The organism is Paraburkholderia fungorum (genome assembly GCF_046027605.1).
GTDB lineage: Bacteria > Pseudomonadota > Gammaproteobacteria > Burkholderiales > Burkholderiaceae > Paraburkholderia > Paraburkholderia fungorum_F.
Genome location: NZ_JAQQEF010000028.1, coordinates 56,818 through 105,802 on the forward strand (window position 1 = coordinate 56,818; position 48,985 = coordinate 105,802).

Annotated in this window: 46 protein-coding genes and 1 tRNA gene (1 of these 47 cut by a window edge); 22 read left to right on the plus strand and 25 right to left on the minus strand. The window is 62.0% G+C overall.

Annotated elements, in window-relative coordinates; genetic code table 11:
- Positions 1 to 428, minus strand: partial view of a DNA-binding protein YbiB gene (gene ybiB, locus PQR53_RS32040; RefSeq protein ID WP_408463281.1) — the start only. 544 nt of this gene lie to the left of the window's left edge; 428 of the gene's 972 nt are visible here — the first part of the coding sequence; its start codon is at positions 426 to 428; its stop codon lies beyond the left edge, outside the window.
- Positions 429 to 836: 408 nt separating this feature from the next.
- On the opposite strand from ybiB, the gene PQR53_RS32045 reads away from it, so the two are divergent.
- Both PQR53_RS32045 and maiA read left to right on the plus strand, forming a co-directional pair.
- Positions 837 to 1,535, plus strand: coding sequence for a fumarylacetoacetate hydrolase family protein (locus PQR53_RS32045; protein WP_408463284.1), 699 nt, complete (start codon positions 837 to 839; stop codon positions 1,533 to 1,535).
- A 24-nt stretch (positions 1,536 to 1,559) separates the two neighbouring features.
- Positions 1,560 to 2,204 (plus strand): maleylacetoacetate isomerase, encoded by a 645-nt coding sequence (gene maiA / locus PQR53_RS32050; protein WP_408463286.1) that lies wholly within the window; start codon positions 1,560 to 1,562, stop codon positions 2,202 to 2,204.
- A gap of 131 nt (positions 2,205 to 2,335) precedes the next feature.
- On the opposite strand, the gene ftsY is transcribed toward maiA, so the two are convergent.
- On the minus strand, positions 2,336 to 3,508 hold the full coding sequence (gene ftsY / locus PQR53_RS32055; protein WP_408463289.1) for a signal recognition particle-docking protein FtsY: 1,173 nt from the start codon (positions 3,506 to 3,508) through the stop codon (positions 2,336 to 2,338).
- 240 nt (positions 3,509 to 3,748) lie between these two features.
- Here ftsY and rsmD point away from each other — a divergent pair, with 240 nt between their 5' ends.
- From rsmD to PQR53_RS32070, 3 genes are all read left to right on the plus strand, one after another.
- Positions 3,749 to 4,363, plus strand: coding sequence for a 16S rRNA (guanine(966)-N(2))-methyltransferase RsmD (gene rsmD, locus PQR53_RS32060; protein ID WP_408463292.1), 615 nt, complete (start codon positions 3,749 to 3,751; stop codon positions 4,361 to 4,363).
- Between the two features lie 111 nt (positions 4,364 to 4,474).
- Positions 4,475 to 4,990: a pantetheine-phosphate adenylyltransferase gene (gene coaD, locus PQR53_RS32065; protein ID WP_408463294.1), complete on the plus strand. Its 516-nt coding sequence runs from the start codon at positions 4,475 to 4,477 to the stop codon at positions 4,988 to 4,990.
- A 63-nt stretch (positions 4,991 to 5,053) separates the two neighbouring features.
- Positions 5,054 to 5,311, plus strand: a complete 258-nt coding sequence (locus PQR53_RS32070; RefSeq protein ID WP_408418412.1) for a YfhL family 4Fe-4S dicluster ferredoxin — start codon at positions 5,054 to 5,056, stop codon at positions 5,309 to 5,311.
- Positions 5,312 to 5,439: 128 nt separating this feature from the next.
- Here PQR53_RS32070 and hisC read toward each other — a convergent pair whose 3' ends face one another.
- From hisC to PQR53_RS32110, 8 genes are all read right to left on the minus strand, one after another.
- Positions 5,440 to 6,519, minus strand: a complete 1,080-nt coding sequence (gene hisC / locus PQR53_RS32075; protein WP_408463296.1) for a histidinol-phosphate transaminase — start codon at positions 6,517 to 6,519, stop codon at positions 5,440 to 5,442.
- 87 nt (positions 6,520 to 6,606) lie between these two features.
- Positions 6,607 to 7,209, minus strand: a complete 603-nt coding sequence (pth, locus tag PQR53_RS32080; protein ID WP_408463299.1) for an aminoacyl-tRNA hydrolase — start codon at positions 7,207 to 7,209, stop codon at positions 6,607 to 6,609.
- A 142-nt stretch (positions 7,210 to 7,351) separates the two neighbouring features.
- Positions 7,352 to 7,975, minus strand: coding sequence for a 50S ribosomal protein L25/general stress protein Ctc (locus PQR53_RS32085; RefSeq protein WP_408463302.1), 624 nt, complete (start codon positions 7,973 to 7,975; stop codon positions 7,352 to 7,354).
- A gap of 163 nt (positions 7,976 to 8,138) precedes the next feature.
- Positions 8,139 to 9,095, minus strand: a complete 957-nt coding sequence (locus tag PQR53_RS32090) for a ribose-phosphate pyrophosphokinase (protein ID WP_408463305.1) — start codon at positions 9,093 to 9,095, stop codon at positions 8,139 to 8,141.
- Positions 9,096 to 9,140: 45 nt separating this feature from the next.
- Positions 9,141 to 9,217 (minus strand) — tRNA-Gln (locus tag PQR53_RS32095).
- Positions 9,218 to 9,267: 50 nt separating this feature from the next.
- A complete protein-coding gene (ispE, locus tag PQR53_RS32100) occupies positions 9,268 to 10,149 on the minus strand; it encodes a 4-(cytidine 5'-diphospho)-2-C-methyl-D-erythritol kinase (protein WP_408463311.1) in 882 nt (293 codons plus the stop codon).
- Between the two features lie 92 nt (positions 10,150 to 10,241).
- The gene (lolB, locus tag PQR53_RS32105; protein WP_408463314.1) at positions 10,242 to 10,874 is read right to left on the minus strand and encodes a lipoprotein insertase outer membrane protein LolB; all 633 of its coding nucleotides are present in this window, start codon (positions 10,872 to 10,874) and stop codon (positions 10,242 to 10,244) included.
- Positions 10,874 to 12,715 carry a tetratricopeptide repeat protein gene (locus PQR53_RS32110; RefSeq protein WP_408463317.1) on the minus strand — a complete coding sequence of 614 codons (1,842 nt, stop codon included), beginning with the start codon at positions 12,713 to 12,715 and terminating at the stop codon, positions 10,874 to 10,876. The genes lolB and PQR53_RS32110 overlap by 1 nt, the downstream gene beginning before the upstream one ends.
- Before the next feature lie 87 nt (positions 12,716 to 12,802).
- Between PQR53_RS32110 and mutM the strand changes: the two genes are divergently transcribed.
- Both mutM and mutY read left to right on the plus strand, forming a co-directional pair.
- Complete coding sequence (gene mutM, locus PQR53_RS32115) at positions 12,803 to 13,633, plus strand: bifunctional DNA-formamidopyrimidine glycosylase/DNA-(apurinic or apyrimidinic site) lyase (protein ID WP_323046206.1); 831 nt, start codon at positions 12,803 to 12,805, stop codon at positions 13,631 to 13,633.
- Positions 13,634 to 13,639: 6 nt separating this feature from the next.
- Positions 13,640 to 14,755 (plus strand): A/G-specific adenine glycosylase, encoded by a 1,116-nt coding sequence (mutY, locus tag PQR53_RS32120; RefSeq protein ID WP_408463320.1) that lies wholly within the window; start codon positions 13,640 to 13,642, stop codon positions 14,753 to 14,755.
- 27 nt (positions 14,756 to 14,782) lie between these two features.
- Here the strand turns inward: mutY and PQR53_RS32125 are convergent, their stop codons facing one another.
- From PQR53_RS32125 to kdsD, 11 genes are all read right to left on the minus strand, one after another.
- Positions 14,783 to 15,415, minus strand: a complete 633-nt coding sequence (locus tag PQR53_RS32125) for an LON peptidase substrate-binding domain-containing protein (protein WP_408463323.1) — start codon at positions 15,413 to 15,415, stop codon at positions 14,783 to 14,785.
- A gap of 39 nt (positions 15,416 to 15,454) precedes the next feature.
- A complete protein-coding gene (rapZ, locus tag PQR53_RS32130) occupies positions 15,455 to 16,348 on the minus strand; it encodes an RNase adapter RapZ (protein WP_408463326.1) in 894 nt (297 codons plus the stop codon).
- A 135-nt stretch (positions 16,349 to 16,483) separates the two neighbouring features.
- Positions 16,484 to 17,452, minus strand: a complete 969-nt coding sequence (hprK, locus tag PQR53_RS32135) for an HPr(Ser) kinase/phosphatase (RefSeq protein WP_007179412.1) — start codon at positions 17,450 to 17,452, stop codon at positions 16,484 to 16,486.
- 176 nt (positions 17,453 to 17,628) lie between these two features.
- On the minus strand, positions 17,629 to 18,144 hold the full coding sequence (locus PQR53_RS32140) for a PTS sugar transporter subunit IIA (RefSeq protein ID WP_179735937.1): 516 nt from the start codon (positions 18,142 to 18,144) through the stop codon (positions 17,629 to 17,631).
- Positions 18,145 to 18,429: 285 nt separating this feature from the next.
- On the minus strand, positions 18,430 to 18,786 hold the full coding sequence (gene hpf / locus PQR53_RS32145) for a ribosome hibernation-promoting factor, HPF/YfiA family (protein WP_179735939.1): 357 nt from the start codon (positions 18,784 to 18,786) through the stop codon (positions 18,430 to 18,432).
- 250 nt (positions 18,787 to 19,036) lie between these two features.
- Positions 19,037 to 20,554 carry an RNA polymerase factor sigma-54 gene (locus PQR53_RS32150; protein ID WP_323048194.1) on the minus strand — a complete coding sequence of 506 codons (1,518 nt, stop codon included), beginning with the start codon at positions 20,552 to 20,554 and terminating at the stop codon, positions 19,037 to 19,039.
- A 185-nt stretch (positions 20,555 to 20,739) separates the two neighbouring features.
- Positions 20,740 to 21,525, minus strand: a complete 786-nt coding sequence (gene lptB, locus PQR53_RS32155) for an LPS export ABC transporter ATP-binding protein (RefSeq protein WP_179735943.1) — start codon at positions 21,523 to 21,525, stop codon at positions 20,740 to 20,742.
- Complete coding sequence (lptA, locus tag PQR53_RS32160) at positions 21,522 to 22,193, minus strand: lipopolysaccharide transport periplasmic protein LptA (RefSeq protein ID WP_408463331.1); 672 nt, start codon at positions 22,191 to 22,193, stop codon at positions 21,522 to 21,524. The genes lptB and lptA overlap by 4 nt, the downstream gene beginning before the upstream one ends.
- A gap of 20 nt (positions 22,194 to 22,213) precedes the next feature.
- Positions 22,214 to 22,822 (minus strand): LPS export ABC transporter periplasmic protein LptC, encoded by a 609-nt coding sequence (gene lptC / locus PQR53_RS32165; protein WP_408463334.1) that lies wholly within the window; start codon positions 22,820 to 22,822, stop codon positions 22,214 to 22,216.
- Entirely contained in the window at positions 22,819 to 23,379 is a 561-nt protein-coding gene (locus PQR53_RS32170) for a KdsC family phosphatase (protein WP_408388204.1), read from the minus strand. The genes lptC and PQR53_RS32170 overlap by 4 nt, the downstream gene beginning before the upstream one ends.
- Positions 23,379 to 24,362 (minus strand): arabinose 5-phosphate isomerase KdsD, encoded by a 984-nt coding sequence (kdsD, locus tag PQR53_RS32175; RefSeq protein ID WP_408463337.1) that lies wholly within the window; start codon positions 24,360 to 24,362, stop codon positions 23,379 to 23,381. Before kdsD ends, PQR53_RS32170 begins: the two co-directional genes overlap by 1 nt.
- A gap of 160 nt (positions 24,363 to 24,522) precedes the next feature.
- Here kdsD and PQR53_RS32180 point away from each other — a divergent pair, with 160 nt between their 5' ends.
- The 5 genes from PQR53_RS32180 to purU all read left to right on the plus strand — a co-directional run bounded on the left by PQR53_RS32180 (position 24,523) and on the right by purU (position 29,898).
- A complete protein-coding gene (locus tag PQR53_RS32180; protein WP_179737436.1) occupies positions 24,523 to 26,526 on the plus strand; it encodes a monovalent cation:proton antiporter family protein in 2,004 nt (667 codons plus the stop codon).
- Positions 26,527 to 26,666: 140 nt separating this feature from the next.
- The gene (locus PQR53_RS32185; protein WP_408463340.1) at positions 26,667 to 27,233 is read left to right on the plus strand and encodes an adenine phosphoribosyltransferase; all 567 of its coding nucleotides are present in this window, start codon (positions 26,667 to 26,669) and stop codon (positions 27,231 to 27,233) included.
- Between the two features lie 45 nt (positions 27,234 to 27,278).
- Complete coding sequence (locus tag PQR53_RS32190; protein WP_408463342.1) at positions 27,279 to 27,893, plus strand: LysE family translocator; 615 nt, start codon at positions 27,279 to 27,281, stop codon at positions 27,891 to 27,893.
- Between the two features lie 90 nt (positions 27,894 to 27,983).
- Positions 27,984 to 28,862 carry an NUDIX hydrolase gene (locus tag PQR53_RS32195; RefSeq protein ID WP_408463344.1) on the plus strand — a complete coding sequence of 293 codons (879 nt, stop codon included), beginning with the start codon at positions 27,984 to 27,986 and terminating at the stop codon, positions 28,860 to 28,862.
- Positions 28,863 to 29,028: 166 nt separating this feature from the next.
- Positions 29,029 to 29,898 carry a formyltetrahydrofolate deformylase gene (gene purU / locus PQR53_RS32200; protein WP_408463346.1) on the plus strand — a complete coding sequence of 290 codons (870 nt, stop codon included), beginning with the start codon at positions 29,029 to 29,031 and terminating at the stop codon, positions 29,896 to 29,898.
- 219 nt (positions 29,899 to 30,117) lie between these two features.
- Here purU and PQR53_RS32205 read toward each other — a convergent pair whose 3' ends face one another.
- From PQR53_RS32205 to uvrA, 3 genes are all read right to left on the minus strand, one after another.
- Complete coding sequence (locus PQR53_RS32205) at positions 30,118 to 31,353, minus strand: PepSY-associated TM helix domain-containing protein (RefSeq protein ID WP_408463348.1); 1,236 nt, start codon at positions 31,351 to 31,353, stop codon at positions 30,118 to 30,120.
- 385 nt (positions 31,354 to 31,738) lie between these two features.
- On the minus strand, positions 31,739 to 32,824 hold the full coding sequence (locus PQR53_RS32210; RefSeq protein ID WP_408463351.1) for an AI-2E family transporter: 1,086 nt from the start codon (positions 32,822 to 32,824) through the stop codon (positions 31,739 to 31,741).
- 34 nt (positions 32,825 to 32,858) lie between these two features.
- On the minus strand, positions 32,859 to 35,732 hold the full coding sequence (uvrA, locus tag PQR53_RS32215) for an excinuclease ABC subunit UvrA (RefSeq protein ID WP_408463354.1): 2,874 nt from the start codon (positions 35,730 to 35,732) through the stop codon (positions 32,859 to 32,861).
- A gap of 366 nt (positions 35,733 to 36,098) precedes the next feature.
- Between uvrA and PQR53_RS32220 the strand changes: the two genes are divergently transcribed.
- The 9 genes from PQR53_RS32220 to PQR53_RS32260 all read left to right on the plus strand — a co-directional run bounded on the left by PQR53_RS32220 (position 36,099) and on the right by PQR53_RS32260 (position 45,826).
- Complete coding sequence (locus PQR53_RS32220) at positions 36,099 to 37,286, plus strand: MFS transporter (RefSeq protein WP_408463356.1); 1,188 nt, start codon at positions 36,099 to 36,101, stop codon at positions 37,284 to 37,286.
- A 123-nt stretch (positions 37,287 to 37,409) separates the two neighbouring features.
- A complete protein-coding gene (locus PQR53_RS32225; RefSeq protein WP_408463359.1) occupies positions 37,410 to 37,946 on the plus strand; it encodes a single-stranded DNA-binding protein in 537 nt (178 codons plus the stop codon).
- Between the two features lie 348 nt (positions 37,947 to 38,294).
- On the plus strand, positions 38,295 to 38,795 hold the full coding sequence (locus tag PQR53_RS32230) for a MaoC family dehydratase (protein ID WP_408463362.1): 501 nt from the start codon (positions 38,295 to 38,297) through the stop codon (positions 38,793 to 38,795).
- 175 nt (positions 38,796 to 38,970) lie between these two features.
- Positions 38,971 to 40,377, plus strand: coding sequence for an MFS transporter (locus PQR53_RS32235; protein ID WP_408463365.1), 1,407 nt, complete (start codon positions 38,971 to 38,973; stop codon positions 40,375 to 40,377).
- A 6-nt stretch (positions 40,378 to 40,383) separates the two neighbouring features.
- Positions 40,384 to 41,811: an MmgE/PrpD family protein gene (locus PQR53_RS32240; protein WP_408463368.1), complete on the plus strand. Its 1,428-nt coding sequence runs from the start codon at positions 40,384 to 40,386 to the stop codon at positions 41,809 to 41,811.
- Positions 41,808 to 42,971, plus strand: a complete 1,164-nt coding sequence (locus PQR53_RS32245) for an acyl-CoA dehydrogenase family protein (RefSeq protein WP_408463371.1) — start codon at positions 41,808 to 41,810, stop codon at positions 42,969 to 42,971. The genes PQR53_RS32240 and PQR53_RS32245 overlap by 4 nt, the downstream gene beginning before the upstream one ends.
- Positions 42,968 to 44,158, plus strand: a complete 1,191-nt coding sequence (locus PQR53_RS32250) for a CaiB/BaiF CoA transferase family protein (RefSeq protein ID WP_408463374.1) — start codon at positions 42,968 to 42,970, stop codon at positions 44,156 to 44,158. The genes PQR53_RS32245 and PQR53_RS32250 overlap by 4 nt, the downstream gene beginning before the upstream one ends.
- A gap of 48 nt (positions 44,159 to 44,206) precedes the next feature.
- A complete protein-coding gene (locus PQR53_RS32255; RefSeq protein WP_408463377.1) occupies positions 44,207 to 44,962 on the plus strand; it encodes a GntR family transcriptional regulator in 756 nt (251 codons plus the stop codon).
- 36 nt (positions 44,963 to 44,998) lie between these two features.
- On the plus strand, positions 44,999 to 45,826 hold the full coding sequence (locus PQR53_RS32260) for an HpcH/HpaI aldolase/citrate lyase family protein (RefSeq protein ID WP_408463380.1): 828 nt from the start codon (positions 44,999 to 45,001) through the stop codon (positions 45,824 to 45,826).
- On the opposite strand, the gene PQR53_RS32265 is transcribed toward PQR53_RS32260, so the two are convergent.
- Positions 45,816 to 46,616, minus strand: a complete 801-nt coding sequence (locus PQR53_RS32265) for a bestrophin-like domain (protein WP_408463383.1) — start codon at positions 46,614 to 46,616, stop codon at positions 45,816 to 45,818. The two genes, PQR53_RS32260 and PQR53_RS32265, sit on opposite strands and share 11 nt — an antisense overlap.
- A 310-nt stretch (positions 46,617 to 46,926) precedes the next feature.
- On the opposite strand from PQR53_RS32265, the gene PQR53_RS32270 reads away from it, so the two are divergent.
- Positions 46,927 to 48,570, plus strand: a complete 1,644-nt coding sequence (locus tag PQR53_RS32270; RefSeq protein ID WP_408463389.1) for a methyl-accepting chemotaxis protein — start codon at positions 46,927 to 46,929, stop codon at positions 48,568 to 48,570.
- The last annotated feature ends 415 nt before the right edge of the window (positions 48,571 to 48,985 follow it).

Genomic DNA, 48,985 nt, shown 5'->3' on the forward strand with positions numbered 1-48,985 from the left:
AAATGGGTGAAGATTTCGGCGCTCGTCACGCGGCCCGGATCTTCAGTGACGCCATGGACCAGCACCGGCACACCCTCGCGTGCCAGCAATAGCGCGAGCAGTGGCACCAGGTTCGGCTGTTTGCGCGCGCCGTTGTACGTGGGTATCGATACGGGCCGGAACGCCACGTGCGGCAAATGAACCGGTTCGAACGACGCGTGTGCGCCGGCCAGCATGGCGGCGAGTTCATTGGCTGTTTCGCCTTTCACGCGATACGCGAGCAATATCGCGCCGAGCTCGAGATCGGACACGCGGCCGTCGAGCATTGCGGTGTAGAGCGCGCGCGTATCTTCGGCTGTCAGCGCGCGGGCGCCGTTCGGGCCGCGGCCGATTTCCTTGATGTAACGGGCGCAGGGGAAAGGATTGGCGGTGTCGGCGGAGTCAGTCATCGGGCGCAGTGGGGACGAGGGTGGCGCGCCGCTTCTGGGGCAGTTGGCCACGGTATTCAAAGGACGTTGTTCGGTGTGAGTATCGCATCTATGGCGATTTGACGGTCCGGTGGGGCCGCGGTCCGGCGGTCCGGACTCCGAGGCCCCAGCGATCCAGCAATCCGGTGATCCAGCGATCCAGCGATCCGGCGATCCGGTGATCCGGCGATCCGGCGATCCGGCGATCCAGCGATCCAGCGATCCGGCGATCCGGCGATCCGGCGATCCGGCGATCCAGCGAGACAATGCGTCCGGGCCGCCGGTTCACGCGCCCCTGTGCCGAACGGCTGCATCGCGCTTTGCTGCGCGTTACACTCGAAGCTTTATCGCCGCGCGGGCGCGGCACAATTGAGAAAAACGGAGAACGGGATGAGTTACGTATTTGCACCCGCACCAGTCGTCGCGGTGCCGGTCGTGGGGTCCAGCGAACAGTTCGCGGTGCGCCGCATCTATTGCGTGGGCCGCAACTACGAGGCGCACGCGCGCGAGATGGGGCACGATCCCGACCGCGAACCGCCGTTCTTCTTCACCAAGCCGGCCGACGCCGTGCTGTACGTCGCGCCCGGCGCCACCGGCGAATTTCCTTATCCGTCGCAATCGAAGAACGTCCACTTCGAGATGGAACTGGTCGCGGCGATCGGCAAAGACGGCAAGAACATTCCGGCGGAAAGCGCGCTCGACCACGTCTACGGCTATGCGCTCGGTCTGGACATGACCCGCCGCGATCTGCAGGCGGAAGCCAAGAAGCTGGGCCGTCCCTGGGACACCGCGAAGGGCTTCGACCACTCGGCGCCGCTCGGCCCGATTCATCCGGTCACGACGATCGGCCACGTCGGCAAGGGCGCGATCTGGCTGTCGGTGAACGGTGAGGAAAAACAGAGCTCGGACGTGTCACAACTGATCTGGTCGGTGGCCGAGACAATCGCCTATCTGTCGACGCTGTTCGAACTTCAACCGGGCGATCTGATTTTCACCGGTACGCCGGAAGGCGTCGGCGCCGTGGTGCAGGGCGACCTCATGAAGGGCGGCGTGGATGGGCTTGGCGAGTTCAGTGTACGCGTGGTCTAAGCGCGCATGGAGGAGACACACAACATGAAGCTTTACGGCTATTTTCGTAGCTCGGCATCGTATCGCGTGCGCATTGCGCTGAACGTGAAGAATCTACCTTACGACTACGTGCCGGTGCACCTCGTGCGCGACGGCGGCGAGCAGCTGAAGCCGGAGTATCGCAAGGTGAATCTGGACGGCATTGTGCCCACGTTAGTCGATGGCAATGAAGTGATGCCGCAGTCGCTCGCGATCATCGAGTATCTGGAGGAAACGCATCCCGAGCCGCCGCTCTTGCCCGGCACGCCGGCCGATCGTGCTTATGTGCGCTCGGTAGCGCTGCAGATGGCGTGCGAGATTCATCCGCTGAACAATCTGCGCGTGCTGAAGTACCTGAAGCACACACTGCGCGTTGACGACGACGCGAAAGACGCGTGGTACAGGCATTGGGTCGAAACGGGCTTTGCAACGCTCGAGGCGCATCTGGCAGGCGATCACCGTACCGGCAAGCTGTGCTTTGGCGACACGCCGACACTGGCCGACACCTGTCTGATTCCGCAAGTGTTCAACGCGCAGCGCTTCAAGGTCGACACGGCGAAATTTCCGACGATTCAGCGCATATACGATCACGCGATGCAGCTCGACGCGTTTGCGCGCGCAGCGCCTGGCGTGCAGCCGGACGCGGAATGACGCGCATGGCTTGATGAAAGAAGGGCGTTCCGTGCACTGCACCCCAAAGCTTGGATCGATGTCCGGCTTTGCGGGGGCAGTTCACTGCGGAGCGCCCTTGTTGCCTGTCTGGCTGGAATACGTTGCTGGGTTCAACCGCCCAGCAACGCGTCCGAAAACTCTTCCGCGCTGAACGGCTGCAAGTCCTCCACTTTCTCGCCGACGCCGATGAAGTACACCGGAATCGGACGCTGCCGCGCGATCGCCGCGAGAATGCCACCCTTGGCCGTGCCGTCGAGCTTGGTGACGATCAGGCCGGTGAGGCCGAGCGCGTCGTCGAAGGCTTTCACTTGCGTGAGGGCATTCTGGCCGGTGTTGGCGTCGATCACGAGCAGCACCTCATGCGGTGCGCCGTCCTGCGCCTTGCCGATCACGCGCTTCACCTTGCGCAGCTCTTCCATCAAATGCAGTTGGGTCGGCAGACGGCCGGCGGTATCCGCCATCATCACGTCGATCTTGCGGGCACGCGCCGCGCCCACCGCGTCGAAAATCACGGCTGCCGGGTCGCCGCTTTCCTGCGACACGACCGTCACGTTGTTGCGCTGGCCCCAGATGGCGAGTTGCTCGCGCGCGGCGGCGCGGAAGGTGTCCCCCGCAGCCAGCAGCACCGACTGCTCGAAGCTTTGCAGATGCTTGGCGAGCTTACCGATACTGGTGGTCTTGCCCGCACCGTTGACGCCCGCGATCATCATGACCAGCGGTTGCGCGCGGCCGAGCATCAGCGATTTTTCCAGCGGCTTGAGCAGGTCGATCAGCAGCGTGCGCAGCGCCGTCTTTACTTGCTGAGGATCGGTGAGACGCTCGGCGCGTACTTTCTCGCGCAGCGATTCGAGCAGGAATTCGGTGGCTTCGACGCCCGCATCCGACATCAGCAGCGCGGTTTCGAGTTCTTCGTACAGATCCTCGTCGATTTTCGCGCCGACGAAAATTCCGGTCAGGCTCGAACTCGTTTTCGACAGGCCTGTCTTCAGGCGAGTGAGCCAGGAGCGCTTCTCGCCGGCGTCCTGCACCGGCGGTGGGATGATTTCGACGGCTTCGAGCGCCGGCTCTTCTGCTTCGGGTTGGCTTGCGGGCAGCGTGGCCGCCGACGGCGGTTCAACGCGAACCGGCGCAACCGGCGCCGCCGCCGGCGCGATGGGCGCGGCGGGTGCAACCGGCGCCTCAACAGCCGGTTCTGGCGCCAAGGCTTCCGGTGCGGTCTGCGATTCTTCTGGCGCGTTATCGGACTCTTTCGAACCCTTGAATCGTTTGAAAAAGCTGAACATGATCTGGCGTGGTGAGAGCGCGCGCCGATGCGCGCAGCCGGGACAAACCCGTGGGAGCGGCAGGCAGCGTTGCGATGCGGGATGCAAGGCGCTGGAAGCCGCACATTTTATCAGGCGCGCCGCCGCCCGTCGTATTGGCCGAACGGCCAGGCTGGACGCCGTACTCCCCTGTGGTAACGTTGGCGCTCTGGCCCGCACGCATCGGCGTCGCGGGCGCACTTCTAACGTAACCGAAACCGCATGCCCCGTTCTGCTCCTTCACGCGCCCACGGCGCTTCGTCCAAAGGCGGCAAGCCGCACGCCATTCGTATCATCGGCGGCGACTGGAAGCGCACGCCGCTGCCCGTACTCGACCTCGACGGCCTGCGCCCCACGCCCGACCGCGTGCGCGAAACGCTGTTCAACTGGCTCGGCCAACGGCTGGAAGGGCAGCGCTGCCTCGATCTGTTCGCCGGCAGCGGCGCGCTTGGCTTCGAGGCCGCTTCGCGCGGCGCGGCGCGGGTGTTGATGGTCGAGCGCAACGCGCGGGCCGCCAGCCAATTGCGTGCGAACCAGGAACGCCTGTCGGCGCGTACGATCGAAATCGTGGAAGCCGACGGCCTGCGCCTCGCGGCGAGTCTCGCACCAGGATCGTTTGAGGTGGTTTTCCTCGATCCGCCGTTCGGCGACGATCTGCTCGACAAGGCGCTCGCGCTGGCCATGCCGCTGTTGAGCCCAGAAGGTTTTTTGTACGTGGAAGCGGGCGCCGCGCTCGAGCTGGATGGGAACGAGACCCTTGCCGGCTGGGAAATCGTGCGGCAGGGCAAGGCGGGTGCTGTCCACTTTCATTTGCTGCAGCGCGAAAATAAGGAATAATGCGCGTTCAAAACAAGCTGCGGGCGGGTTACCGTCACGCATGCGGTCGGTGCCAGATGCGTCGCGTGGACGCTTTGACGTGCCCCTTTGTCTGAAGAGAGGAGAAGTCTCATGGTAGTCGCCGTGTACCCGGGCACGTTCGACCCGCTGACGCGCGGTCACGAAGACCTCGTTCGACGCGCGTCGAGCATTTTCGACACGCTGGTGGTGGGCGTTGCCGACAGCCGCAACAAGAAGCCGTTCTTCACTCTGGAAGAGCGTCTCGACATCGCTCATGAAGTACTCGGGCACTACCCGAACGTTCAGGTGATGAGCTTCAAAGGGCTATTGAAAGACTTCGTCCGCACCAACAACGCACGCGTGATCGTGCGGGGCCTACGCGCCGTCTCGGACTTCGAATATGAGTTCCAGATGGCCGGCATGAACCGCTATTTGCTGCCGGACGTCGAAACCATGTTCATGACGCCGTCCGATCAATACCAGTTCATTTCGGGCACCATCGTGCGTGAAATCGCGCAGCTGGGCGGCGACGTCAGCAAGTTCGTGTTCCCGTCGGTCGAAAAACGGCTGAAGGAGAAGGTTGCTGCAATGGATTCGAACGTCGGTGCGCCGGCGGGGCAACCGTAACCGGCGTAAACTGTCGGTTTGACGGATCAAAGTCGGCTTCGGCTGGCGCGAAGTGAGAGAAGTATGGCCTTGATGATTACCGACGAGTGCATCAATTGCGATGTGTGCGAGCCCGAGTGCCCAAACGACGCGATTTCGATGGGCCCGGAAATCTACGTAATCGACCCAAAGAAATGCACCGAGTGTGTCGGCCATTTCGATGAGCCTCAGTGTATTCAGGTGTGCCCCGTCGAGTGCATTCCGCGTGACCCGGAGCATCTGGAGACGGCGGAAGGGTTGATGGCGAAGTACCACGCGCTGCAGGCAGCAAAGAGCGTTTGATCGCGAAGTACCACGCGCTTCAGGCAGCAAAGAGCACGTGGGATTCAATGATGGTGAACGGCGAGACGTGTGTCTCGCCGTTTTCCTTTGGCGCCGCGCTTTGTGTTGCGCGAGCGAGTTTCCGATCGTTATCCGACGTAAGCGCTGAAAATGCCGCGCAGCGCATCCAGCAGGAGGTCGCATTCGGCGTCGGTGCCAACCGAAATTCGCAGATGCTGGTCGATTCGCGCCGCCTTGAAATGGCGCACGAAGATTTCCTTCTCCCTTAGCCGTGCCACAAGCATCGCCGCATCGTAGCCTTCATGGCGCGCGAACAGCAGATTCGCCGCCGACGGCACCACCTCGAAGCCCAGTGCCGTCAAGCCTGCCGCTAGCCGTTCACGGCTCGCTATCACCTTGGCGCAGTTGTCGCGGAACCACGCATCGTCCTCGTATGCCGCGATGGCCGCGACTTGCGCCAGACGGTCGAGCGGATAGGAGTTGAAGCTGTCCTTTACGCGGGTCAGTGCGTCGATCAATTCCGGATTGCCGAACGCGAAGCCGACGCGCATGCCGGCCAGCGAACGCGACTTCGATACCGTTTGGATCACCAGCAGGTTGGGATAGCGATCGATCAGCGCGATGGCCGACTCGGCGCCGAAGTCGACATAGGCCTCATCGATTACTACGACTGATTCGGTGTTTCTCGCCAGCAGACGTTCGATTTCGGCGAGCGGCAGCGGCCGTCCAGTCGGCGCGTTCGGATTCGGGAACAGTACGCCGCCATTGGGCGCGGTGTAGTCGTCGAGATTGATGGCGAAGCTGTCGTCGAGTGCGACGGTCCTATAGTCGACTTCAAAGAGCCGCGCGTAGGTCGGATAGAAGCTGTACGTGATATCCGGGAACAGTAGCGGTTTGTCGTGCTTGAGCAATGCCTGGAAGGTGAGCGCGAGCACTTCGTCCGAGCCGTTGCCGGCAAACACCTGTTCCGCGCGAATACCGTGATACGCAGCGACCGTTTCGCGCAACTTGCGCGCCGTCGGATCCGGATAGCGTCGCAGCGATTCGCCCGCGTCTCCCAATTCCTGCCGAATCGCTTCGAGCACGCGCGGCGACGGCGGATAGGGATTCTCGTTGGTGTTCAACTTCACCGGATGCGCGGCCACGGGCTGCTCGCCCGGAACATAAGGCGTCAGACGGTGAACGATATCACTCCAGTAGCGGCTCAAACGATTCTCCTGTCGATGGCGAAACGGCGAAACGGCGAAACGGCGAAACGGCGAAACGGCGAAACGGCGAAACGAGCGCGGGACCGCTTAGGGGTTGCGATGCAGTTGCATCATCGCCCGCTCGAGTTCGCCTTTGATGATCTGCGGCATCACGGCCAAAGCACGTTCGACCGATGCGTCGATCACATCCTGTTCTTCCCGCCGCGGCGGCTTCAGCACGTAATTGGCGACGTCCGGCTTGGCGCCGGCGCGCGCGCTTTCGGGAATCAGGTCCCGCGGATGGCCGATGCCGATCCGCAGCCGCCAGTACTGTTGCGACGATAAATGCGCGGTGATGTCCTTCAACCCGTTATGCCCGCCGCTACCACCACCGAGCTTCAACTTGACGCTGCCGGGCGGCATATCGAGTTCGTCGTGCGCGACCAGAATTTCGTCCGGAAGAATTTTGAAGAACTGCGCGACCGCCACGACCGACTGCCCCGAGCGGTTCATATACGTCTGCGGTTCCAGCAGATGCACTTCTTCGCCGTGAAGCCGGGCCTTCGCGTAGAAGCCGTGAAAGCGTCGCTCATCGCGCAGCGTCGTGCCTGCTTCACGTGCCAGTTGATCGACTAGCCAGAAGCCGGCGTTGTGACGCGTTGCGGTGTATTCGGCGCCCGGATTGCCGAGCCCGACGATCAGCTTGATCATGATTGCGTAGGTCCATCTGGCCCGGGCGACAAACGCGGCCGAGCCGAAAAAAACCGAAAAAAAACCCGCCGGGGCGAACCTCGGCGGGTCACATCGACCGTTTCATGGAAACGGATCGAGAGGATTGCTCGCTCAGTGCAGCTTAGGCAGCCGGCGTTTCGCCTTCGCCTTCAGCAGCAGCGGCTTCGCCTTCAGCGATTGCGCCAGCCGGGATCGTTGCAGCTGCGATGACCGGGTTTTCTGCTTCAACGTGAGCAACCAGTGCAACGCCTGCCGGCAGGACGATGTCCTTAGCGTGCAGCGAGTGGCCCGCTTCGATCTTCGCGAGGTCGACTTCGAGGAATTCCGGCAGTGCCGACGGCAAGCACTCGATTTCGATTTCGTTGAGGACGTGCGAGATCACCGCGCTCGACAGTTTCACTGCCGGGTTGGTTTCCTGGTTCATGAAATGCAGCGGCACCTTGGTGTGCAGCTTCTTCTTCGCGTCGACACGTTGGAAGTCCACGTGCAGGACGAGCTGACGGAACGGATGGTATTGCACGTCGCGCAGCAGAACCTGTTGCGACTTGCCTGCCACTTCCAGATCGAGGATCGACGAGTGGAAAACTTCTTTCTTCAGCGCGTGCCAAAGTGCGTTGTGGTCCAGTTCGACCAATTGCGTTTCAGCACCAGCGCCATATACGATGCCCGGGGTCTTGCCCGAGATACGCAGGCGGCGGCTCGCACCCGTACCTTGCAAAGAACGCTCGAAAGCGACTACTTTCATGTTGAATCTCCAATGCACTGCCCGCGACCAGGCAGTAAAAACGGGGCCTCCAAGCCGTTACGGCTGAGGCCCCAGAGCGATGGCACGAACCTTCGTTCGTTCATGCCAATTGTGCAAAAGCGCGGCGTGCGTACTACAACACACGCCGCGCTCTCGCAAATACTTAACTTTCAGCGAACAGCGACATCACCGAATCGCCGCGGCGAATCCGCGAGAACGTTTCGGCAAGCAGGCCAGCGATGCTCAACGAACGGATCTTCGAGCATGAGCAGGCTTCTTTGCCAAGCGGGATCGTATCGGTAATGACGAGTTCATCGAGTTCTGAGGCCGCGATACGTTCGCCTGCACCGCCCGACAGCACAGGGTGGGTAGCGTATGCGACGACCTGCTTCGCACCACGTTCCTTCAAAACCTGGGCTGCCTTGCACAGCGTGCCGGCGGTGTCGACCATGTCGTCCATGATCACGCAGGTACGACCTTCGACTTCACCGATGATGTTCATCACCTCGGCTACATTCGCCTTCGGACGACGCTTATCAATGATCGCGAGATCGCAATTCAATTGTTTGGCCAACGCACGGGCGCGCACCACGCCGCCGACGTCCGGCGAAACGACTAGCAGGTTCTCGTAGTTCTGCTTGCGCAGATCGCCGAGCAGCACAGGCGTAGCGTAGATATTGTCGACCGGGATGTCGAAGAAACCTTGAATCTGGTCGGCATGCAGATCCATCGTGATCATCCGCTCTACGCCGGCGATTTCCAGCATATTCGCGACCACCTTGGCCGAGATCGCGACGCGCGCCGAACGCGGACGGCGATCCTGACGAGCGTAACCGTAGTAGGGGATGGCAGCGGTGATCCGGCCAGCGGATGCGCGCTTGAGCGCATCGACCATGATCATCAGTTCCATCAGATTATCGTTCGTCGGCTCGCAGGTGGACTGCAGGATGAACACATCCTTGCCACGCACGTTCTCCTTGATCTCGACCTGGATTTCACCGTCCGAGAAACGGCTAACCATTGCTTTGCCGAGGGGAATACCGAGGATTTTGACGACTTCCTGTGCAAGCGCGGGATTTGCGTTGCCAGTAAAAACCATCAGGCCGTCATGGCTGCTCATCGTGCACCTACTTCAGGCTGGGGGCGAGGGAAATGCGAGAATTTTTGGCAGGGGAGGAAGGAGTCGAACCTTCGAATGCCGGAATCAAAATCCGGTGCCTTAACCAACTTGGCGACTCCCCTACACTAACTTTGAGCTTCACCGAACGAGGGAACGTTCGACGACGCAAAACTTATGACGCGAAAGCAAAGAGTGGATGCTGATCGAGACTTGCAGTCACTGCGCTGTTCCATTCGCCGGGCAGTTTGGCTTGTGCCGCTTCTGCTTCAGCTCTGCTACGAAACGCTGCAAATACACTTGCACCTGACCCAGACATCCGCGCTGGTGCGATGTCTTCAAACCATCGCAGCACTTGCGCTACTTCCGCGTATTTTCCCACGACAACCTGCTGCATGTCATTGCGGCCAAAACTTTCCGGCCATTCAGTGTTGCAGCTAAGTTCTGCAGGAAAGTCCGTAATTATGAGGGGTTTCGAATCTCTTGTCAACGCTTTTTCGGAAAAAATCGCTGCAGTCGGAACATGAACCCTCGGCGTCACTACTAGGAAATGGCGCGGCGGCAATTGTACAACGTCTAAAGCTTCTCCAACACCCTGTGCGAACGCATTTTTCCCAAAAATAAAAAACGGCACATCCGCACCGAGCTTCAGCGCCAGCGCCTGCAATTCCAGGCGCGGCAAATCGAGCTTCCATAGACGGTTCAGCGCGAGCAGCGTGGTGGCCGCATCGGAGCTGCCGCCGCCGAGGCCCGCGCCCATCGGCAGGCGCTTCTCGATTTCGATGTCGACGCCTTCGGGCGAACCTGTATGCGCCTTCAGGAGTGTCGCTGCACGCACGGTGAGGTCGTGTTCCGGCGGCACGTCGGCGATCTCGGTGCTGCGCGTGATGAGGCCGCCGTCGCGCCGGGTGAAGTGCAGGGTGTCGCCCCAGTCGAGTAACTGGAAGACGGTTTGCAGCGTGTGATAGCCATCCGGCCGGCGACCGGTGATGTGCAGGAAGAGGTTGAGTTTCGCTGGCGCGAGGCAATCGCGCAGCGAATCGGTGGTTTCAATCATGAGTCTGGGCTACATGCGCCATGGCGGCACGGAAGAGGCGGCAAGGGGTGCGCGAACGTACGCGGCTACGGGGCCAACTGCTGATCCCACGACTACTGATCCAGCACGAGCTTGATGTCGAGCGGCGGTTCGGAGCGGCTCAGGTTGACACGCTTTACACCGGTGGCCGGCGCGTCGGCATAGGCCAGGTAATCGATCGTCCAGCCGTCCTGCGTGATCTGCTTCAGACGGGAGGGCTGCTCCGGATCCTTCTCGGTTTTGGCGCGCGAAGTGGGCGCCGGCGACGGCTGCAGCCAGTAACGCAACCCCTCGACCGGCAGCGCGAAGCCAAGCGCGTTCTGCATCAGCGTGGAGACATTGTCGGCGGTGAGCGGCTGACGGTTCGGCAACTCGAGCGTGGCCGAAGCCGGCGACGAAGTCACGATCGCCAGTGTCTGGCCGAGCGGATTGCGCAATTGCAGCGTGACGGTGTCCCCCGTTTCCTGCCAGGTGAAGTTGCCATAGGCATTGCGCTGCTGCCCGTTCTGATCGTTGTACTGGATCGCGAAACGGCCTTGATAAGCGCGCGTGGTTTGCGCAGTGACGGAGGTCGCCGCATTCGATGTGGACGGCCCCTGCGGCTTCACCGATGCACAACCGGCCAGCGCGACAACCGCTGCCGCTACGAATCCGAGCGCCGCGCCACGCGGCGCCCGGGGATAGGAGATCAAGCGGGAAAGACGCATCAAAGATCGTTCACCTGAAGACGTTGGAGCGTTTTAACCAGCGTGTCGTTGTCCGGTTCGAGCTTGCGCGCGTCGCGGAAAGCAGCGCGGGCCTGATCCTGAGCACCGGTCTTCCACAACACTTCGCCGAGATGCGCACCGATTTCGGCGTTCGGCTGAATGTCGTACGCTTTGCGCAACAGCTTGATTGCATCCGTGGTGTCGCCCATCCGGTACTTGACCCAGCCGACGCTGTCCATGATGAACGCGTCGTTCGGCGCCAGCGACGAGGCCTTCTCGACCAGTTTGTCCGCTTCCGACAGACGCTGATTGCGATCGGCTAGCGAATAGCCGAGCGCGTTATAAGCCTGCGGGTTGTCCGGCTGCGTCTGGATCAACTTGCGCAGTTGCGCTTCCATGACATCGTAATGGCCGGTCTTTTCGGCCGCCATTGCGTAGTCGTAGGTGAGATCGGGATCGTCGGGGAACGCCGCAGTTGCTTGTTGCAGAGTTGTTTCCGCCTCCGGGTAGCGCTTTGCGTCGAACAGAATGGCCGCGTCGGTGCGCGCGATCAGCGCCTGGTCGCGCGGATCGGGCGCTTGCAAGTTTGCCAGCAGCTTGCGCGCGTCGTCGGGCTTGCCCTGCTTGGCGAGCAATTGGGCGCGCGTAACCTGCGCCGGCACGAATTGCTGGCTCGAAGGCGTTACCTTGTTCAGCCAGTCGCTGGCCGCCGCTTCGTTCTTCTGTTCGAGCGAGAGTTGCGCAAGATAGATATACGCCTGGCCCGGATCGGCGCCCGGCGTTTTTTCGGCTTGCTGCGCGTACTGGGTGAGATAGGTTTGCGCGTCGTTGAAATTCTTCTGCTGGATCTTGATCAGCGCGAGCGCCATCAGCGGTGTGAGGTCCGCCGCGTTGTTCTTGTGCATGATCTCGAACTGCTTCTGCGCGTCGTCCAGACGGTCGCTCGCGAGGTACATCTGCGCGAGCGCGAGACGCGCGTCATGCGACTTCGGATTCTGCTGCACGTACTTTTCGAGCGACGCGATGCCTTCCTTGCGCTCTTCCGGGCCCATCTGCGAGAGCATCAGCGCGGCCGGTAAATAGTCCGGCTTGAGCGCGAGCGCCTGTTCGAGCGACTTGCGCGCGCCCGGCGCGTCGTCCGAAACGAGCTGCTGGCGTGCGATCGCCAGTTGCGCTTCCGGTCGGTTCAGGTCGTTCTTCAGCAGGTCTTGCAACACATGCAAGCCGCCGATCCGGTTCGGGCCGCGCGAGAGCAGCAACTGCAGCGCCAGCATCGCGCTGCCGCGATTCTCGGCAGGGACTTTTGCGAGCTCTCGGGTGAGGATCGGCGCGGCGTCGTCAGGCTTGCCGGACAGGACGAGCAGCGATGCGTCGAGTTGCGCGGCGCGTTCCGAATTCGGCGCATACTGCTGCCACAATTGCGCGGCGGCCAGAGCGTCTGACGGACTTTGCGCGGCCAGCGCGATTTCCGTGGCGCGTTGGGCCATACGCGGATCGTGCGTGTCGCGCGCGAGCGCGAGGTAGGTCTGATAGGCAGGCGCCGGCTGGTCGCGTTGCAAGGCGACCTCCGCGGCGAGCACCTGAAATACGATCTGGCTGGACAGCGGCACGCCCGGCAGGGCCGCCTTGTCTTCTGCCGAAGCTGGGCCGAGCGGGTCCGGCAGGGTGACGGACGTGTCATCCGAGTCCGGCGACGGGTCCTGCGCGTGCGCGGGCACGGCAGCCAGCGCCCAGACGGCGAGCGCGGCGGCACCGAGCGCGCGACGAGCGGACACGGCGTAGGGCACGCGGGATGCGCTAGCCGGGCGCTTCGAAAACAGCTTCACGAAGGACAAGTTCATGGAAATCCGTTCAATGTTTCGGACGATTGTAACGCGCTCGCTACAATAAGCGCACAACCACTCACGCAAGTTGCAGACCAGTTAGACATGCCAGAGTTGCCAGAAGTTGAGGTTACCCGAAGGGGGATCGAACCGTATGTGTCCGGCCGCAAGGTTGAGCGCGTCGATGTGCGCACGCCCACACTGCGTTGGCCGATTCCAGCGGACCTTGCGAAAACCTTGCGCGGCAGCGTGGTGCGCAAGGTCGAGCGGCGAGGCAAGTACCTGCTGTTCGAAATCGACGCCGGTTGGTTCATTGTGCATCTCGGCATGACCGGCACGCTGCGGGTGCTGCGCCATGTGCCGCATCCGCCGGCCGCGGCGAAACACGATCACGTCGACTGGATCTTCGACGAATTCATTTTGCGCTATCGCGATCCGCGGCGCTTCGGCGCGGTGCTATGGCATCCGCGTGAAGCCGGCGACGTGCTCGAACATCCGCTGCTCGCGGGCCTCGGTGTCGAGCCGTTTTCGCCGGGATTTTCCGGTGCATTGATGCACAGGCTCACGCGCGGTCGAAAGGTGTCGGTGAAACAGGCTCTGCTGGCGGGGGAGATCGTGGTCGGCGTGGGCAATATCTACGCCTCCGAAAGCCTGTTTCGCGCCGGAATTCGGCCTACCACCGCGGCGGGCCGGGTCTCGCTCGTGCGTTACGATTTGCTGGCGGACGCGGTGCGCGTCACGCTCGCCGCAGCGATCGAGAAGGGCGGCAGCACGCTGCGCGATTTCGTCGGCAGCGATGGCGAAAGCGGTTACTTCCAGCTCGACTATTTCGTCTATGATCGCGCGGGGCTGCCATGCCGCGTGTGTGGAACGCCGATCAAACAGATCGTGCAGGGGCAGCGTTCTACCTATTTCTGTCCCACCTGCCAGCGCTAAACTTCAATGCCTTCTCGTTTAAGCCCGTCCGCCCAGTCTGTTGCGCCTGCTTTCGCGGTCATGTCTGATTTTTCCGCGCGGCTGATTGCGTGGCAGCGCCGGCATGGCCGTCATGACCTGCCGTGGCAGAACACGCGCGACCCGTATCCCATCTGGCTGTCGGAAATCATGCTGCAGCAGACCCAGGTGTCGACGGTGATTCCGTACTACGCAAAGTTTCTTGCGCGTTGCCCGGATGTTGCGTCGCTCGCAGCCGCCCCCGCGGACGATGTGATGGCGTTGTGGGCCGGCCTCGGCTATTACTCGCGCGCCCGCAATCTGCATCGCTGCGCGCAGGTGGTGGTCGAGCAGCATGGCGGCGCGTTTCCGGCGTCGGCCGAGGCGCTCGCGGAATTGCCGGGCATCGGCCGCTCGACCGCCGCGGCGATCGCCTCATTCGCGTTCGGCGCGCGCGCGACGATTCTCGACGGCAACGTGAAGCGCGTGTTGGCGCGAGTATTCGGCGTAGAAGGTTTTCCGGGCGAAAAGAAAGTCGAGAACGCGATGTGGACGCTGGCGGAATCGCTGCTTCCGTCCAACGCATCGGACGACGACGTCAGTGCGTACACGCAAGGGCTGATGGATCTTGGCGCCACGTTGTGCGTGCGTGGCAAGCCGGACTGCCTGCGCTGCCCGTTCGCCGCCGACTGCGTGGCCAACGTCACCGGACGTCAGCGCGAACTGCCCACGGCGCGGCCGAAGAAAGCTGTGCCGACGCGCCGCACGTGGATGCTGGTGCTGCGCGACGGTAACGCCGTGATGCTGGAAAAGCGTCCGCCGTCGGGCATCTGGGGCGGCTTGTGGAGCCTTCCCGAAGCCGCCGACGAAGCCGCGCTCGCCGAGCGTGCGCGCGCCTTCGGCGGCGACGGAGCGGTCTCGCCGCTCGCACCGCTTACGCACGTCTTCACGCATTTCAAGCTGGATATCGAACCGCGGCTCGCTGAACTGGATCGCGGGGTGGGCGCATTGGCCGCATTGGGCGACGCGGACACCGCATGGGTCGCGCTAAGCGATCTCGATTCGTTCGGTGTGCCCGCGCCGGTGCGCAAACTGCTGGATGGTCTGCACGGCTCGCTGCTCTAGTAAATCTCGAGCAAAAAGCACGTCAAATCAAAGCAATTGATGCTGCTGCATATAGTGATGAACCACGTCGATCCGCGCGCCGGCGTCCTGCAATTCCATCAGTTTTTGCCTTGCACGAAGGGCGATCGGCAGCACTTCCGCAAGACGGTTCGACACCCATGACGGATCTTCCAGCCTGAACGGCTCCGCGAACGGCAAACTGTCCGGATCGCGCTCGCGGATCGTTGCGATGATCCGTTCGAGCACTTCCGCGCACGCGCCGAATTTGGCCAGTTGCTCATTGCCCTCGAGGGGGACGTCTTCTCCGAGCGGCTCCGCCATGCCGACCAGCAAACCGCTGCTCTCCACGCGGTGAGACAACAGGCGAAACCGCCGCGTGCCGCGCGTCCGGATTAGCAGCATGCCGAAGGCTTCGACATCGCACTCTTCGATTTCGGCGAGACATCCCACTGCTTCCGGCACCGAAGGCTCTTCTTCGCGCGCGACTTCCGCCCCGCTTTTCAGCAGACAGACACCGAACGGCGTTTTCTCACGCAGACAGTCGCGCGCCATATCGAGGTAGCGCGCTTCGAAGATTTTCAGCGGCAGCAGCCCATCGGGAAACAGCACCGTATGCAGCGGAAACAGCGGTACATCGGCAAGCACAGTAGAAGAAGACATGGCGCAACGCTTCGAGTTGAGGCCGCGCGATGCGGCCGGTTAAGCCACTAACTTCGATGATTCGCCGGCATGAACCGGCGCATCGCGGTGCCGCACAATGACATTTGCCGAAGTTGCGAGACGCGCGGCTAGCGTCTCCGCAATGAACACCGAGCGATGCTGGCCGCCCGTGCAGCCGATCGCGACCGTCAGATAACTACGGTTGTCGTCGCGGAAATGCGGCAGCCATTTGACGAGAAACTTTTCGATGTCGCCGATCATTTCATGCACAACCGGCAGTGCATCGAGAAAATCCATCACCGGTTTGTCGAGGCCCGTGAGCGGCCGCAATTCATGATCGTAGTACGGGTTCGGCAGCGTGCGTACGTCGAAAACAAAATCGGCGTCGAGCGGCACGCCGCGTTTGAAGCCGAACGACTCGAACATCAGCACGAGCCCCGAATCTTCCTGCTCGATAAAGCGTTTGACCCATGCACGCAGCACGTTCGCGCGCAGATTGCTGGTGTCGATCTGATGGCCGAACTCAGCGAGGCCCGCCACGAGTTCGCGTTCGCGTTCGATCGCTTCCGCAAGCGACGTCAGCAGGCCGACGTCGGCGTCATGCGCGGTCGAACCGGATAGCGGATGGCGGCGGCGTGTTTCGGAGAAGCGTTGAATCAGCGACTGCGTGCTTGCATTCAGGAAAAGGACGCGCACGTCGTGCGAGCGCGAGAGGTCGCGGATCATCGCGGGCATTTCGTCGAGCGAGGCGCTCGAGCGCGCGTCGATCGCGACCGCGAGGCGTTCCTGGCCGTCGTCGGCGAGATAGTTGGCGAGTTGCTGCAGAAAACGCGGCGGCAGATTGTCGACACAGTAATAGCCTGCGTCTTCAAGCGCGTTCAGGGCAACCGACTTGCCGGAGCCGGAAATACCGGTGATCAGGATTATGCGCATGGAGTCGAGAAATCCGTACAGTTCATCATAGCATCTGGTCCCGTGCGCGTGGCGCCGCAGCCTGCCGTTGGCTGCGGGCCCCATGTGCCGTGGAGTACTGCGGAGTACCGCGGCGGGTGGCCGAACGTCGCGGACCTAGATCAATTTGCCGGGAAACTGGCTGTCCGGGTCCTGCATGGCGAGGCGCTGGCGATCCATGAAGTCGCGCAGCGTGTCGATGCCGCGCAGTTGCAGGATCGTGTTGCGCACGGCCGCTTCGACCAGCACCGCAAGGTTGCGGCCGGCCGCCACCTGAATCGTGACTTTGCTGATCGGCAAGCCGAGCACGTCGACGGTTTGGCTTTCCAGCGGCAGCCGCTGGAATTCGCCATCGGGACGGCGCACCAGTTGGACGATCAGTTTCAGCTTCATTTTGCGGCGCACCGCGGTTTCACCGAAGATCGTCTTGATGTCGAGCAGGCCGAGACCGCGCACTTCGAGCAGATTTTGTAGCAGCGGCGGGCAGCGTCCTTCGACGAAATCCGGACCGAGGCGCACGAAATCCACTGCGTCGTCAGCGACGAGGCCGTGGCCGCGGCTGATCAGTTCCAGCCCGAGCTCGCTCTTGCCGAGGCCGGAATCGCCGGTGAGCAGCACGCCCATGCCGAGAATGTCGAGAAACACGCCGTGCAGCGTGGCGCGCGGCGCCAGAATGCGCGACATGTAGAGGCGCAAGCTGTCGATCACCGCTGCGGCGGACATCGGCGTGGTGAAGAGGGGGGTGGACGAGCGCGTGCAGCGCAGCACCAGTTCCGGCGGCGCGGCCACGCCGCCCGCCACCACCAGAAACGGCGGTTCCAACGCAATCAGCTCGGCCATGTGGCGCGAGCGGTCCTCGTCGGTTTGGCGCTTGTAGTAGTCGATTTCGGCGTCGCCGAGCACCTGGATCCGGTTCGGGTGGATCAGGTTCAAGTGGCCGACAAGGTCGGCGCTCGACGTGGCATTGGCGACGGATTCCGAAGAAAAGCCGCGCTCCCAGCCTTCATGCCCCGTCAGCCAGCTCAGCTTCAGCGTGGCGGCGTTGTCGTCGAAAATGCTCTGGGCGTTGATGCTGGACGTATCCATGAGTCAGTGACTCCAGTGTGGGCCGCTTGCTCGGCAAAGGGTGCGCTCGCGCTAACGCGGGCCGCGAACTTTGCCTGACTGTACCCGCGCGCAGGTGGATAACCGGGCAAACGAGCGCGCGGTTAACTGGGCGTACGAGCGGGCAAACGATCGGCGTGCGGATAACCGCCGATACGTCAAGGTTGCCACTGAGTGAGCAGCCGATGCAACGAATCGCGGTCTTCTTCCGTGTGCAGGCGCTCGCGGGTCTCGCGATCGGACAGCAACTGAGCGATTTCCGAAAGGATTTCGAGGTGTTGCTGGGTGGCCTGCTCAGGTACGAGCAGGAAGATCAGCAGCGAGACCGGCTGGCCGTCGGGTGATTCGAAGGGAATGGGTTCGGCGAGGCGGACGAACGCGGCGAGCGGCTGCTTCAAGCCTTTGATCCGGCCATGCGGAATCGCAACGCCTTCGCCAAGCCCAGTCGATCCGAGGCGCTCACGCGCAAACAGATTGTCAGTGACCGTGCTACGGGCGATGCCGTTCTGGTTCTCGAAGATCAGGCCCGCTTGCTCGAATACGCGCTTCTTGCTGGTGACCGATAGTCCGACGACGACGTTCTCGAGGGGAAGAAATTTGGCTAAACGATTCATGTTGACAGGCGAAAACGTGGCCTGGGTTCTCCTCGCTGGGGCGTTTGAGTGGCGTTCCATTCGTTTGATGCTCACGGCGCCGCGCGTTGAAGTCCGAAAGCGCAGGACTCTGGCCGACCGACTTCCGTTGAGCTAACTTGACCCCGATGGTAACCGGAACATTATAGAACAGGGTAGACACGGATGGTGCGGCGCGCCATCAATGCATTATGGGTTTATTTGAAGCGTCGGTCCGTACCGCGTTGAGCGCTGGAAGGGGCCGGGAAACGAAAAACCGCCCGGTCTCGGGCGGCTTTGCTGGTTAAGGGAAACCGAAGGAAACAAACGAAACCCTTCTAATTTTCCTTACTGCGGCGGCACATCGAGTTGCGGCGCCGGTTGATACTTGATCGCATCGTGCTGATGGCCTTGCAGGCGATCCTTGTGACGTATGACTTGTCGGTCAAGCTTGTCGATCATCAGATCGATCGCAGCGTAAAGGTCGCTGTCACAGCTCTCGACAAAGATGTCCTTGCCCTTCAGATGGAGGTTGATTTCCACCTTTTGCCGCTTTTCCTTTTCCTTATGGTTGTCGACCGAGAGGACCACACTGCCGTCGATTACCTGATCAAAATGTCTTAGCACCCTATCCAGTTTGGTGATCACGTATTCGCGCAACGCAGGCGTTACTTCGAGGTGGTGTCCACTGATCTGCAGATTCATAGTGCTTCTCCAAGCTAGAGGCCGCTTGTTCCGCACGATGACGAAGGTCCGGTCGATCTGTCGGCTTGCCTGAGTCGCCCCCCGGTGACTGACTTCTGGCAGGTCGCATCGGCCGGCCTGTCCGCCAACTTGCGGAGCGGCCGGTAAATGCCCGTCGCGGGAGACGACAGGCTCAATAAAACGCCGGGCCGCCCCAAGTTTTCTCCCCCCCTTCGGGGGACCTGGCGCGAAGCGACAGGATGGGGGCGCGCTAGAGAGACTTGCGCAGGTTGACTGCTGGAATCTTGAGTGCTTCGCGATACTTCGCAACGGTGCGCCGTGCGACCACGAAGCCTTGTTCCGCCAGCAGTTCGGCTATGCGGCTGTCTGAAAGAGGAGATTTTGGGTTTTCCGCTCCTATCAGTTGCTTGATGAGCGCGCGAATGGCCGTGGAAGAGGCCGCGCCGCCCGTGTCAGTCGAAACGTGTGATCCGAAGAAGTACTTAAATTCAAGCGTCCCGAATGGGGTCAGCATGTATTTACCGGTTGTCACACGTGAGACTGTTGACTCGTGTAGGCCCAGCGTATCAGCAATTTCCCGCAAAACCAAGGGGCGCATGGCAATTTCGCCATGCACAAAAAAGCTCTTCTGGCGCTCCACAATAGCCTGTGCAACCCGGAGGATGGTCTCGAAACGTTGCTGGATATTCTTGATCAGCCAGCGAGCTTCCTGCAGTTGCTGGCGCAACGATCCACTGCCTGGATCGCCCCGGTTATTGCGCAGAATATTTGCGTAGAGATGGTTGATGCGCAGCTTCGGCACGACTTCCGGATTCAGTTCCGCCTGCCAGCCCTGTGCCGTTTTGCGCACCATGATGTCCGGCACGACATAGTCCGCTTCCGCCTTGCCGTAAGCCGCGCCGGGAAACGGCTCGAGCGAGCGGATCAGCACATGCGCATCGCGTAAATCGTCGTCGTTCGCCTTCAGGTGCTTGCGCAGGCGCGTGAAATCGCGTGCCGCGAGCAATTCCAGATGATGGGCAACGATGTCGAGCGCAAGCGTGCGCGTAGGAGATTGTTCGAGCCGCAGCAATTGCAGCTTGAGACATTCGGACGCGGAGCGCGCGCCAACTCCCGCCGGGTCGAAGCTATGCAGCAGCGCAAGCGCGGCGTTCATTTCGTCGAGATCGACTTCAAGCTCTTCGGGCAGGTCGGTCAATACTTCGTCGAGCGTGGCGGCAAGATAGCCGTCATCGTCGAGCGATTCGATCAGGAAGGTGATCAGTGCGCGGTCGCGCTGGCTTGCCTGGGTGACGCGAAGTTGCGCCATCAGGTGATCGCGCAGCGAGGTGCTCGATTCATGGATTTGCAGCGGCGGCAGATCGTCGTCGTCGGAGGCATTGCCGGAGCGGCCGTAGTCGCCGAGATCCCATTGCGACGCGTCGCCGTTGCCATCGCTGGCGAGGCCGTTGTATTCGTCGACACCCTGCGGCTCGCCGTTCTCGGCGCGCTCGCTGCTGCTGGTGGACGAAGACGACGTATTGCCGCCCATCTGGTCGGGCGGCGCGGAGGAGTTGGGCGACTGCGCGATCAACGAACCGTCAGCCGCCACGCGCAGGGGACTCGCGATCCAGTCGTCCTCATTCTCAAGGAGCGGATTCTGCGAGATCGCCATTGCGACTTCCTGCTGCAGTTCGAGCGTGGACAGCTGAAGCAGCCGGATGGACTGCTGCAGTTGCGGGGTCAGCGCAAGATGCTGCGATAGGCGGAGTTGGAGGCTGGCTTTCATGGCAAGTTGAGATTCATTGTAGAGAGTTTGCCACGACCGCGATACCTTGCGACACTCGCAATTACGCGTGCGCCCGTTTTCGGCGGCGCTGGGCGCAAGACGGCCCAGGTCAAAAATGCTGATGTGCGGATGCCGCAAAAGCGCCGGCGGATGCGCACGCGCACCGCCGGCAGTCCCTTGTGCACTTACATGCGGAAGTGTTCGCCCAGGTAGACGCGCCGCACGCTTTCGTTTTCGATGATGTCGCTCGGCGCACCGGCGGCCAGCACGCTGCCGTCGCTGATGATGTAGGCGTGGTCACAAATGCCGAGGGTCTCGCGCACGTTGTGGTCGGTGATCAGTACGCCGATATTGCGCTGCTTCAGAAATTTAACGATCTTCTGGATTTCCAGCACGGCGATTGGATCGACACCCGCGAATGGTTCGTCGAGCAGAATGAAGCTCGGATTGGTGGCGAGCGCGCGGGCGATTTCAACCCGCCGACGCTCGCCGCCCGACAGCGACAGCGCCGGATTCTCACGCAAGTGAGCGATCTGCAGTTCGTCGAGCAAGGCTTCGGTGCGGCTCGTGATGGTGTCCTTGGTGAGCCGCTTGCCATTGTCTTCGTGCTGCAATTCCAGCACCGCGCGAATGTTTTCCTCGACGCTGAGCTTGCGGAACACCGAAGCTTCCTGCGGCAGATACGACAGACCCAGCGACGCGCGCTTGTGAATCGGCAGCAAGCTGATCGATTTGCCGTCCAGATCGATTTCACCTGCATCGAGCGGCACAAGGCCGACGATCATATAGAACGAGGTGGTCTTGCCGGCGCCGTTGGGGCCAAGCAGGCCGACCACTTCGCCGCTTTTCACGTCGAGCGAGACGTCTTTGACGACCGTGCGCGAGCCGTAACGCTTCTTCAGATTGCGGACCGCCAGCGAACTGCTGGTGCCGGCCGGTTTGCGATTGGGGAGGGACGCGGAGGAACTCACTGGTTCGGTGCTCCCTGGATCGTGGTGGACGGCGCGAGCGTGGCCGACGCGCCGTTCAGCGGTGCAGCGCCGCCATTGCGCGGCGCCAGCATCGCGCGCACGCGGCCGGTCGGGTTGCCCGGGCCGGCGACGTCCTTACCCGCTTTCGCAGTGTAGAAGTCGTTCTGCCCGTCATACGTGATGACGCTGCCGTGCACCTGGTCCATTACCGTCGAGAGCCCTTGCAGGCGCTTCACGGTGGCGTTTGTGGTGAGCGTGGTCAGGTCCTGCTTGCCGTCGTAGTCGATACGAACGGCCGTACCCTCGATGTATTCATCGAGGCCTTCGCGCTTCTGGCGGAAATACGACAGACTGCCGCCAGTCGACGTGCCGGTGGCGTACTGATAGCCCTGCGGGTCTTGCGTCACTTCGACCCGATCGGCCTTGATCACGATCGTGCCTTTGGTGGCGACCACGTGGCCGGTGAAGATGTTGACCTGTTTGAGGTCGTCGTAAGTCATGTTGTCCGCTTCGATGTTCAGCGGCTTGTCCTTGTCGGCGCGGTCGGCGTGCGCGAGCGGCGCGAAGCCGGCGAGCGGCAACGCGACAATCAGCGCAGCGAGTCCGGCGCGGCACGCGGACAGGGTGCGCGAGCGGCCGGTATCAAAACGGGGGAACGATTCGTTCATGCAGTCACGCCTGGAATGGATTACCCGGGTTGCTTGGGCGAGCTGACGGAGCCTTCGGACGCGGCGATCGCGCCCTTCACATTGCCGAACAGCTGCATCACCCGGGTGACGTTGTTGTAGTTCATGCCGCTGGCAGTCATCACAGACATGCCGCGCTGAAGTTTAACCGGCTTTTCAGTCTCGATGACATCGTCGTTGACCAGCACCCTAAAATGCTGCGAATCCGCTTGCATCTGCGGATCGCCGTTCCCGGCGGCGCGCAGGATGCGCGCGTTGTCGTACAGATCGACGATCGAGGCATCGCCGTTCACCTTGCCGGTGTCGCCGGTCGCGGTGACGATCGGCTTGCCGGGCTGAAACGCGCGCATGGCCGGCTTGACCAGGTCGCTCAGCTCGTCGTCCTCGTAATGGATCAGAGACTGGGCGGTCAGGCGGTATTGCGTCGAGCCCGATTGATCGAGTTCGGAAACCGAGAAGCTGTCCGCGAAGTAGTCGGGCGTGTGCTCCTTGGGGCGCACCACGCTTTCGTTCTGCCGTGGCAGCGTGGCTTGCAGAAGCCACCACGTGATGCCGGCGAGCGCCGCCATCGCGACCAGCGGGATCAGTGAAGTCCAGCGAAACTGATTCATCCGACGAGGCCCCGCTGTTCGCCGCTGCAGGCTGCCGCGAGCAGCGCTTCATATTTGTGCTGCGCGCGCAGCAGAGTGTCGCAGACTTCACGCGCCGCGCCGTGGCCGCCGCGTGCCTCGCTGACCCAGTGGGCGCGGGCGATCACTTCAGGATGCGAATTGGCCGGCGCCGCCGCGAAGCCGACCTTCAGCATTACGCCGAGATCGACCCAGTCGTCGCCCATATAGCCGCATTCTTCCGCCGTCAGGCCGGTTTGTTTCAGCAGGTCCGCGAACGCCTGGGGTTTGTCTTGCACGCCCTGATAAACGTGCGCGATGTTCATTTCCTTCACCCGCGCCGCGACGATGCCCGACTTGCGCCCGGTGATGATCGCGGTTTCGATGCCGGCCTGACGCAGCAGCTTCATGCCGTGGCCGTCCATCGAATTGAACGCTTTCATCGTGTCGCCTTCCGCCGTGAACAGCAGACCGCCGTCGGTCAGCACGCCGTCGACGTCGAAAATCATCAGCTTGACGCGGCTCGCGCGTTCAGTGGCGGTAAGGGGAGCGACAGCCATCAGATCACCTTTTTCGAGAACAGGTCGTGCATGTTGAGTGCGCCGATCAGCTTGCCTGCTTCGTCGACGACCAGCATCTGATTGATGCGGTGGCGCTCCATCAGTTCCACGGCTTCGACGGCCAGGTGATCCGGACCGATGGTGCGCGGGCCGGCGGTCATCACCGAGGCGATCGATAAATTGCGGAAGTCGCCGTCGCGTTCGAGCACACGGCGCAAGTCGCCGTCGGTGAAAATGCCGGTCACGTGATCGTCGTGGTCGACGATCGCCGTCATGCCCATGCGCTTGGCGGTCAACTGGAACAAGGCGTCGCGCACGGTGGCGTCAGGCGTCACCTTCGGCACCTGGTCGCCGGTACGCATCACGTCGCGCACATAGGTCAAAAGACGCCGCCCGAGCGCGCCGCCCGGATGCGAGCGGGCGAAATCGTCCCGGCCGAAGCCGCGCGCGTCCAGCACCGCGACCGCGAGCGCATCGCCGAGCGCGAGCGCGGCGGTAGTGCTGGCGGTTGGCGCCAGATTCATCGGACAGGCTTCTTTCGACACGGCAGAATTCAGGTGCACGTCGGCCAGTTGTGCGAGACTCGACGACGGACGTCCCGTCATCGCAATCAGCTTCGCGCCGAGCCGCTTGATGAGCGGCAGGATCGCCACGAGTTCTTCAGTTTCACCGGAATTGGAGAGCGCGAGGAATACGTCGTCTGCGGTGACCATGCCGAGGTCGCCATGACTGGCTTCCGCCGGGTGAACGAAGAACGCCGGTGTGCCGGTGCTGGCGAGCGTGGCCGCCAGCTTGCGGGCCACGTGGCCGGATTTGCCGATGCCGGAGACGACCACGCGCCCACGGCAACCCAGGATGAAGTCGATCGCCCCGACGAAACCATCGTCGAGTTGATCGCGAAGCGCGCGTACAGCGTCCGCTTCGATGTCGAGCACGTCACGAGCGAGCGCGAGTGCCCGGTCGCCATTGATTTTCGCTATCATTCGCGGAGTATAGCAAAGGCGCTTGTTCGCCGCGCCGGGCCTGCTGTGCCAAGCCACTGCCTTTAATGCTGTTTCTAACGGCCCCACAACCTTGTCGCACGATGTTAGCGTGCGCGGTTCCGCTGACGAACGAGGACGCTTTATCGATGCGTTTCTGCCGATGATTTCCCCGCTGGAAATGACACTGTTCCTGCTGCTGGCTTCAGTAGCAGGGGTGGTGGTTTTTCGCTTTCTGAATCTGCCGCCGATGCTCGGCTATCTGACGGTCGGCATCGTCGTCGGGCCGCACGCATTCGGTTTGATTCCCGACTCGGTGGGCGCGCAAAACCTTGCTGAATTCGGCGTCGTGTTCCTGATGTTTTCCATCGGGCTGGAATTTTCGCTTTCCAAACTGCGCTCGATGCGCCGGCTCGTATTCGGCCTCGGCCTGTTGCAGGTGATCGGCACGATCGCCGTGGCGGTCACGCTCGGCTTCGTGCTGGAACGGTGGGTGCATATCACGTGGCAGGCGAGCGTGGCGCTGGGCGGCGCGTTGGCCATGTCGTCGACGGCGATCGTCAGCAAGATGCTGGCGGAGCGGCTCGAGATCGAAACCGAGCATGGCCGCAATATCTTCGGTGTGCTGCTGTTCCAGGATCTGGCGGTGGTGCCGCTGTTGATCGTGATCGCCGCGTTGGGCGGCGATTCGAAAGACCTCGTCAGTTCGCTCGGCGTGGCGGCCATCAAGATCGTCGTGGCGTTGGCGCTATTGTTAATAGTGGGGCAGCGCTTCATGACGCGCTGGTTCAACGTCGTGGCGCGGCGCCGCTCGCAGGAACTGTTCATTCTCAATCTGTTGCTGGTGACGCTCGGTGCGGCGTTCATCACGGACAAATTCGGGCTGTCGCTTGCGCTCGGCGCGTTCATCGCCGGTATGTTGATCGCCGAGACGCCGTACCGGCATCAGGTGGAAGAGGACATCAAGCCGTTTCGCGACGTGCTGCTGGGCCTGTTCTTCGTCACGACCGGCATGCTGTTGAATCCGCGTGTGATCTGGGAGCATCCGTTCATCGTGCTCGGTTTCCTGGTGGGCCCGATTCTGCTGAAGGCGGTGATGGTGACGGGGCTCTCGCGCCTGTTCGGTGCGTCGCCGGGTGTCGCGATGCGCACCGGTATCGGCCTCGCGCAAGCAGGCGAGTTCGGCTTCGTGCTGCTGAATCTGATTCTCGACAAGCATCTCGTCGACGCCACACTGTTGCAGGCGATTCTCGCGGCAATGCTGCTGTCGATGCTCGCCGCGCCGTTCATGATCCAGAACGCGGATCGAATCGTGCTGAGGTTGTCGTCGACTGAATGGATGATGCAGTCCTTGCAGATGACGCGTATCGCCACGCAGAGTTTGAAGCAAAGCGGCCACGTGATCATTTGCGGTTACGGCCGGGCCGGGCAGAATCTGGCGCGCATGCTGGAGCACGAAGGTTTGTCGTACGTCGCGTTGGACCTGGACCCCGATCGTGTACAGGCCGCGGCGACCGCGGGTGAGTCCGTGGTGTTCGGCGACGCGGGGCGGCGCGAGTCGCTGCTCGCCGCCGGTATCCATCGCGCGGCGGCGATCGCGATTACCTACGCGAACACGCCGTCGGCATTGCGCGTGCTGCACAATATTCACGAACTGGAACCCACGCTGCCGGTGATCGTTCGTACCGTCGACGACGCCGATCTGGAAAAGCTGCTGGCCGCCGGCGCGACCGAGGTGATTCCTGAAATCGTCGAAGGCAGCCTGATGCTGGCTTCGCATACGCTGGTGCTGATGGGTGTGCCGATGCGCCGTGTGGTGCGGCGGGTCGAGGAAATGCGCGACGAGCGCTATGCGCTGTTGCGCGGCTATTTCCACGGCGCGGACGACATGGAAGACGACGACGGCCACGAACAGGTGCGGCTACAATCGGTGCCGGTCGACGAAAACTCGGACGCGGTGGGCCGAACGTTGGCGGAACTGGGCCTGTTCGATCTGGGCGTTGAAGTGACGGCAATTCGGCGCCACGGCATTCGCGGCGTCGAGCCGGACCCGTCCACCAAGCTGCGCGCGAGCGATATCGTGGTGTTGCGCGGTCTGCCCGAACAGTTGGCCGAAGCTGAAGAGCGGCTTTCGAAGCATCGTCGCGCGGGGGCCGCCGCGGCCTGACGTGGATGGCCGGCGTGGCGGGATTTCGCCGGACCGGCGTTGCCGAATGTGCCTGAGCCGGCGAACTGGCCGCCCGCACCTCGCCGGCCGCACCTGATTTCGCATTTCATCGGACCTGTCGAGGTCCATCCGGAGACACCATGTCCAACGCGCTCGCGAGCGCGCCGCTCGATGCGGCCGACTACATCAAAAGCCACATCCGCACGGTGCCCGACTGGCCGCAGCCGGGCGTACAGTTTCGCGACATCACGCCGCTTCTGCAGGAGCCGAAGTCATTGCGCGTGCTGATCGATCTGTTCGTGCAACGCTACATCGACGCGAAGCTCGACTACGTCGCGGGGCTGGACGCGCGTGGTTTCATCATCGGACCGATTCTGGCTTACGAGCTGAACCTCGGGTTCATTCCGATCCGCAAGCAGGGCAAGCTGCCGTACAAGCGGGTCGCGCAATCCTATGAGCTGGAATACGGCACCGCGACGGTAGAAATTCACGAGGACGCCTGCAAGCCGGGCGATCGCGTCGTGATCATCGACGACCTGATCGCTACCGGCGGCACGATGATGGCCGGCAAGATTCTGCTCGAGCGGCTCGGCGCGGTCGTGGTTGAAGGCGCGGCGATTATCGATCTGCCTGAACTCGGCGGCTCGAAGCTGCTGCGCGACGGCGGCCTGCCGCTCTATACGGTGACCGAATTCGGCGGCCATTGAGCGCTGGATACGAACGTCTTCCTGCTCCTGAAGAAGGTAAGAACAATGCCCAACTTCCTGTTGTTCCTCGCGACCTCGATCGCCATCACCATGGCGCCCGGCCCCGACAATCTGCAGGTGCTGGCGCGCGGTATTTCGCAAGGCCGTGCGGCGGGTCTCGTCGCCGCGCTCGGATTTGCCGCCGGCATCACCTTTCACACCACGCTGGCTGCGCTTGGCGTGGCCGCCTTGCTGCGTTCGTCGCCGGTTGCATTCGAAGTGATCAAGCTGGCCGGTGCCGCGTATCTGATCTGGATCGGCATCAAGGCGCTGCGCAGCCAGGGGCTCGCCACGGCGCACGAGCGCGCGCCGCAACCGTTGATGGCGGTGTTTCGTCAGAGTGTGCTCGGCAATCTGCTGAATCCGAAGGTGACGCTGTTCTTCGTCGTGTTCCTGCCGCAATTCGTGCAGCCGCATGGCACGCAAAGCGTCACGGTGCAGATGCTCGAACTCGGCGTGCTGTTCATGTTGCAAACCGTGGTGGTGTTCTCGCTGTTCGGCGTGTGCGCAGGGATGATCGGCGGCTGGCTGAAGCGCCGGCCGCGCGTGGGCGTGTGGCTCGACCGCCTCGCCGGCACGACGTTCATCGCGATTGGGATTCGGGTTGCGTTGCGTGATTGATCGAGGCGGCCGATACGGTTGGCACGGCCGACAGCAAACAACACGGCTGACAACGATTTAGCGCGACCGAAGAACAGTTTGGAGCTTTAAATGACTTTGCCTTGCATTACCGCCGCGCGGCGCTTCGACGTCCACGCGCATCTGCCGTTCTGGATCGACGTCGAACAGGTCGGCTGGATTCGTTCGGCCGATGTGCCGTTGCTGACGCGCTGGCCCGATGTGTTCGAAATCGACGGCACGCGCGTGACGCTCGCGCCTTCCTTCAATACGGTCGATCTGCGCAGCGCGGCGCTCGGTTCGGTGATCGGTGCGCTTGCCGCCGAGGGCCGCATTCCCGGCTGGCGCAACGAGACCTACGCGATCCGTAATGCCTTCGACGCGCCGCCGCTCGCCTACATTGAACGCGCAGCGTCGCGCTTCTTCGGCACGATGACCTACGCGGTGCATCTGAACGGCGTCGTAGAATATACGGATAGTGCCTCGCGGGAGGCCGCCCCGCGGATGGCCGCTCCGCAACTCTGGATCGCGCGCCGCAGCGACACCAAGGCGACCGACCCGGGTATGCTCGACAATGTCGTGGCAGGCGGGATCGGCTGGGGCTTTGGCATCGAGGCAACGATCGTCAAGGAATGCTGGGAAGAAGCCGGCATTCCCGAGGAGATCGCCGCGCGCGCCGTGGCTGGCCGCACTGCACATGTGCTGCAATCGTTGCCGGAAGGCACGCAGGCCGAGCAGATTTTTATTTACGATCTCGCGCTGCCGGCCGATTTCGCGCCGCGCAATCAGGATGGCGAAGTGGGCGAACACCGGCTCGCGCGCATCGACGACGTGGCGCGCTGGATCGAGGAAGGCGCGATGACCGTGGATGCGAGTCTGGCCACGCTGGATTGCCTGCTGCGCCGTCGCTGGATCGATGAGGACGCGTGTGCGGGCATCGAGACGCTGTTCGGGCCGCCGGTGCTTGCGTAGGCGCATAGGCGCTGATGGCGCGTTAGCAGGCGCATAAGCGCATAAGCGTTAATGACGCGCTAGCAGGCGTTCCGCGACAAACAGCTTGAGTCACGCGCACAGCACGCCACATCGAACAAGACACACCGAACAAACCACGCATTGAAGAAAGGGAGTCACCCAGGTCATGTCGACCGATCACAGCTTTATCCTCAAACTGTCGTGCGCCGACCGGCCCGGCATCGTCCATGCGGTTTCGGGCTTTCTGTTCGAGCGTGGCAGCAATATTCTCGACTCCGCGCAGTTCGGCGACAGCCGCACCGGCGAGTTCTTCATGCGCGTGCATTTCCAGCAGGTGGGCGGCGATCCGGGCCTGGAGGCGTTGCGTAAATCGTTCACGACGCTCGCCGAGCAGTTCGGCATGCGCTGGGAATTGCATGATGCGTCGGTGAAGCCACGCGTCATCATCATGGTGTCGAAGATCGGCCATTGCCTGAACGACCTGCTGTTCCGCTATCGCACCGGTCAACTGGGTATCGAGATTCCGGCGATCATCTCGAACCACAAGGAGTTCTATCAGCTCGCCGCCAGCTACGACATTCCGTTCCATCATTTCCCTCTAATGGGCGGCACGCCCGACGCGAAGGTCGCGCAGGAAGCACGCGTGCTCGAAGTGATCGACGAGCATCAAGCGGATCTGGTGGTGCTCGCGCGCTACATGCAGATTCTGTCGCCGCAGTTGTGCGAATCGCTCGCCGGCCGCGCGATCAATATTCATCATTCGTTCCTGCCGAGCTTCAAGGGCGCGAAGCCGTATTACCAGGCGTTCGATCGCGGCGTTAAGCTGATCGGCGCCACCGCGCACTACGTGACGACGGATCTCGACGAAGGTCCGATCATCGAGCAGGAAGTGGAGCGCGTCGATCACAGCATGACGCCGGAGCAACTGACGGCGATCGGCCGTGACGTCGAATGCGTGACGCTCGCACGTGCGGTGAGGTGGCACGTGGAGCATCGCGTTGTGTTGAACGGCAGCAAGACGGTGGTGTTTCGTTAAGAGAAGTTGATGCGCTGGCGGTGGGGACGGTGGCCCAACCATGGCCGCATGACCCCGCTGCAAGCGTGCGCCGAATCAGTCAGGCAGCGCGGTATTTCTCCATGGCCGCGCAAGCTGATGCAAGCGCGTTTCGAGTGAATGCGGCGCTCTCGTCTCAGATCAGGGCCGCGCAAGCTGCTGTAAGCGCGCTTCGAATGAAAGCCGGCGCTCTCGTCTTGATCAGGACCGCACCGCGGTTCTGCCCGCATCCCGCGTGTTCTGTGCGAGCCGTGCGTTTTGCGCCGAACGGCGGCGTGCATTCAGTTTCTTCAGCCAGATCAGCAATCCCGTTGCGCTCAGCACGGCGACCGCAATCCCCATCGCGCTAACCAGAATCCGCCCGCCGAGACCGAGGATGCGTCCCGAGTGCAGCGGGAATTGCACCTGCATGAAGATATCGCCCACCGTGCCCTTGCCGGGAATCTGCGCGCCGAGTTGCTTGCCGGTGGCGGCGTCCCAATACATCCACGGGTTGCCGAGTCCGATATCGCCGTGATCGTTGCCGGTTGCGTAGAAACCGACGCCATAGGCGTGCAGGAATTCCGCGTAGTAGAGACCGCCCGGTGCCACCTTGAGGTTTTGTGCTTTGCCGGCTTGCTCGGCCAGTTGCACGATGCGCTCGCGGCTCAATACCTGATCGCCTGGCTCAGGCTTACGCAGAATCTCGGGATTGTTGATGGGATCAGGCGTGAGCGTCGAGAACATCGACACGATTGGCCGAACGACCGGCGCCGAGAGATTCATCGACACCGACGTCAGCGCGACGATCACCAGCAAGCCCCAGATCCACACGCCGCCCGAGCGGTGCAGATCGAAGGTGAGCGCATAGCCGCCGCGCGTGAGGCGAAACGCGAACGACTTGCGCCATGCCTTGAAGCTCGGAAACGACAGCCATAGCGCGACGGCGCTATCGAACAGCCACACGATCCCGACGATACCCATCAGCCACGTGCCGATATCGACACCGCCGGTAAACGGCAATTGCAGCGTGTAGTGCAGCTTGTAGACGAACGGAATCAGATTGAGCCGCGCGAGCGAAACGGCGCCCCATTCGCGCCGCCCCTGAACCTCGCCCGTGGCAGGGTCGACGGCAACCTGGTTGAAGTCGAGCGAGTAGGGCTGTTTCGTGGCGGGGTTGGTGCGCGGCAGCACCATCATCTGCAGCGTGTGGCCGGGTTCAGCGTCGAGCGGCAAATACGTTACCTGCAGGCGCGGATCAGCCGCTTCGACGCGACGTGCCAACTCGAGCCCCGACAGTGCCGGGCCGGCGGAGCGCGCTTTGAAGAACGACGGGTTCAGCGCCGCATCGAGTTCGTGATCCCACGCGATGATCGCTCCGGTCAGGCCGGCGACGAACAAAAACAGCGCAATGGCGACACCGAACCAGCGGTGCAGCCGGACGAATTGCTGCCTCATAAGCGAGCCGGCGAAATGCGGCGGGAATTCTGACGGAGGGTCACGGCAAAGACATAGGTGCAAATGGGAATTGTTCTCATCTTAGGGAATCATGCCAGCGACTGCAAGTTTCTCGTAAGCGAGACACGGCGCCGTAGAGTCGAGGCGCCGGCGTTGACGGCCACCTGGTATGGCTTTCAACCAGCAGAGGCAATGGCGAGGCCGGCGCGCCACAATTCGCCGTTACTGGGAATATCAGTACGCGGACTACGTGACGCCGGGCGATCCGCGTACGCTTTCGTTGAACGCGAGCATGATTTTTGAGCATGAAAAAAGCGGCACTTAAATGCCGCTTCAGACTGCCGATCACCCCCACGTTTTCCGGAGCGCGGGGTTTGATTCTTCTTCACACCAGCCGCAGATAAATCAATTCCCGCTTGATGTACGCATAAAAGATCGGCGCCGCGACTACGCCGGGGATGCCGAACGCGGCTTCCATCACGAGCATCGCGATCAGCAGTTCCCAGGCGCGCGCCTCGATCTGACCGCCGACGATGCGTGCGTTCAGGAAGTACTCCAGCTTGTGAATCAGGATCAGGAACACGAGCGACATGATCGCCGCCGGAAAGGTCACCGAGAGTGCCACCGCAACAATGATCGTGTTCGAGATCAGATTGCCGATCACAGGCAGCAAGCCGACGATGAACGTCACCAGCACAAGCGTTTTGGAGAGCGGCAGTGTGTCGTGAAAGATCGGCAGGATGACCAGCAGGAAGATGCCGGTGAAGATCGCATTGATCGCGGAGATCTTGACCTGCGCGAATACGATGCGGCGAAACGCGTCGGCGAAACGGGTCACGCGCGTGACGAACGCTGTGGACAAAGGCAGCCGCTGCATATGCCTCTGCGCCCCGACGGCGATGATCGCGCCGATGATCATGCCGATCAGGATGTGCGTGAAACCGCGCGCAGCAGACTTGCCGCTTTGCTGCAGCATGTTCGCGTGCGTCTGCATGAGCTCGGCCGCCTTCGTCTTCATCTGCTCGGTATCGACCGGCAGATAGTTGGCGACGAATTGTGGAATCCGGCCGCGCGCCTGGTCGATCAACTGCATTGCCTGGTCGAGCAGCTTCTGGACGCTCGGCACGTCGTTTTCGAAATGTTCGATGATGCCAAGCGTCAACCCCGTCAGCGCACCGACAATCACCACCGAGAGGATCACGACCGCGAGCCAGCGCGCGCGCTGACTCGACATATGCCGTTCGATACGCGGCGCGATGGTGTGCACGAGTTGAAACACCAGCAGCCCGGCCAGCAACGCGCCGAGCAACTGCAGTTCGATGACCGCCCACATGCCGAACAGCATCAACACGTAACTGCCGATTTCGACTGCCGACAGCTTTGGCAGGCTCATGTCGCTAGTCAGCCTCACCGGGCGTGGGCGTAGGTCCTGCACTTGCCCGTCGTCGCGCGCCTGATTCCGCTTGGCCATGGCTTATTCCGTCTCCAACCCGTGTTGTGCAGCATTACTTTCTGCTGGCGGTGCGTTTCAGCAGCGGCGCCAGATACTTTCCGGTAAAACTTGCCTTTGACTTCGCGACCTGCTCCGGCGTGCCTTGCGCGATGATCTGGCCGCCGCCGGCACCGCCTTCCGGACCAAGATCGATCACCCAGTCGGCGGTCTTTATTACATCGAGATTATGCTCGATGATCACGACGGTATTACCCTGGTCCCGCAAACGATGAATGACTTCCAGCAGTAAGGCAATATCGTGAAAGTGCAGACCGGTGGTCGGCTCGTCGAGAATGTATAGAGTGCGACCGGTGTCGCGCTTGCTCAGTTCCAAAGATAGTTTGACGCGCTGTGCCTCGCCACCGGAGAGGGTAGTGGCCGACTGGCCCAGCCGGATATAACCCAGACCCACGTCCAGCAAGGTTTTCAGCTTGCGCGCGACGACCGGCACAGGCTTGAAGAACTCGTAGGCGTTCTCCACCGTCATATCGAGCACTTCGCTGATGTTCTTGCCTTTGTACTGCACGTCGAGCGTTTCGCGGTTGTAGCGCTTGCCGTGGCAGACGTCGCAGGGAACGTACACGTCCGGCAAAAAGTGCATCTCCACCTTCAGCACGCCGTCGCCCTGGCAGGATTCGCAGCGGCCGCCCTTCACGTTGAACGAGAAGCGGCCGGCTTCGTAGCCGCGTTCCTTGGCGGCGGGCACGCCCGCGAACAGTTCGCGGATCGGCGTGAACAGCCCGGTGTAAGTGGCCGGATTCGAGCGCGGCGTGCGGCCGATCGGCGACTGGTCGACGTTGATGACCTTGTCGAAGTGCTCCAGACCTTCGATCGATTCGTATGGCGCCGGCTCGGTGGACGACCCATACAGGTGATGCGCGACCGCGTGATACAGCGTGTCGTTGATCAGCGTGGACTTGCCCGAACCGGACACGCCGGTCACGCAGGTCAGCAGGCCGACCGGCAGATCGAGCGAGACGTGCTGAAGATTGTTGCCGAACGCCTCGACGATCCGCAGACGCCGCTCGTCCGGTTCCTTGCGCTCGTCCGGGAATTCGATGTTGCGGGCACCGGACATGTACTGGCCGGTCATCGACGCCGGATTCGCCTGCACCTGTTTGGGTGTGCCTTCGGCGATCACCATTCCGCCATGCTCGCCCGCGCCCGGCCCCATGTCGACCACGTAGTCGGCCATGCGGATCATGTCTTCGTCATGTTCGACGACGATCACCGAGTTGCCCAGGTCGCGCAGATGCTTGAGCGTGGCGATCAGCCGATCGTTGTCGCGTTGATGCAGACCGATCGACGGCTCGTCCAGCACGTACATCACGCCGGTCAAACCCGAACCGATCTGCGAGGCGAGGCGAATCCGCTGCGCTTCACCGCCCGAGAGCGTTTCCGCGCTGCGTTCGAGCGACAGATAATCCAGCCCGACGTTATTCAGGAACATCAGCCGCGCGACGATTTCCTTGACCACCTTGTCGGCGATCTCGCGTTTCGAGCCTTCGAGCCGCAGCGTCTGGAAATAGCCAAGCGCGTCACGCAACGGCCAGCCGCTGATTTCGAAGATGCCGCGCGCGTCGCCGTCCGAGCCGATCCGCACGAAACGGGCTTCCCGACGCAGCCGCGTGCCGGCGCAAGCGGGGCAGGCCTGGTTGTTCTGATACTTGGCGAGTTCTTCGCGCACCGCGACCGAATCGGTCTCGCGGTAACGCCGCTCCAGGTTCGGGATGATCCCTTCGAACACATGCTCGCGCACGGAGGTGCGGCCGCGCTCGTTGATGTAGGAGAACGGGATCTCCTGCTTGCCCGAACCGAACAGCAGAATCTTGCGGACTTTCTCCGGCAGGTCTTCGACGGCCGTGTCGATGTCGAACTCGTAGAACGCCGCGAGACTTTGCAGCATCTGGAAGTAGAACTGGTTGCGCCGGTCCCAGCCCTTCACCGCGCCTGCCGCGAGCGACAGCGACGGATGCGCCACCACCCGCTTCGGATCGAAGAAGGTGATCTGCCCCAGGCCGTCGCATTCCGGGCACGCGCCCATCGGGTTGTTGAACGAGAAGAGGCGCGGCTCCAACTCCTGCAGCGAATACGAGCAGATCGGGCAGGCGAACTTCGAGCTGAACAGATGCTCCTTGTCCGTATCCATTTCCAGCGCGATCGCGCGGCCGTCGGCGAGACGCAGTGCCGTTTCGAACGATTCGGCGAGGCGCTGCTTCATATCGCCGCGGACCTTCAGACGATCGACGACGACGTCGATCGTGTGCTTGTCGTTTTTCTTGAGCTTCGGCAGTGAATCGACTTCATAGATCTTCGCGACGCCTTCGTTCGCGGTGCCGCCGCCCGAGCGCACCCGGAAGCGGATAAAACCCTGCGCCTGCATCTCTTCGAACAGCTCGACGTGCTCGCCCTTGCGGTTCGCCACCACCGGCGCGAGGATCATCAGCCGGGTCTCTTCCGGCAGCGCGAGCGCCGCGTCGACCATCTGCGAGACGCTTTGGGCTTCCAGCGGAATTTCGTGGTCCGGACAGTACGGCGTGCCGACGCGCGCGAACAGCAGCCGCAGATAGTCGTGAATTTCGGTGACGGTGCCGACCGTGGAGCGCGGATTGTGCGAAGTCGCTTTCTGTTCGATCGAGATCGCCGGCGACAGGCCTTCGATCAGATCGACGTCCGGCTTTTCCATCAATTGCAGGAATTGACGGGCGTAAGCGGAAAGACTTTCGACGTAGCGACGCTGTCCTTCCGCATAGAGCGTATCGAACGCCAGCGACGATTTGCCCGAGCCGGACAGGCCCGTAATCACGACGAGCTTGTGACGTGGGAGGTCGAGATTGACGTTCTTCAGGTTGTGGGTGCGAGCCCCACGGATACGGATTTGTTCCACGCGTTATTCCAAGACTTGGCCCGTGACCTGGCGGAAAGAGGAAGAGGCTAAACCTGCTACTATAACGACTTTTCAAGACCGCCGTTACGGCTTCCCGACGACCGAAAGAGGGCGCCAGGCAAGCTGTAAGGCAGCGGTCCTGCGCCGTGGGGAAGAGGTCTAACTGGGGCCGTTTTCCGCGAGTACAAGGCGCCGCGGGTTCCAGGCGAGTGTGCGCAAGACCGCCGGGCCGAATGCCGCGTCAATGTTTCACGCTATCCAGCCGTCCCGTGGCAAGCCGCCTGGTGTTGGCCGTCCTGCGGGGCAGGTCAGCCCGTGGTGTGCCGCCAGTGGTAGGTCGCCCAGCTCATTCAACGAACGTTCCCGATGTCCAATCCGTCTGCTACATCCTCACGCATGAGCGCGCCTGAAATGCGCGCGACCGTGTCGCTTGCCGCCATCTTCGCGCTGCGCATGCTCGGTCTTTTCATGATCATGCCGGTGTTCTCGATCTACGCGAAGACCATCCCCGGCGGCGACAACGTGCTGCTGGTGGGTATCGCGCTCGGCGCGTATGGCGTGACGCAGTCGATGCTGTACATCTTCTACGGCTGGGTTTCCGACAAAATTGGCCGCAAACCGGTCATTGCGACCGGCCTCCTGATCTTCGCGCTCGGCAGCTTCGTCGCGGCAGGCGCGCACGACATGACGTGGATCATCGTCGGCCGGGTGATTCAGGGCATGGGCGCGGTGTCGTCCGCGGTGATCGCGTTTATCGCCGACCTCACCTCCGAAGAGCATCGCACCAAGGCGATGGCGATGGTCGGCGGCAGTATCGGCATTTCGTTCGCGGTGGCGATCGTCGGTGCGCCGATCGTGTTCCAGTGGGTCGGCATGAGCGGCTTGTTCACGCTGGTCGGGATCTTCTCGATTCTGGCGGTCGGCCTCGTGCTGTGGGTCGTGCCTGATGCGCCCAAGCCGGTGCACGTGCGTGCGCCGTTTGCCGAGGTGCTGCATAACGTCGAACTGTTGCGTCTGAACTTTGGTGTGCTCGTGCTGCATGCCACGCAAACGGCATTGTTCCTCGTCGTGCCGCGCATTCTGGAAGCCGGCGGCTTGCCGGTCGCGTCGCACTGGAAAGTGTATTTGCCGGTAATGGGCCTCTCGTTCGTGATGATGGTCCCGGCGATCATCGCCGCCGAAAAGCGCGGGAAAATGAAAATCGTGCTGCTGTCCGCGATCGGTCTTATCCTGATCGGACAGTTGTTGTTGGGCGTCGCACCGCATACGATTCTGAGTGTGGCGGCGATCCTCTTTGTCTACTTTCTCGGCTTCAATATTCTCGAGGCGTCGCAGCCTTCGCTGGTGTCGAAACTGGCGCCGGGCACCCGCAAGGGCGCGGCGGCCGGCGTGTACAACACCACGCAGTCCATCGGTCTTGCGCTGGGCGGCGTGGTCGGCGGCTGGCTATTGAAAGTGGATGGTCAGAGCACCGTGTTCTTTACGTGTTCTGGCCTGGTCTTTTGCTGGCTTATAATCGCCGCACAGATGAAACAGCCACCGCGCAAAGCGTAAAAAGGCTCACTCAGAACTCACCAGGCGGCGGGCTGAGGCGCAGTTCCGGTCTCCGGCTCGCTGGCTTGAGACGTGAATCGTGCATCGCCGTGCCGCCCGCAACGGAATCAACAGGAGAAACTCATGGCATCCGTGAACAAGGTCATTCTCGTCGGCAATCTCGGAGCCGATCCGGAAGTCCGTTATCTTCCGAGCGGCGACGCAGTGGCGAACATCCGCCTTGCTACGACGGATCGGTACAAGGACAAAGCGTCCGGCGAAATGAAGGAAGCAACCGAATGGCACCGCGTGTCGTTCTTCGGCCGGCTTGCTGAAATCGTGTCGGAGTATCTGAAGAAAGGCTCGTCGGTGTACCTGGAAGGGCGCATCCGCACCCGCAAGTGGCAGGCTCAGGACGGCACCGACCGTTATTCGACCGAAATCGTCGCCGAGCAGATGCAAATGCTGGGTGGCCGTGGCGGCGCAATGGGCGGCGGTGGCGATGAGGGCGGTTACAGCCGCGGTGAGCCGTCGGAGCGTAGCGGCGGTGGTGGTGGCGGCCGTGCGGTCTCGGGCGGCGGCGCTTCACGTGGCGGCAGCGGTGGCGGCGGTGGTTCGAGCCGTCCGAGCGCGCCGGCCGGCGGTGGCTTCGATGAAATGGACGACGATATTCCGTTCTGACGCTTGACGTTAGACGTGTGAATGCAAAAAACCCCGCTTTTGAGCGGGGTTTTTTATTGAGCCACGGGCAATTCGCGCGCTTGATTGACGGCGGCAGACGATCCTGTTCACACAGCGCTTCCTTCGATATTTAGCCTATCGGTACGCTACCGGACAGCGTTCCACTGCCGCCGAGGGTAAACCTTCCAGCATGGTCCAGCGTGCCTCGGCGGCATGTTTGCGACGGATTGCGACCCAGCTTCCACAAACCCGTCTTGACTTTCGCCCTTCCGCCGACAATACTCAATCCATACTTTGTACGGACAAAGTAACAAATACGTACAAGTTACCCGAAAACAGGAGACGAGCATGGAATCCGACGTCGCAGTAACCACCCGCATCCGCGCCAGTTATGGCCGCTACCTCGAAGACTTCCACGTAGGCGACATCTACGAACATCGGCCGGGACGCACCATCACCGAAGCTGACAACATCCACTTCTCGCTGCTGACGATGAACTTCCATCCGATGCATTGCGACGCCGCCTACGCGGCCAAAAGCGAGTTCGGCCGCCTGCTCGTCAATAGCGGCCTCACGGTTGCCGTAGTGCTCGGGCTATCGGTGAACGACGTCAGCGGCAAGGCGATCGCCAACCTCGGCTGGAAAGAGATCCGCCTCACCGCGCCGGTGTTTTGCGGCGACACGATCTACGCGGAATCCGAAGTACTCGAAAAGCGCGAATCGAAATCCCGTCCGGGGCAGGGCATCGTCACCGTGCAGACTCGCGCGTTCAAGCAGGACGGCACGGCCATCATGGACTTCGTGCGCAGCGCCCTGGTGCCGACGCGTGGCAACGGCGTAGGCGACTGACTGAGAGACAGGCCTGCACGGCTCGAATCGCTGCAACAACGAGCCGACGACTCACGCAGCCAGACAAAACAAACTGCAGCATCCGGCGCCGACCTGTCAGCAAGAGCAGACGGCGCGCGAATCCCGGCGGCGCTCGAACGACGCGTCGCAATGCGGCAAGCACAAGCAGAGCCGCATGCACACCAAGGAGACAAAGGTGGCTATCGGTATTGTCAATTCAGGCGCGCGACTCGATCGCCTGCCTATCGCGTCCTTCCACTGGAAGGTTTTAGGGCTCATCAGCGCCGGAGCCTTTCTCGACGCCTTCGACATCTATCTCGCAGCCGGTGCACTGGGCGCGATGGTGAAGTCGGGCTTCTCCGATCTGAAGCTGAACGCGCTGTTCATCTCGGTGACCTTTCTCGGCATGCTGATCGGCGCCGGTTTCGCCGGCTATCTGGGCGACCGCTTCGGGCGCCGCTCGTCGTATCAGACCAACCTGCTGATCTTTGGCATCGCGTCGATTGCCGCATGTTTCGTCCCGAGCATGACCTGGCTGATCGCCTTGCGGTTGATCATGGGCATCGGGCTCGGCGCCGAATTGGTGGTGGCAGCCGGCACCTTGTGCGAATTCATTCCGCCTGCTTCACGCGGACGGTGGACCGCGCTGCTCGCGTTCATCATCAATTCCGGCTTGCTGGTGTCGACGGCAGTCGGCTACGTCGTGATCCCGCTTCTCGGCTGGCGTTATATGTTCGCGATTGCGGGCGTCGGCGCGCTCATCGTGTGGGTGTTGCGGCATCGCATGCCTGAATCGCCGCGCTGGCTCGAATCAGTGGGCCGCGCCGAAGAAGCAGAGGCGACGGTCTCCGCGATCGAGCAACAGGTGCAGCGTCAAAAGGGCCCGCTGCCGCCGGTCGATCGCACCGAAAGTCTTGAGGTGCCGAAAGCACCGTTCTCCGCCCTGTTCTCACACGCAATGCTCGGCCGCACGCTGGTCGCCGCCTTGACGGCAGTCGCGGTGAACATTTCGGTGTACGGCTTTGTCGCGTGGCTGCCGACCTTCTTCGTGAAGGAAGGGCTGACCATCGTGCAGTCGCTCGGCTTCACGACGCTGATGGCGTTCGGCGCGCCGGGCGGCGCGGTGATCGGCTTTCTGTGCGCGGACCGCCTCGGCCGCGCGCGAGGTCTCGTGGTCTTCGCGATCGCGACCATCGCGGTCGGCTTCGTCTATCCGAACATGCACGCGGGGTGGGCGATCAGCCTGGTCGGTTTTGTCCTGATCACCTGCATCTACACCGTCGCGACGCTCGGCCTGTTTGCCTACATCCCGGAACTGTTTCCGACCGAGTTGCGCTTGCGCGGTACCGGCACAGCGGGCGTATGCGGACGCGCTGCCTCGATGACGACGCCGTATTTCGCGGTGCTGCTCTACAACTCGTTTGGCGTGTCCGGTGTGCTGGCGATGGTGAGCGGCGTGCTGGCGCTGCTGGTGGTCGGCATTCTGCTGCTGCGCGTCGAGACCAATCAGCATGCGCTCGAGCAAATCTCGCCGAGCCTCGACACCCATTCCGATCCGATGCCCGCTACGCAGCAAGGATAAATCGATATGACTTCACTTAATCCATCCGTCACGCTCTCCGATCAGTACGCGCGTTTCGGTCTGAGTCTGCAATTGCGCGATGTTCCGCGCGCTGTCCAGACGCGCGCCAAGCATCTGATTCTCGACGCTGTCGGCATCGCCATAGCGTCGCGTGGTTATCCGTATGCGGGTGTGTCGCTGGCGGCATTCTCCGAGCTCGGCAGCGGCACCTCGCCCGTGATCGGCTACGGCAGGCGTCTCGCTCTCCGCGATGCCGCAGTGATGAACGGCGTGCTGATTCACGGCCTCGATTTTGACGACACGCATTCACGCGGCGTGATCCATTCGACGACCAGCGCGTTGCCCTGCGTACTTGCGCTCGCCGACCGCGACGACCTGAGCGGCGCGGATCTGCTCAGCGCCTACATCGTCGCGATGGAAGTGTCGACGCGCGTTGCATCCGCCGCGAAGGGCGGCTTCCATCAGGCCGGCTTTCATCCGACGGGCCTCGTCGGCGCGTTCGGGTGCGCGGTCGCGGCGGCGCGTCTGTTGCATCTCGACGAAGCGCGCATGGCGCACGCGCAAGGCATCGTTCTGTCAATGGCCGCCGGCAGCCTCGAATTCCTCGAAGACGGTGCGTGGACCAAGCGCGCTCATCCGGGTTTCGCCGCCGCGTCCGGCATCACCGCCGCGATGCTCGCGAAGCACGGTTTCACCGGCCCGCGTTCGGCCTACGAGGGACGCTTCGGTCTGTACGCCAGCCACCTGGGCAAGCCTCTCGACGAAGCCGATCAACAGCTTGCGACCGAAGGCCTCGGCAGCACATGGCAAATCGACGAAGTCGCGATCAAGCCGCTGCCTGCCTGTCACTTCACGCACGCAGTGGCCGATGCCGCGATCGCGTTGCATCGCGAGCATCGCTTCTCCGCGGATTCGCTCGACTCGATCAAGCGTGTAGTCGCCAAGGTGCCGCGTGCAACGGTCGATGTCGTCTGCGAGCCGCTCGCGCCGAAGCGCAAACCGGTCACCAGCTACGACGCGCAATTCAGCGTGCCGTACATCGTCGCCACCGCGTTACTCAAAGGCCGCTTCACGCTCGACGAACTCGAACCGGCCGCCCTTGCCGATCCCGCCGTGCTGGCGCTGGCCGCACGCGTCGACTACGAAATCGATCCGGACTCGACCTTCCCCCGTCACTACACCGGCGAAGTCGTGGTGGAACGCAGCGACGGCACACGGGTCGCGCATCGCGAAGCAATCAATCGTGGTTGTGCCGACCGCCCCGTGAGCAACGACGACATCGTCACCAAGTTTTACGCGAACGCTCAGCGCACCGTATCCCGAAGCGCTGCTGAACAGATCGCTCAGGCCGTATTGCAGCTCGACGAACGCCCGGCGCGCACATTGGCCGACACGCTCGCCGGATCCACCGAATCTTCAAGGACGTCATCATGACCGCCACCGAACTCGACACGCTGGACAACGATCAACTGATTCTGGACTCATTGGACCGCTTCCTTGAAACCGAAGTGCGGCCCTACGTTCACAAGTTCGATCACGACGACATCTATCCGGAAGAAATCGTCGAGAAGATGAAGGAGATGGGTCTGTTCGGTTGCATCATCGATCCCGAGTACGGCGGCTTGGGTCTGTCGACTCGCACCTACGCGCAGATCATCGCGCGGATCGCACGTGTGTGGATGTCGGTGAGCGGCATCATCAATTCGCATCTGATTCTCGCGATGCTGGTGCAACGCAACGGCACGCCCGAGCAGAAGAGCAAATATTTGCCGAAGTTCGCCACCGGCGAATGGCGCGGCGGTATCGGCCTGACGGAGCCCGACTGCGGCACCGATCTACAGGCGATCCGCACGACCGCCAAACGTGTCGGCGACGAGTACATCGTGAACGGAAACAAAACCTGGATCACCAACAGCAAGCACGGCAACACGCTTGCGCTGCTGGTGAAGACGGACCCCACCGCGCAGCCACGTCATAAGGGAATGAGTCTGCTGCTGGTGCAGAAAGGCCCGGGCTTCGAAGTCAGCCGGCAGCTCGAAAAGCTCGGTTACAAAGGCATCGATACCTGCGAGTTGTCGTTCAACGATTTTCATGTCCCCACCGACGCGCTGATCGGCGGCGTGGAAGGCAAAGGCTTGCAGCAGATACTCGGCGGCCTCGAACTCGGGCGCATCAATGTGGCCGCGCGCGGTGTCGGCATTGCGCAAGCGGCGCTCGAAGAATCGGTCAGCTATTCACAACAACGCAAGACGTTCGGCAAGCCGATCTGTGAGCACCAGGCGATCCAGTTAAAGCTCGGCGAAATGGCGACGCGCACCGAAGCCGGCCGCCTGCTGGTCGACGCCGCCGCGCAAAAGTACGACCGCGGCGAACGCTGCGATATGGAAGCCGGCATGGCGAAATACTTCGCCACCGAAGCCGCGCTGGAAAACAGCATCGAAGCCATGCGCATTCACGGCGCGTACGGTTACTCGAAGGAATACAACGTCGAGCGGCTGTATCGCGATGCGCCGCTACTGGTGATCGGCGAAGGCACCAACGAGATGCAGCGCATCATCATCGCCAAGCAGTTGATCGAACGGAGTCCGGTATGAGTCTGCCCCTTTCCGGCGTGCGTGTGCTCGCCATCGAACAGTACGGCGCAGGGCCGTTCGCGACCCAGCATCTCGCGGACCTCGGTGCGGAGATCATCAAGATCGAGCATCCGGGCAACGGCGGCGACGTGGGCCGCGCGGTCGGCCCATATTTTTTCGGCGAAGGCGATAGTCACTTTTTCGAAGCCTTCAATCGCAACAAGTACAGCTTGACGCTCGATCTGAAGAAGCCCGAAGCGCGTGCAGTGCTGCTGGACCTGGTCGCAAAGAGCGATGCCGTGTTCAACAATCTGCGCGGCGATCTGCCAGTGAAGCTGGGCGTCACCTACGACCAGCTGTGTGAGGCGAATCCGAAGATCGTCTGCGCACATCTATCCGCCTATGGCCGTACCGGCAGCCGCGCAGCGTGGCCCGGCTACGACTATCTGATGCAGGCCGAGGCGGGATATCTGTCGGTGACCGGTGAGCCCGACAGTCCGCCGGCACGTTTCGGCCTGTCGATCATCGATCTGATGACCGGCACGACCGCGGCGATGGCGCTGCTCGCCGGTTTGGTCGATGCGAAGACCTCGGGCAAGGGCCGCGATATCGACGTGAGCCTCTTCGACGTGGCGTTGCATAACCTCGCCTATGTCGCAACGTGGTATCTGAACGGCGGCGTGGTGACGGGACGCGAGAACCGCTCGTCGCATCCTTCGCTCACGCCGAGCCAGTTGTACAAAACGGAGGACGGCTGGATCTTCCTGATGTGCAATAAGGAGAAGTTCTGGGGCGTGCTCGCCGAAGTGGTCGACAAACCGTCATGGGTCACCGATCCGCGTTTCTGCAACTTCCCGGCGCGGCTCGCCAACCGTGAGCTGGTACAGGCCGAACTCGACGCGGTGCTGTCGACCGCGACCACCGCGCAATGGCTCGAGCGTTTCGGTGGCCGCGTGCCGGCCGCGCCGGTGTTCGACGTCAAGGAGGCGCTGGAGAATCCGTTCGTCGCTGAGCGCGAATGCGTGGTGAACGCGGAGCATCCGCGCTTCGGCAAGATTCGCGGTGTGGCGGCGCCGGTGCGGGTCGATGAGCCGCTGCCGATGCGCGCCGCACCGGATATCGGCCAGGATACCCAGCGTCTGCTCGACGAGTTGGGCTATGACGCCGAAAGGATTGCTTTGCTGAGGGAGGCGGGTGTGGTGCAATAAGGCTGGGCGGGTACAACTGCCCGCTCCTTCACTTCATTGCACACCAAGATGGCCACTACGACAGTCCTTGGGCAACAGCCGCGCTACATGCAGCTGGCACAGACGCTCCTCAACGAGATTCAGGACGGGCGGTTTCCCATCGGCGCTTTGCTGCCAACCGAGTTCGAGTTATGCGAGCAGTTCGGCGCGAGCCGGTTCACGGTGCGGCAGGCGATCAAGCAACTGGAGCAACGCGGCCTCGTGGACCGTCGGCCGGGCATCGGGACCCGCGTGAAGGCGACGCAGAGCGAGACCGCGTACCGTCAGGTGATGGAGCGCCTGAGCGATCTGCACCGTTACACCGCGGACACGGAGCTGGAGATTGCCTCGACGCAAACCATCGAGATCGACGATGCGGAACTGCTCGAGCGACTCAACGCGAAGCCGGGCGAAACGTGGCTGCTGGCCGAAGGCATTCGCCGAACGCCCGGCAGCGTCGAGCCGATCTGCCACACCGAGGTGTACATCCACCCGGCGTTTCGATCGCTGACGGGACTGAGCGGCCGGTCTCATGTGCCGATCTACACGCTGATCGAAAAACAGTTCGGCGAGCAGATCACTGAAGTGCAGCAGGAAATCCGCGCGATCGCGATGCCGGCGAAGCTCGCGCAACGTTTGAACGCAAAGGCGCGTTCGCCGGCGCTGTGGTTGTGCCGCCGTTATCTGAACCGGCGTGGGCAACTGGTGGAACTGACGATCAGCGTGCACCCGGCGGATCGCTACAGTTATTCCGAAACGTTTCAACTCGACTGGCACGCGAACTAGGCAGCACCTGGCCGCGTGCTTCTGAAGGAGAGCAACATGGACGCACGCAGCTACCTGTTCGTTCCGGGCGACCGGCCCGAGCGCTTTATGAAGGCGCTCGACGCGGGCGCCGACGCGGTGGTGATCGATCTGGAAGACGCGGTCGCGCCGGCTGCCAAGGAGCATGCGCGTGAGGGCTTGCAGCGCTGGCTCATGACAGCGGACCGTTCGCGTCTGATTGTGCGCGTGAACGCGGTGGGCACGCCGTGGCATGCCGAAGACGTGAGGATGGTGAGCCGCTCCGGCGCGTCGGTCGTGATGGTGCCGAAATCGGATAGCGCCCAGCAACTTGCCGATGTTGCGGCACGGTTGCCGTCGCAGGTAAGAATCGTGGCGCTGATCGAGACCGTTGCGGGCGTGGTGGCGATGCGCGAGATTGCCGCGGTGCCGTCGGTGGCGCGGCTTGCATTTGGGACGGTTGATTTTTGCGGCGACGCCGGGATCGAAGGGCTGGGCGTTGAGCTGGATTACGTGCGCTCGCAAATGGTGATCGAATCGCGGTATGCGGGCCTCGCTGCGCCAATCGACGGCGTGACGTTGGAGCTCGATAACCCCGAGCGGTTGACGGAGCAGGTTGCTACTGCGCGGCGCTTTGGGTTCACCGGAAAGCTTTGTATTCACCCTAAGCAGGTGGCTCCGGTGAATCGCGGGTTCGCGCCAAGCGACGAAGAGCGCAGCTGGGCGGCGCGGGTTTTGACCGCTTGCAACGAGCATCCCGAAGGAGCGTTTGCGGTGGATGGCAAACTGGTTGATAAGCCGATCGTCGATCGCGCCAGGAGAATCTTTGAGTTTGATGCCAGGCAGAACGTAGGCTTCACCGCGTGAGATGCGCCAGCGCATCTCGCATCGGCGAACTGGAAACGACGATCGGTCCGGAAAACGGCGTATCAAGATCGACGATTACATAAATGGCGGAAGCAATCGACACGGCTCCCAGAGAGATAGTCACCCACGCCAACGCATTGCGCGGTGCGATCAATCCGAAGCTGAGAAAAATCATGCACAGCCAGAATGTCAGCGTCATCAGAAAAGGCATGGAAATCGAACTGTGCGCCTCCTCGATGATCCGCCATCGAGCATCCACAGTTCGCTGATATTGCTTCAACGCATCATCGAGCGTGCGCTGTTGTAACGAATCATGCGTCTGCAATTGCCGCAACTGTCTGCCTACCGCAGTCAGCATGTCGCCGAGCTGCACGTTCTCCAACTGCTGCGAGTTGTCCTGCGACCCGATGTTTCTCGGGTAGTCTCCGGCCGGAGCCGGCTCGGTGGGCCATGTCGATGCAATCGCCGCAGCGGTGTACTGGGCCAGCAGGTGCCGCGCCTCGTCCGTACTGCCGCCGTATTGCCGCAAAGTCGTGTCGAACTCGATCAGGTCAGCCGCAAAGCTGCGCAAATCATTCGACTCGGTATCGAAGCTGGCTTTCGCGGACGCCGTCATCAACCCAAGCACCAAAGCGGCGAACGTCACCAGCATGCCAATAACCAGTTGAATGAGTTGTACGGTTTCGTGAGCCTTGTGCTCCTCCGGCAGCAGCGGTCGCACCCACACTCCCAGACCGGCGCCAATCAGCAATAAAGCGAAAACCAGCAGCGCTGAGCCTATTTCCGACATGGAGATGCTCCGTAGACGTGTGTCTCGTCACTTTCTACTGACCGCCGGCCGCCGACCACCCGGGTAGTCCCGCAAAAACGCTTGCATGAGTGGCCGCTGACTTCCGCTCGTATGTTGAGGTATCGCAAACGTATGCGCTCTCAACCATAAAGTTTTCTGTAATCGCGCCGTAGATCATTGGTGTGACTTTCGCCTGAATTCTAAACAAAACAAAGGTTGCGGACCTGCCCGTATGGGCCTGGGCGCAGCACGCGTGGCCGAGGCTGATTTTCTGAGTATTCGGTCAGGCGGCCCAATGGAGACAAGCCCGATGCTGAAGAATCTGTCGATTCGAACCTGCCTTACCTTGATGATTGCGTTTTTCGGCGTGGTGCTGCTGGTCGGCGCCGCCGCCGGGCTGCTGTCGTTGCGTGCGAGCAACGCGTCGCTGCAGCAGATGTACACGGTGGATACGCCGGCGGTCGCCGACCTTGAAGGCAGCGCCGGACAGTTGCTGCGCTTGCGCCTGGCGTTGGCGACCTACGCATCGTTGGTCGACATGAACGATCAGGATGGCGCAAATGCGGTGCTCAAGCGCTTTGATCAGTACCAGAAAGCATCGAACGACCGGCTTGCCCACTATGTGAGCCGCGCGGGCGCCGATGCCGACGAACAGCGCCTGATCAAGGACATGCAGGATAAGCGCGACACCTTCCTGCACGAGGGCGTCGAGCCGGCGCTGGCCGCGCTTAAATCCGGCGACAAGAACGCGTTTGAACAACTGCAGGCACACAAGCTGCCGTCGCTTTATAGCGCGTACGAAAAGGCGATGCTCACGCTCGAGAAACTGCAACTCGATCATGGCCAACAGCGGTATCAGGATGCACAGGATCTGTTTTACGCGATCTGCATTGCGGTGGCGGTGGGTATGGTGGTGTCGCTGCTGGGCTCCCTGGTCGGGCGGGCGGTGATGGTGCGTGCGATTGTCACGCCGGTCGATGCCACCATCGCGCAGTTTCAACGGATTGCCAATGGTGATCTGACCAGCCAGATCGATGTGACGAGCAATAACGAAATGGGGCGTCTTGCGGCGGCGTTGCGCAAGATGCAGGACTCGTTGATTGAGACGGTGAATGCCGTGCGGCATGGCACGGAGTCTATTGATACTGGCGTGAGCGAGATTGCGGCGGGTAATACCGATCTGTCGCAACGGACCGAGGAGCAGGCTGCATCGCTTGAGGAAACGGCGGCGAGTATCGAAGAGCTGACCTCGACGGTCAAGCAGACTGCTGACAATGCGAAGCAGGCGAGTTCGCTGGCACAGGGGGCGTCGAGCCTGGCGGCTCAGGGGGGTGATCTGACCGAGCAGGTGGTGGGTACGATGCATGGCATTGTCGACGACTCGCGGCGGATTGCTGACATTGTCGGCGTGATCGAAGGGATTGCTTTTCAGACCAATATTCTGGCGCTCAATGCGGCGGTTGAGGCCGCGCGCGCGGGTGAGCAGGGGCGTGGGTTTGCTGTGGTGGCGAGTGAAGTGCGGTCGTTGGCGCAGCGAAGCGCTGCTGCGGCCAAGGAGATTAAAGGGTTGATCGATGCATCGACGGCGCGGGTGCAGGCGGGTTCGCAGTTGGTCGAACGGTCAGGGTCGACGATGACCGAGATTGTTGAAGCGATTTCTCGCGTGAGTTCGATTATGGGGGAGATCGCGGCTGCTGCTATCGAGCAGAGTACTGGGATCGATCAGGTGAACCTGGCTGTGGCGCAGATGGATGAGGTGACTCAGCAGAATGCTGCTCTGGTGGAGGAGGCCGCTGCCGCGGCTAGTTCACTGGAAGATCAGGCCAGGAGGCTGACTTCCGCTGTGGCTGTGTTTCAGACGGGAAGTGGTTCTGGTTCTGGTTTTGCCGGGCGGAAAGGGGTGGGTGTGGCTGCGCCGGGGAAGGTTGGGGTGGGTGGGTTTGCGGCAGTTTGATGCTGGTTTTGCTTGTGCGGCGCTTGTTCGTCTGTATGCCTACGGCGTTGGCCTTTCCTTGATCTGGTTTTTTGCCTTTCCTTGATTTGTTATTGGTCTATTAGCGTCGCCCCTGTGCGGGGCGGGCACTTACTTCTCTTTGCCGCCGCAAAGAGAAGTAAGCAAGAGAAAGCGGCTCACACCGCTAGCTCATAAGCGGGTCCCCCGCGCAGCCGCGGTAGTGGTGCATCTGGAATCTGTCTTCTCGCACATTCGGCGTGAGTGACACAGCAGTCATACTTCCGGCAGCGCTGCGCGCGCCGTAGCGGTACTTCATCAACGCCGTCGTACTTTCCGCTCGCTCTCGAACAATAGACGCCCCCAACAAATGCCTTGGCAAGGCTATCGTGCCGAACGCCGAACGCCGAACGCCGAA

Bases quoted from the DNA above. Each gene is read 5' to 3' on its own strand.
- purU (WP_408463346.1), top strand. From the start codon at position 29,029: ATGTCGACCGATCACAGCTTTATCCTCAAACTGTCGTGCGCCGACCGG.
- PQR53_RS32140 (WP_179735937.1), bottom strand. From the start codon at position 18,144: ATGGAACGCCACTCAAACGCCCCAGCGAGGAGAACCCAGGCCACGTTT.
- maiA (WP_408463286.1), top strand. From the start codon at position 1,560: ATGAAGCTTTACGGCTATTTTCGTAGCTCGGCATCGTATCGCGTGCGC.
- PQR53_RS32185 (WP_408463340.1), top strand. From the start codon at position 26,667: ATGTCCAACGCGCTCGCGAGCGCGCCGCTCGATGCGGCCGACTACATC.
- PQR53_RS32240 (WP_408463368.1), top strand. From the start codon at position 40,384: ATGACTTCACTTAATCCATCCGTCACGCTCTCCGATCAGTACGCGCGT.
- pth (WP_408463299.1), bottom strand. From the start codon at position 7,209: ATGATCAAGCTGATCGTCGGGCTCGGCAATCCGGGCGCCGAATACACC.
- ispE (WP_408463311.1), bottom strand. From the start codon at position 10,149: ATGATTGAAACCACCGATTCGCTGCGCGATTGCCTCGCGCCAGCGAAA.
- PQR53_RS32245 (WP_408463371.1), top strand. From the start codon at position 41,808: ATGACCGCCACCGAACTCGACACGCTGGACAACGATCAACTGATTCTG.
- lptC (WP_408463334.1), bottom strand. From the start codon at position 22,822: ATGAATCAGTTTCGCTGGACTTCACTGATCCCGCTGGTCGCGATGGCG.
- lolB (WP_408463314.1), bottom strand. From the start codon at position 10,874: ATGCGTCTTTCCCGCTTGATCTCCTATCCCCGGGCGCCGCGTGGCGCG.
- lptA (WP_408463331.1), bottom strand. From the start codon at position 22,193: ATGAACGAATCGTTCCCCCGTTTTGATACCGGCCGCTCGCGCACCCTG.
- PQR53_RS32260 (WP_408463380.1), top strand. From the start codon at position 44,999: ATGGACGCACGCAGCTACCTGTTCGTTCCGGGCGACCGGCCCGAGCGC.
- PQR53_RS32070 (WP_408418412.1), top strand. From the start codon at position 5,054: ATGGCCTTGATGATTACCGACGAGTGCATCAATTGCGATGTGTGCGAG.
- hpf (WP_179735939.1), bottom strand. From the start codon at position 18,786: ATGAATCTGCAGATCAGTGGACACCACCTCGAAGTAACGCCTGCGTTG.
- PQR53_RS32235 (WP_408463365.1), top strand. From the start codon at position 38,971: ATGCACACCAAGGAGACAAAGGTGGCTATCGGTATTGTCAATTCAGGC.
- hprK (WP_007179412.1), bottom strand. From the start codon at position 17,452: ATGGATACGTCCAGCATCAACGCCCAGAGCATTTTCGACGACAACGCC.
- PQR53_RS32110 (WP_408463317.1), bottom strand. From the start codon at position 12,715: ATGAACTTGTCCTTCGTGAAGCTGTTTTCGAAGCGCCCGGCTAGCGCA.
- PQR53_RS32195 (WP_408463344.1), top strand. From the start codon at position 27,984: ATGACTTTGCCTTGCATTACCGCCGCGCGGCGCTTCGACGTCCACGCG.
- kdsD (WP_408463337.1), bottom strand. From the start codon at position 24,362: ATGATAGCGAAAATCAATGGCGACCGGGCACTCGCGCTCGCTCGTGAC.
- coaD (WP_408463294.1), top strand. From the start codon at position 4,475: ATGGTAGTCGCCGTGTACCCGGGCACGTTCGACCCGCTGACGCGCGGT.
- PQR53_RS32225 (WP_408463359.1), top strand. From the start codon at position 37,410: ATGGCATCCGTGAACAAGGTCATTCTCGTCGGCAATCTCGGAGCCGAT.
- rsmD (WP_408463292.1), top strand. From the start codon at position 3,749: ATGCCCCGTTCTGCTCCTTCACGCGCCCACGGCGCTTCGTCCAAAGGC.
- PQR53_RS32180 (WP_179737436.1), top strand. From the start codon at position 24,523: ATGATTTCCCCGCTGGAAATGACACTGTTCCTGCTGCTGGCTTCAGTA.
- PQR53_RS32255 (WP_408463377.1), top strand. From the start codon at position 44,207: ATGGCCACTACGACAGTCCTTGGGCAACAGCCGCGCTACATGCAGCTG.
- PQR53_RS32220 (WP_408463356.1), top strand. From the start codon at position 36,099: ATGTCCAATCCGTCTGCTACATCCTCACGCATGAGCGCGCCTGAAATG.
- PQR53_RS32205 (WP_408463348.1), bottom strand. From the start codon at position 31,353: ATGAGGCAGCAATTCGTCCGGCTGCACCGCTGGTTCGGTGTCGCCATT.
- rapZ (WP_408463326.1), bottom strand. From the start codon at position 16,348: ATGCGCATAATCCTGATCACCGGTATTTCCGGCTCCGGCAAGTCGGTT.
- PQR53_RS32270 (WP_408463389.1), top strand. From the start codon at position 46,927: ATGCTGAAGAATCTGTCGATTCGAACCTGCCTTACCTTGATGATTGCG.
- PQR53_RS32125 (WP_408463323.1), bottom strand. From the start codon at position 15,415: ATGTCTTCTTCTACTGTGCTTGCCGATGTACCGCTGTTTCCGCTGCAT.
- ftsY (WP_408463289.1), bottom strand. From the start codon at position 3,508: ATGTTCAGCTTTTTCAAACGATTCAAGGGTTCGAAAGAGTCCGATAAC.
- PQR53_RS32045 (WP_408463284.1), top strand. From the start codon at position 837: ATGAGTTACGTATTTGCACCCGCACCAGTCGTCGCGGTGCCGGTCGTG.
- PQR53_RS32230 (WP_408463362.1), top strand. From the start codon at position 38,295: ATGGAATCCGACGTCGCAGTAACCACCCGCATCCGCGCCAGTTATGGC.
- PQR53_RS32085 (WP_408463302.1), bottom strand. From the start codon at position 7,975: ATGAAAGTAGTCGCTTTCGAGCGTTCTTTGCAAGGTACGGGTGCGAGC.
- PQR53_RS32210 (WP_408463351.1), bottom strand. From the start codon at position 32,824: ATGGCCAAGCGGAATCAGGCGCGCGACGACGGGCAAGTGCAGGACCTA.
- mutY (WP_408463320.1), top strand. From the start codon at position 13,640: ATGCCTTCTCGTTTAAGCCCGTCCGCCCAGTCTGTTGCGCCTGCTTTC.
- PQR53_RS32150 (WP_323048194.1), bottom strand. From the start codon at position 20,554: ATGAAAGCCAGCCTCCAACTCCGCCTATCGCAGCATCTTGCGCTGACC.
- PQR53_RS32170 (WP_408388204.1), bottom strand. From the start codon at position 23,379: ATGGCTGTCGCTCCCCTTACCGCCACTGAACGCGCGAGCCGCGTCAAG.
- PQR53_RS32265 (WP_408463383.1), bottom strand. From the start codon at position 46,616: ATGTCGGAAATAGGCTCAGCGCTGCTGGTTTTCGCTTTATTGCTGATT.
- mutM (WP_323046206.1), top strand. From the start codon at position 12,803: ATGCCAGAGTTGCCAGAAGTTGAGGTTACCCGAAGGGGGATCGAACCG.
- PQR53_RS32090 (WP_408463305.1), bottom strand. From the start codon at position 9,095: ATGAGCAGCCATGACGGCCTGATGGTTTTTACTGGCAACGCAAATCCC.
- PQR53_RS32250 (WP_408463374.1), top strand. From the start codon at position 42,968: ATGAGTCTGCCCCTTTCCGGCGTGCGTGTGCTCGCCATCGAACAGTAC.
- PQR53_RS32190 (WP_408463342.1), top strand. From the start codon at position 27,279: ATGCCCAACTTCCTGTTGTTCCTCGCGACCTCGATCGCCATCACCATG.